This window comes from Streptomyces sp. NPDC057280 (assembly GCF_042668605.1).
Lineage (GTDB): Bacteria > Actinomycetota > Actinomycetes > Streptomycetales > Streptomycetaceae > Streptomyces.
The window spans coordinates 754,498-811,191 of sequence record NZ_JBHUYR010000004.1; the positions used below are offsets into that span (position 1 = coordinate 754,498).

The 56,694-nt window shown below is 71.8% G+C and carries 50 protein-coding genes (2 of these 50 cut by a window edge); 24 read left to right on the top strand and 26 right to left on the bottom strand.

Going from position 1 to position 56,694, the window contains the following annotated elements:
- Positions 1–18, top strand: the 3' end of a protein-coding gene (locus tag ACFUO4_RS27280; protein WP_383489570.1) for an STAS domain-containing protein. It extends 423 nt beyond the left edge of the window; the window shows 18 of its 441 coding nt (coding positions 424–441); the start codon falls outside the window, past its left edge; it ends in the stop codon at positions 16–18.
- Here the strand turns inward: ACFUO4_RS27280 and ACFUO4_RS27285 are convergent.
- Positions 1–991 carry the 5' portion of a LacI family DNA-binding transcriptional regulator gene (locus ACFUO4_RS27285; protein ID WP_383489573.1) on the bottom strand. 23 nt of this gene lie to the left of the window's left edge, so the window shows 991 of its 1,014 coding nt (coding positions 1–991); its start codon is at positions 989–991; its stop codon lies beyond the left edge, outside the window. The two genes, ACFUO4_RS27280 and ACFUO4_RS27285, sit on opposite strands and share 41 nt — an antisense overlap.
- Positions 992–1,079: 88 nt before the next feature.
- Positions 1,080–2,576 (bottom strand): alpha-N-arabinofuranosidase, encoded by a 1,497-nt coding sequence (locus tag ACFUO4_RS27290; RefSeq protein ID WP_383489576.1) that lies wholly within the window; start codon positions 2,574–2,576, stop codon positions 1,080–1,082.
- Between the two features lie 184 nt (positions 2,577–2,760).
- On the opposite strand from ACFUO4_RS27290, the gene ACFUO4_RS27295 reads away from it, so the two are divergent.
- Positions 2,761–3,555, top strand: a complete 795-nt coding sequence (locus ACFUO4_RS27295) for a VOC family protein (protein ID WP_383489578.1) — start codon at positions 2,761–2,763, stop codon at positions 3,553–3,555.
- Between the two features lie 57 nt (positions 3,556–3,612).
- Positions 3,613–4,311 carry a ribonuclease H gene (locus ACFUO4_RS27300; protein WP_079311851.1) on the top strand — a complete coding sequence of 233 codons (699 nt, stop codon included), beginning with the start codon at positions 3,613–3,615 and terminating at the stop codon, positions 4,309–4,311.
- Here the strand turns inward: ACFUO4_RS27300 and ACFUO4_RS27305 are convergent, their stop codons facing one another.
- On the bottom strand, positions 4,312–5,136 hold the full coding sequence (locus ACFUO4_RS27305) for a tyrosinase family protein (protein WP_383489580.1): 825 nt from the start codon (positions 5,134–5,136) through the stop codon (positions 4,312–4,314).
- Between the two features lie 31 nt (positions 5,137–5,167).
- A complete protein-coding gene (locus ACFUO4_RS27310) occupies positions 5,168–5,518 on the bottom strand; it encodes a tyrosinase cofactor (RefSeq protein ID WP_079311852.1) in 351 nt (116 codons plus the stop codon).
- Between the two features lie 314 nt (positions 5,519–5,832).
- Between ACFUO4_RS27310 and ACFUO4_RS27315 the strand changes: the two genes are divergently transcribed.
- The 3 genes from ACFUO4_RS27315 (at position 5,833) to ACFUO4_RS27325 (ending at position 9,189) form a co-directional block, all read left to right on the top strand.
- On the top strand, positions 5,833–7,047 hold the full coding sequence (locus tag ACFUO4_RS27315; protein WP_383489583.1) for an FAD-dependent monooxygenase: 1,215 nt from the start codon (positions 5,833–5,835) through the stop codon (positions 7,045–7,047).
- Between the two features lie 91 nt (positions 7,048–7,138).
- Entirely contained in the window at positions 7,139–8,593 is a 1,455-nt protein-coding gene (locus tag ACFUO4_RS27320; RefSeq protein WP_383489586.1) for an MFS transporter, read from the top strand.
- Complete coding sequence (locus ACFUO4_RS27325) at positions 8,590–9,189, top strand: TetR family transcriptional regulator (protein WP_383489589.1); 600 nt, start codon at positions 8,590–8,592, stop codon at positions 9,187–9,189. The genes ACFUO4_RS27320 and ACFUO4_RS27325 overlap by 4 nt, the downstream gene beginning before the upstream one ends.
- On the opposite strand, the gene ACFUO4_RS27330 is transcribed toward ACFUO4_RS27325, so the two are convergent.
- Entirely contained in the window at positions 9,186–10,865 is a 1,680-nt protein-coding gene (locus ACFUO4_RS27330) for a cholesterol oxidase substrate-binding domain-containing protein (RefSeq protein ID WP_383489592.1), read from the bottom strand. The two genes, ACFUO4_RS27325 and ACFUO4_RS27330, sit on opposite strands and share 4 nt — an antisense overlap.
- A 137-nt stretch (positions 10,866–11,002) precedes the next feature.
- On the opposite strand from ACFUO4_RS27330, the gene ACFUO4_RS27335 reads away from it, so the two are divergent.
- Both ACFUO4_RS27335 and ACFUO4_RS27340 read left to right on the top strand, forming a co-directional pair.
- Positions 11,003–11,986 carry an aldo/keto reductase gene (locus tag ACFUO4_RS27335; protein ID WP_383489595.1) on the top strand — a complete coding sequence of 328 codons (984 nt, stop codon included), beginning with the start codon at positions 11,003–11,005 and terminating at the stop codon, positions 11,984–11,986.
- Between the two features lie 60 nt (positions 11,987–12,046).
- The gene (locus tag ACFUO4_RS27340) at positions 12,047–12,535 is read left to right on the top strand and encodes a DUF6328 family protein (protein ID WP_079311856.1); all 489 of its coding nucleotides are present in this window, start codon (positions 12,047–12,049) and stop codon (positions 12,533–12,535) included.
- On the opposite strand, the gene ACFUO4_RS27345 is transcribed toward ACFUO4_RS27340, so the two are convergent.
- The 4 genes from ACFUO4_RS27345 to ACFUO4_RS27360 form a co-directional block, all read right to left on the bottom strand.
- A complete protein-coding gene (locus ACFUO4_RS27345) occupies positions 12,456–13,148 on the bottom strand; it encodes a DUF2238 domain-containing protein (protein ID WP_383489598.1) in 693 nt (230 codons plus the stop codon). The genes ACFUO4_RS27340 and ACFUO4_RS27345 overlap by 80 nt on opposite strands.
- A 64-nt stretch (positions 13,149–13,212) precedes the next feature.
- Positions 13,213–13,647: an SsgA family sporulation/cell division regulator gene (locus ACFUO4_RS27350; protein WP_383489601.1), complete on the bottom strand. Its 435-nt coding sequence runs from the start codon at positions 13,645–13,647 to the stop codon at positions 13,213–13,215.
- 62 nt (positions 13,648–13,709) lie between these two features.
- Entirely contained in the window at positions 13,710–14,753 is a 1,044-nt protein-coding gene (locus tag ACFUO4_RS27355; protein ID WP_383489604.1) for a hypothetical protein, read from the bottom strand.
- A 96-nt stretch (positions 14,754–14,849) separates the two neighbouring features.
- Positions 14,850–15,824: an LLM class F420-dependent oxidoreductase gene (locus ACFUO4_RS27360; protein WP_383489607.1), complete on the bottom strand. Its 975-nt coding sequence runs from the start codon at positions 15,822–15,824 to the stop codon at positions 14,850–14,852.
- Between the two features lie 84 nt (positions 15,825–15,908).
- Between ACFUO4_RS27360 and ACFUO4_RS27365 the strand changes: the two genes are divergently transcribed.
- Entirely contained in the window at positions 15,909–17,312 is a 1,404-nt protein-coding gene (locus tag ACFUO4_RS27365) for a serine hydrolase domain-containing protein (RefSeq protein ID WP_383489610.1), read from the top strand.
- On the opposite strand, the gene ACFUO4_RS27370 is transcribed toward ACFUO4_RS27365, so the two are convergent.
- The 5 genes from ACFUO4_RS27370 to ACFUO4_RS27390 all read right to left on the bottom strand — a co-directional run bounded on the left by ACFUO4_RS27370 (position 17,304) and on the right by ACFUO4_RS27390 (position 23,949).
- A complete protein-coding gene (locus tag ACFUO4_RS27370) occupies positions 17,304–18,920 on the bottom strand; it encodes a serine/threonine protein kinase (RefSeq protein WP_383489612.1) in 1,617 nt (538 codons plus the stop codon). The two genes, ACFUO4_RS27365 and ACFUO4_RS27370, sit on opposite strands and share 9 nt — an antisense overlap.
- Before the next feature lie 141 nt (positions 18,921–19,061).
- Positions 19,062–20,021: a threonine/serine dehydratase gene (locus tag ACFUO4_RS27375; protein ID WP_383489614.1), complete on the bottom strand. Its 960-nt coding sequence runs from the start codon at positions 20,019–20,021 to the stop codon at positions 19,062–19,064.
- A gap of 162 nt (positions 20,022–20,183) precedes the next feature.
- Entirely contained in the window at positions 20,184–20,861 is a 678-nt protein-coding gene (locus ACFUO4_RS27380; protein ID WP_383489617.1) for an AIM24 family protein, read from the bottom strand.
- Between the two features lie 80 nt (positions 20,862–20,941).
- Entirely contained in the window at positions 20,942–22,249 is a 1,308-nt protein-coding gene (locus tag ACFUO4_RS27385; RefSeq protein WP_383489620.1) for a CAP domain-containing protein, read from the bottom strand.
- Positions 22,250–22,731: 482 nt separating this feature from the next.
- Positions 22,732–23,949: a serine hydrolase domain-containing protein gene (locus ACFUO4_RS27390; RefSeq protein WP_383489623.1), complete on the bottom strand. Its 1,218-nt coding sequence runs from the start codon at positions 23,947–23,949 to the stop codon at positions 22,732–22,734.
- Positions 23,950–24,299: 350 nt separating this feature from the next.
- On the opposite strand from ACFUO4_RS27390, the gene ACFUO4_RS27395 reads away from it, so the two are divergent.
- From ACFUO4_RS27395 to ACFUO4_RS27415, 5 genes are all read left to right on the top strand, one after another.
- A complete protein-coding gene (locus ACFUO4_RS27395; protein ID WP_383489626.1) occupies positions 24,300–26,030 on the top strand; it encodes a M4 family metallopeptidase in 1,731 nt (576 codons plus the stop codon).
- Positions 26,031–26,171: 141 nt separating this feature from the next.
- A complete protein-coding gene (locus ACFUO4_RS27400; protein ID WP_383489628.1) occupies positions 26,172–27,353 on the top strand; it encodes an ROK family protein in 1,182 nt (393 codons plus the stop codon).
- Positions 27,354–27,403: 50 nt separating this feature from the next.
- Positions 27,404–29,197, top strand: a complete 1,794-nt coding sequence (locus ACFUO4_RS27405; RefSeq protein WP_383489631.1) for an alpha-galactosidase D — start codon at positions 27,404–27,406, stop codon at positions 29,195–29,197.
- A gap of 18 nt (positions 29,198–29,215) precedes the next feature.
- Positions 29,216–31,564 (top strand): glycoside hydrolase N-terminal domain-containing protein, encoded by a 2,349-nt coding sequence (locus ACFUO4_RS27410; RefSeq protein WP_383489634.1) that lies wholly within the window; start codon positions 29,216–29,218, stop codon positions 31,562–31,564.
- Between the two features lie 32 nt (positions 31,565–31,596).
- Positions 31,597–32,751 (top strand): SGNH/GDSL hydrolase family protein, encoded by a 1,155-nt coding sequence (locus ACFUO4_RS27415; protein WP_383489822.1) that lies wholly within the window; start codon positions 31,597–31,599, stop codon positions 32,749–32,751.
- 7 nt (positions 32,752–32,758) lie between these two features.
- Here the strand turns inward: ACFUO4_RS27415 and ACFUO4_RS27420 are convergent, their stop codons facing one another.
- The 5 genes from ACFUO4_RS27420 to ACFUO4_RS27440 all read right to left on the bottom strand — a co-directional run bounded on the left by ACFUO4_RS27420 (position 32,759) and on the right by ACFUO4_RS27440 (position 39,648).
- Positions 32,759–35,686 (bottom strand): AAA family ATPase, encoded by a 2,928-nt coding sequence (locus tag ACFUO4_RS27420; protein WP_383489637.1) that lies wholly within the window; start codon positions 35,684–35,686, stop codon positions 32,759–32,761.
- A 55-nt stretch (positions 35,687–35,741) separates the two neighbouring features.
- Positions 35,742–36,095, bottom strand: a complete 354-nt coding sequence (locus ACFUO4_RS27425; protein ID WP_383489640.1) for a UBP-type zinc finger domain-containing protein — start codon at positions 36,093–36,095, stop codon at positions 35,742–35,744.
- Positions 36,092–37,549, bottom strand: a complete 1,458-nt coding sequence (locus tag ACFUO4_RS27430) for an ATP-binding protein (protein WP_383489643.1) — start codon at positions 37,547–37,549, stop codon at positions 36,092–36,094. Before ACFUO4_RS27430 ends, ACFUO4_RS27425 begins: the two co-directional genes overlap by 4 nt.
- Positions 37,546–39,222 carry an FAD-dependent oxidoreductase gene (locus ACFUO4_RS27435; RefSeq protein ID WP_383489646.1) on the bottom strand — a complete coding sequence of 559 codons (1,677 nt, stop codon included), beginning with the start codon at positions 39,220–39,222 and terminating at the stop codon, positions 37,546–37,548. Before ACFUO4_RS27435 ends, ACFUO4_RS27430 begins: the two co-directional genes overlap by 4 nt.
- Positions 39,223–39,288: 66 nt before the next feature.
- Positions 39,289–39,648 (bottom strand): VOC family protein, encoded by a 360-nt coding sequence (locus tag ACFUO4_RS27440; RefSeq protein ID WP_383489649.1) that lies wholly within the window; start codon positions 39,646–39,648, stop codon positions 39,289–39,291.
- Positions 39,649–39,711: 63 nt separating this feature from the next.
- Between ACFUO4_RS27440 and ACFUO4_RS27445 the strand changes: the two genes are divergently transcribed.
- Positions 39,712–40,590, top strand: coding sequence for a universal stress protein (locus ACFUO4_RS27445; protein ID WP_383489652.1), 879 nt, complete (start codon positions 39,712–39,714; stop codon positions 40,588–40,590).
- A gap of 1 nt (position 40,591) precedes the next feature.
- Here the strand turns inward: ACFUO4_RS27445 and ACFUO4_RS27450 are convergent, their stop codons facing one another.
- The 3 genes from ACFUO4_RS27450 to ACFUO4_RS27460 all read right to left on the bottom strand — a co-directional run bounded on the left by ACFUO4_RS27450 (position 40,592) and on the right by ACFUO4_RS27460 (position 43,399).
- Positions 40,592–41,833 (bottom strand): DUF4032 domain-containing protein, encoded by a 1,242-nt coding sequence (locus ACFUO4_RS27450; protein ID WP_383489655.1) that lies wholly within the window; start codon positions 41,831–41,833, stop codon positions 40,592–40,594.
- A 40-nt stretch (positions 41,834–41,873) separates the two neighbouring features.
- Positions 41,874–42,620 carry an MBL fold metallo-hydrolase gene (locus ACFUO4_RS27455; RefSeq protein WP_383489658.1) on the bottom strand — a complete coding sequence of 249 codons (747 nt, stop codon included), beginning with the start codon at positions 42,618–42,620 and terminating at the stop codon, positions 41,874–41,876.
- Between the two features lie 149 nt (positions 42,621–42,769).
- Complete coding sequence (locus ACFUO4_RS27460) at positions 42,770–43,399, bottom strand: alpha-ketoglutarate-dependent dioxygenase AlkB (protein ID WP_383489661.1); 630 nt, start codon at positions 43,397–43,399, stop codon at positions 42,770–42,772.
- Between the two features lie 133 nt (positions 43,400–43,532).
- Here ACFUO4_RS27460 and ACFUO4_RS27465 point away from each other — a divergent pair, with 133 nt between their 5' ends.
- Together ACFUO4_RS27465 and ACFUO4_RS27470 are read left to right on the top strand one after the other, a co-directional pair.
- Positions 43,533–44,177 (top strand): TetR/AcrR family transcriptional regulator, encoded by a 645-nt coding sequence (locus ACFUO4_RS27465; RefSeq protein WP_383489664.1) that lies wholly within the window; start codon positions 43,533–43,535, stop codon positions 44,175–44,177.
- 16 nt (positions 44,178–44,193) lie between these two features.
- Positions 44,194–45,867 (top strand): FAD-binding dehydrogenase, encoded by a 1,674-nt coding sequence (locus ACFUO4_RS27470; protein WP_383489667.1) that lies wholly within the window; start codon positions 44,194–44,196, stop codon positions 45,865–45,867.
- Positions 45,868–45,951: 84 nt separating this feature from the next.
- Here the strand turns inward: ACFUO4_RS27470 and ACFUO4_RS27475 are convergent, their stop codons facing one another.
- Complete coding sequence (locus ACFUO4_RS27475) at positions 45,952–46,299, bottom strand: DUF488 domain-containing protein (RefSeq protein WP_383489670.1); 348 nt, start codon at positions 46,297–46,299, stop codon at positions 45,952–45,954.
- A 141-nt stretch (positions 46,300–46,440) separates the two neighbouring features.
- On the opposite strand from ACFUO4_RS27475, the gene ACFUO4_RS27480 reads away from it, so the two are divergent.
- The 4 genes from ACFUO4_RS27480 to ACFUO4_RS27495 all read left to right on the top strand — a co-directional run bounded on the left by ACFUO4_RS27480 (position 46,441) and on the right by ACFUO4_RS27495 (position 51,153).
- Positions 46,441–47,826: a M1 family metallopeptidase gene (locus ACFUO4_RS27480; protein ID WP_383489673.1), complete on the top strand. Its 1,386-nt coding sequence runs from the start codon at positions 46,441–46,443 to the stop codon at positions 47,824–47,826.
- A gap of 66 nt (positions 47,827–47,892) precedes the next feature.
- Positions 47,893–48,624 (top strand): L,D-transpeptidase family protein, encoded by a 732-nt coding sequence (locus ACFUO4_RS27485; RefSeq protein WP_383489676.1) that lies wholly within the window; start codon positions 47,893–47,895, stop codon positions 48,622–48,624.
- A gap of 19 nt (positions 48,625–48,643) precedes the next feature.
- A complete protein-coding gene (locus ACFUO4_RS27490) occupies positions 48,644–49,324 on the top strand; it encodes a response regulator (protein ID WP_383489679.1) in 681 nt (226 codons plus the stop codon).
- On the top strand, positions 49,321–51,153 hold the full coding sequence (locus ACFUO4_RS27495; RefSeq protein ID WP_383489682.1) for a sensor histidine kinase: 1,833 nt from the start codon (positions 49,321–49,323) through the stop codon (positions 51,151–51,153). The genes ACFUO4_RS27490 and ACFUO4_RS27495 overlap by 4 nt, the downstream gene beginning before the upstream one ends.
- Here ACFUO4_RS27495 and ACFUO4_RS27500 read toward each other — a convergent pair.
- Positions 51,109–51,363 carry a WhiB family transcriptional regulator gene (locus tag ACFUO4_RS27500; RefSeq protein ID WP_126270003.1) on the bottom strand — a complete coding sequence of 85 codons (255 nt, stop codon included), beginning with the start codon at positions 51,361–51,363 and terminating at the stop codon, positions 51,109–51,111. The two genes, ACFUO4_RS27495 and ACFUO4_RS27500, sit on opposite strands and share 45 nt — an antisense overlap.
- 108 nt (positions 51,364–51,471) lie before the next feature.
- Complete coding sequence (locus ACFUO4_RS27505) at positions 51,472–52,677, bottom strand: saccharopine dehydrogenase family protein (RefSeq protein WP_383489685.1); 1,206 nt, start codon at positions 52,675–52,677, stop codon at positions 51,472–51,474.
- A gap of 111 nt (positions 52,678–52,788) precedes the next feature.
- Between ACFUO4_RS27505 and ACFUO4_RS27510 the strand changes: the two genes are divergently transcribed.
- Complete coding sequence (locus tag ACFUO4_RS27510) at positions 52,789–53,514, top strand: TetR/AcrR family transcriptional regulator (RefSeq protein WP_383489688.1); 726 nt, start codon at positions 52,789–52,791, stop codon at positions 53,512–53,514.
- Here the strand turns inward: ACFUO4_RS27510 and ACFUO4_RS27515 are convergent.
- A complete protein-coding gene (locus ACFUO4_RS27515) occupies positions 53,503–54,402 on the bottom strand; it encodes a LysR family transcriptional regulator ArgP (RefSeq protein WP_383489691.1) in 900 nt (299 codons plus the stop codon). The genes ACFUO4_RS27510 and ACFUO4_RS27515 overlap by 12 nt on opposite strands.
- A gap of 77 nt (positions 54,403–54,479) precedes the next feature.
- Between ACFUO4_RS27515 and ACFUO4_RS27520 the strand changes: the two genes are divergently transcribed.
- Positions 54,480–55,097, top strand: a complete 618-nt coding sequence (locus ACFUO4_RS27520; protein WP_383489694.1) for a LysE/ArgO family amino acid transporter — start codon at positions 54,480–54,482, stop codon at positions 55,095–55,097.
- Between the two features lie 111 nt (positions 55,098–55,208).
- Complete coding sequence (locus ACFUO4_RS27525) at positions 55,209–56,507, top strand: MFS transporter (RefSeq protein WP_383489697.1); 1,299 nt, start codon at positions 55,209–55,211, stop codon at positions 56,505–56,507.
- Positions 56,508–56,694 lie beyond the last annotated feature (187 nt).

Here is a 56,694-nt window from a genome sequence, read left to right on the forward strand (position 1 = left end):
CCCGCACCACCACGGTGAAACGGCTGACGAACTCCTCCGGCTCCGGCCGGGCGCCGGTCCGCTCGATCCGGTGGACCAGGAGACGGACGGCACGCTCGGCCATCGTGTCGTGGTCGGGGTCGACGGTGGACAGGGAGGGCACCAGGAACCCGCTCTCGGGTACGTCGTCGAAGCCCATCACCTTGACCTGCTCCGGCACCCGGACCCCGGCGTCGGCCAGACCGCGCAGCACCCCCATGGCCACGGTGTCGGTCACGCAGAAGACCCCGTCGAAGTCGAGCCCGCTCGCCACCATGTCCCGGGCGCAGCGTGCCCCCTCGGCCCTGGAGAAGGCCGCCCGGCATCGGTGCAGCTCCGGGTCCAGGGGCAGGCCGGCCTCCTCCAGGGCCTGCCGGTAGCCGGTGTGGCGCAGGCTCGACACGTCGACCTCCTCGCCGACCGTGCCGCTGACGAACGCGATGCGCCGGCAGCCCCGTTCCACGAGGTGCCGGGTGGCCGCCCGGGAGGCCTCGACGTTGGGCATGGCGACGTGGTCCACCGGGCCGCCGAAGATCCGCTCGCCCAGGATGACCACCGGATGGTCCATGGTCAGCCACTCGGTGTCCTGCGGTCCCATGCCCACCGTGCTGAGGATGAGCCCGTCGTAGAGGCGGTTGCGGGACAGGGCCAGTGCCTCGAGTTCGCTGTCCCGCAGGGCGTAGGTCTGCTCGATGGCGACCCGCAGGCCGAGCGGCGCGGCCGCCGCGATGATGGCCGCGGCCAGCCGGCCGTAGTAGGGGCTGTCCACCTCCGGGACGGCCAGGCCGATGGTGCCGGTACGGCCCTTGCGGAGGTTGCGGGCGGAGACGTTGACGCGGTAGTCGAGGCGGGCCATGGCCTTGAGGACCTTCTCCCGGGTCGCCTCGCTCACCTTGGGGTGACCGTTGATGACGTTGGACACCGTCATCGCCGAGACACCGGCCGCCCGGGCCACGTCCTGCATGGTCGCCATGGCCACCGCCTGTTCTGTGCTGCCGACGTCCGCCGGACCATTACATCCCGGCCCCGCCCTCTCGCGAGCGGCAGGGCCGGGGCACGGGTCAGGCCAGCGGGGCCCGGACGGTGACGAAGGAGTGGGGCGGCAGGGTCAGTTCGAGCCCCCGGCCGGTGGTCTTGACGTCGTCGAAGGCACACGGGGCGACCGTCTGCGTTGCGCCGGGGGCGTTGTGGTCCTGGAGCCGGTCGGCGGTGAGGATGCGGGCGGTCGTCGCCCCCAGGCTGCCGCCGCGCAGATCGAGCGTCACCCGGGCCGGCTCGGCCGCGTCGAGGTTGGACAGCGAGATGAGCACCGTGCCGTCCTTGACGCTGGCGGACGCGGACAGGCGCTCGGTTTCCGGGTCCTCGCCCCGCAGGTGGACGGTGAGCGAACGGGCGTCCTGGTGGCCCTTGTTCATCTCGAAGACGTGGTAGGTCGGGGTCAGCACCAGGCTGTCGCCGTCGGTGAGGACCATCGCCTGGAGGACGTTGACGGTCTGCGCGATGTTGGCCATGCGCAGCCGTGCCGCGTGCTTGTGGAAGATGTCGAAGTGGACGCTCGCGACCAGCGCGTCCCGCAGGGTGTTCTGCTGGAACAGGAACCCGGGGTTGGTGCCCGGTTCCACGTCCCACCAGGTGCCCCACTCGTCCAGCACCAGACCCACGGTGCGGCCGGGATCGTAGACGTCCATGACGGTGGAGTGGCCGGTGAGGATCCGGTCGATCTTCCGGGCCGCCGCCATCGTGCGGTAGTAGTCGTCGGTGTCGAAGTCGGTGGCGCTGCCCTTCGCCTCCCAGGGACCGGCGAGCGTGTAGTAGTGCACGGACAGGGCCTGGAAGAAGTTCTTCGGGGTGGCCTCGCAGCCGAAGCAGCTGATCTGCTGCATCAGCGTCTCGGTCCACTTGTAATCGGCGTCCGCGGCTCCCGAGGCGATCCGGTACAGCTTGTTGTCGCCGTGGTCACGGCAGTACGTGGCGTACTGGCGGGCCAGATCGGCGTAGTACTCGGCGCGCATGTTGCCGCCGCAGCCCCAGGTCTCGTTGCCGATGCCCCAGAACCTCACCCGCCACGGCTCCTCACGCCCGTTGTCCTTGCGCAGCCGCACCATGGGGCTGTCGCCGTCCCGGGTCAGGTACTCCACCCACTCGCTCATCTCCTGCACGGTGCCCGAGCCGACGTTGCCGCTGATGTAGGGCTCGGCGCCCAGCAGTTCGCACAGGGCCATGAACTCGTGGGTGCCGAAATGGTTGTTCTCCTCGACGTTGCCCCAGTGCGTGTTGACCATCCGGGGCCGCTGCTCGCGCGGGCCGATGCCGTCCTTCCAGTGGTACTCGTCGGCGAAACAGCCGCCGGGCCAGCGCAGGTTGGGGATGTCCAGGGCGCGCAGGGCCTCGACGACGTCGAGCCGGATACCGCCCTCGTTGGGGATCGGGGAGTCCTCGCCGACCCAGAAACCGCCGTAGATGCAGCGGCCGAGATGCTCGGCGAAGTGGCCGTAGAGATGCCGGCTGATCGTCGGACCCGCGAGGTCGAGGTTGATGACGGCAGTGGTGTCTGACACGAGATGCACTCCAGGACTCGGCCGTGTTTATCGTTAAACTCGCCTACCTGTGCGAGCTGAGTCAAGAGGGCGGGGGCTCGGCGCCACCGGCTGAAACGGGCCGAACCGTTCAGCGCGCGCCCCGGCGGTCGCGTGGCTAGCGTGAGAAACCGGACCACCCACCGAACCGGAGAGGGCCGCAGTCATGGCCGTACAACCTGAGGGAACCCCCTGTTGGGCCGACGCGATGTTCAGTGACGTGGAGGGAGCGAAAGCCTTCTACGGTGACGTCCTCGGCTGGACCTTCGGCGAGGCGTCGTCGGAGTACGGCAACTACACACAGGCCTACGCGGACGGCAAGGCCGTCGCCGCCGTCGTGCCGCCCATGCCGGGGCAGGAGGGCCAGTCGCAGTGGTGCCTGTACTTCGCGAGCCCGGACGCGGCCACGACCGCGGCCAGGATCCGTGACCACGGCGGCGAGGTCCTGATGGAGCCCATGGCGGTCGGCGACTTCGGCACGATGTGCCTGGGCCGCGACCCGGGCGGCGCCGTCTTCGGCGTCTGGCAGGCCGGTGTCCACGAGGGCTTCGAGGCCGTCGGCACCCCCGGCGCGTACGCCTGGGCGGAGATCTTCACGCGCGACCCCGAGAAGGTGGACGCGTTCTTCCCGGCCGTCTTCCCGTACGCCGTCAAGCAGATCGAGGACGACGCGATGGACTTCCGCATGTTCGACGTCGGCGAGAACACGGTCCTCGGCCGGATGAGGATGACGGACGAGTTCCCGCCGGAGGTCCCCTCGTACGTCAACGTCTACTTCGCCGTCGCGGACTGCGACGACGCCGTCGCCAAGGCCACCAAGCTCGGCGGCACCCTCCGCTTCGGTCCGATGGACAGCCCCTTCGGCCGGTTCGCCGCCCTCAGCGACCCGCAGGGCGCGAGCTTCTCGGTGATCGACATGTCGACGACCCAGGGCGAGATGCCGAAGATCAGCGAGGTGTGAGGACCGCGAGCCCTCAGGGCCGAAACCCGGTGACCGGGTGCCCCGGCCGACCGTGGCATGATCGGTCGCATGCGTGAACGTGTGGTGGCCGCGTGCGACGGTGCATCGAAGGGAAACCCCGGACCGGCCGGCTGGGCCTGGGTCGTCGCCGACGAGGGGGAGACTCCGGCCCGCTGGGAGGCGGGGCCGCTCGGCAGGGCCACGAACAACGTCGCGGAACTGACCGCGCTGGAACGCCTGTTGACCGCGGTCGCCCCGGACGTACCGCTGGAGATCCGGATGGACTCCCAGTACGCGATGAAGGCCGTCACCACCTGGCTGCCCGGCTGGAAGCGCAACGGCTGGAAGACGGCCGCGGGCAAGCCGGTCGCCAACCAGGAGCTGGTCGTCCGCATCGACGAACTCCTCGACGGCCGCACGGTCGACTTCCGCTACGTCCCCGCCCACCAGGTCGACGGCGACCGCCTCAACGACTTCGCGGACCGCGCCGCCAGCCAGGCCGCCACCGTCCAGGAGCCCGCGGGCAGCGACCAGGGGTCGCCCGAGCCGCCGCCCTCCCCGGACACCCCGAAGACCTCCCGCCCCGCCAAGGCCAGGTCGCCCCGGCGAAGCGGTGGTCAGGGCTCCTCGTCCCGCACCATCAAGGCGAAGTTCCCCGGCCGCTGCATGTGCGGCCGCTCCTACGCGGCGGGCGCGGACATCGCCAAGAACGACCAGGGCTGGGGTCACCCGGAGTGCCGTACGGCAGGGGCCTGATCAGTCGGTGTCGAAGGTGTAGTACGCCCGGTGGTCCAGCAGATCCGCCGGGCGCACGTCGTTCCACGGCTTCATCGTCTCGCCCAGGTCGACCACGTCCGGCGTCCCGGCGGCCGGCAGGTACCCCGAGTCCGGGTGCCGGCGCTGCCACTCGGCCCACAGCTTGTCGACGTAGGCGTGGTGCAGCCAGAACACCGGGTCGTTGGGGGAGACCCCGGTCGCCATCTGGCCGCCGACCCAGACATGGACCCGGTTGTGCAGATTGACCCCGCGCCAGCCCTCCAGGTGGTTGCGGAAGCCGTCCGACGCGCTGTTCCAGGGCGCCATGTCGTACGTCGCCATCGCCAGCACCGAGTCGACCTCCGCCCTCGTCGGCAGCTCGCGCACGGAGGTGCCGAGCGAGCGGCGCAGGAACGTACGGCCGTCCACCCGCACGGATATGGGCCAGTTGCCCGCCGCCGCGGCGAACGGGCCGTCCATCACCTGGCCGTCCCGGCTCCGCCCGGTGCCGCCGAGGAAGTCCGGCGCCCACAGCGAGGCGCGCGGGGAGCGGTCGGTCGACCAGTCCCAGTACGGCAGCGCGACGGACGCGTCCACCGACTGCAGCGCCCGCTCGAACTCCAGGAGGTATCTGCGGTGCCAGGGCAGGAACGACGGTGAACGATGGCCCGTACGCTCGCTGTTGTCGGTGTCGGACATGATGAACGCGTTGTGCGTGGTGACGAAGGCGTCGTAGCGGCCGCTGCGCTTCAGCTCCAGGACGGCGGCGACGAACCGCCGCTTCTCGTCGGCGGTCAGGTTCGCCTGGTTCTTGCGGACGGTCATGTGCGGTGCTCCAAAACGGTTACGGAGAAGGTCAGTTGGCCGGGAACGGGAGAAGCCGCGCGCCCTGCAGCTCGTCGACCGCGGCGCGTGCGGCGGCCCTCGGGGTCGGCACCGGGTCGTAGTGGCTGACGACGCTGATCCAGCTGCCGTCGGCGTTGCGCATCACGTGCAGTTCCACCCCGTCGATGAACACGGCGTATCCGGCGCCGTGGTGGTGACCGGCGCCCGACGCGGGCCGGCCCTGTATCCGGCGGCCCTTGTAGACCTCGTCGAAGGTGTCGGGGGAGTGGTGGTCATGGGCGGAGGCCGGCTGGGTGACGGCGACCGTGGCGGCGACGGCGGCCGCGGCCGCGAGGGCGTGACGCCGGGTCAGTTCGGGCACGGGATCGGTCCTTTCGGGTGGGTACGTCGGATGACCCCGTATCCCTATCGGTGCCGAAGGGGCAGCTGTGACCGGTTGGCTGAGATCCGGACAATTCCTCATATCCAGTACAAGCTTGAACGAAGATGATCTTGCCGCGGAACGTGAGGGCGGAGGCCCTGGAAGGGGAAATTCCGCCGCGCGGAGCCGCCTGGCAGGTGATCTTTTCCGGAGCGACGCCTCGCCGGTGACCTGCCTCACCCGCGGAAGCTGACGCAAAGCCCTGCTACCCTGCGTCGTCAAATGACCGCTCTGAGTGACTCCCAGGGGTGCGCGTGAAGGTCGCCTGTGTCGGCGGCGGGCCCGCCGGCCTGTATCTGTCGATCCTGCTCAAACTGCAGGACCCGTCCCACGACATCACCGTCTACGAACGCAACCCCGAGGGTTCGACGTACGGCTGGGGCGTCACCTACTGGCGCGGACTGCTCGACAAGCTGCACGCGCACGACCCCGAGTCGGCCCGTGCCGTCGAGGAGCACTCCGTCCGCTGGAACCACGGCGTCGCCCACGTCCGGGACCTCGCGACCCGCCAGGACGGCGACGAGGGCCACGGCATCGGCCGCCACCGCCTCCTGGAACTCCTCGCCGCCCGCGCCCGCTCGCTCGACGTCCGCCTGGAGTTCGAGCACGGCATCACCCCGGAGAACCTGCCCGACGCCGACCTCGTCGTCGCCGGCGACGGCGTCCACAGCGCGCTGCGCACCGCCCACGCCGCGCACTTCGGCACCGAGGTCAAGGCGGGCCGCAACCACTACATCTGGCTCGGCACCACCAAGGTCTTCGACGCCTTCACCTTCGCCTTCGTCGAGACCGACCACGGCTGGATCTGGTGCTACGGCTACGGCTTCGGCCCCGACCGCAGCACCTGCGTCATCGAATGCGCCCCCGAGACCTGGACCGGCCTCGGCCTCGACCGGGCCGACGAGGGCGAGGGCCTGGCCCTGCTGGAGAAGCTCTTCGCCGGCATCCTGGACGGGCGCGCCCTCATCGGCCGCTCCTCGGCCGACGGCAGCGCCCAGTGGCTGAACTTCCGCACCCTGACCAACCGCACCTGGTCGCACGGCAACCTCGTCCTGATGGGCGACGCCGCCCACACCACGCACTACTCCATCGGCGCCGGGACGACCCTCGCCCTGGAGGACGCCATGGCCCTGGCGGAGGCGCTGCGCGAACACGCCGCGCTCCCTGAGGCGCTCACCCGCTACGAACAGCGGCGCAAGGCGGAACTCCTCTCCGTCCAGAGCGCCGCCCGCTACAGCGCCCAGTGGTACGAGAACCTCCCGCGCTACATCGGCCTGCCCCCGCAGCAGATGTTCGCCCTGCTCGGCCAGCGCCACTCCCCGCTGCTGCCTTACGTCCCGCCCCAGCTGTACTACCGCATCGACCGGGCCGCAGGACAGCTGGAAGTGCTGCGCCGCTTCAAGCGCTGGTTGGGGCCGAAGATCGCGCGGAACGTGCACGCACGGGCACTGAGCTCCCGCAAGGACTGAGTGATCGTCGGGACAATCGCTAGGTGAATGGCTATTCACCGAGTATGGTGAATAGCCATTCACCTCTTTTTCCTGTCCTTGTGGAGTGCCGATGGACGGACCCGCTCCGATATCCCGCCCGCTGCGGGACCGACTGACGGTCCCGGTGCTGGCCTACGGCGGCATCCTCATGGCCGTCATGCAGACCGTGGTCGTCCCGCTGCTGCCGGACCTGCCGCGGCTGACCGGCGCCTCGCCCGGCACCGTCTCCTGGATGGTCACCGCGACCCTGCTGTCCGGCGCCGTCCTCACCCCGGTCCTCGGCCGGGCCGGGGACATGTACGGCAAACGCCGGGTCCTCATGGCGGCGCTCGCACTGATGACCGTCGGCTCCGTGCTGTGCGCCCTGTCCTCCGACATCCGGGTGCTCATCGCCGCCCGCGCCCTGTCCGGCGCCGCCTCCGCCGTCGTGCCGCTGTCCATCAGCATCCTGCGCGACGAACTCCCGCCGGCCCGGCGGGGGCACGCCGTCGCGCTGATGAGCTCGACCGTCGGCATCGGCGCGGCGCTGGGGCTGCCGCTCGCGGCGGTGATCGTGCAATACGCGAACTGGCACGCCATGTTCTGGGTGACCGCCGTTCTCGGCGCCGTGGGCGTCGGAGCGGTGTGGTGGGCGGTGCGGGAGTCGCCGGTGCGCGAGCCGGGCCGGTTCGACGTGCCGGGCACGCTGGGGCTGGCGACCGGCCTGGTGTGTCTGCTGCTCGGGGTCTCGCAGGGCGGACAGTGGGGGTGGGCAAGTGCCCGGATCGTCGGGCTCTTCGCGGCCGCGGTCACCGTCCTCGCCCTGTGGTGGTGGCAGCAGCTGCGGGCCGAACGGCCGCTGGTCGACCTGCGGTTGGTGTCCCGGCCGCGCGTCGGGCTGTCGCACGTGGCCGCGCTGCTGACCGGGTTCGCGTTCTACGCCAACTCGCTCGTCACGGCCCAGCTGGTGCAGGCGCCCGAGGCCACCGGATACGGTCTCGGTCTGTCGATCGTGCAGACCGGTCTGGTGCTGCTGCCGAGCGGCTTCATCATGCTGCTGCTCTCGCCCCTCTCCGCCCGGATCTCGGCGGCCCGCGGCCCCCGCGTCACCCTGGCCCTGGGCGCCGCGGTCATCGCGGCGGGGTACGCGGTGCGCATCGCAGACAGCCGCGACCTGTGGATGATCATGGTGGGCGCGGCGATCGTCGGCACCGGCACCACACTCGCGTACTCGGCGCTGCCGACGCTGATCCTGCACGCCGTACCGGCCGGCCAGACCGCCTCCGCCAACGGCGTCAACGTCCTCATGCGCACGATCGGCCAGGCCGTGTCGAGCGCCGCCGTCGCCGCGGTGCTGGTCCGGCACACCAGCCCGGTCGCCGGTCTGCCGGTGCCCACCCTGGACGGCTATCTGCTGGCCTTCGGTATCGCGGGCGCGATCGCTCTGGCGGGCAGCGCCGTCGCGCTCTGCATCCCCGGCGACCCCGGGACGGGCGGCACACGTCGGGCCCGGGAGCCCCGCGAGGAGGTGATGGAGGGAGCATGAGAGCCGTGAGCACTCCACCCACCGCCTCCGACCCCGCACCCGCACGCCGGGACGCCGAGGCCACCAAGGCGGCGATCCTCAGATCGGCCCGCTACCTCCTGGCCCGGCACGCCCACACCGACATCACCCTCAAGGACGTCGCCGAACGCGCCGGGGTCAGCCCGCCGTTGATCCTCAAGTACTTCGGCAACAAGGACACCCTCTTCGCCCGCGTCATGTCCTTCGAGACCGACGCGGCGGCGCTGCTCGACGCCCCGCTGCCCGAACTGGGCCGGCACATGGTGCGACACGTCCTGGAGAGCCAGAGCGAACGCGGCGCCGACCCCCTGCTGCGGATCGCGTTCGCGCCCCTGCACGGCGAGCAGGGCGACATCCTGCGCACCAACTTCCGCACCCAGGTGACCGAACACCTCGCCGCCCGCCTCACCGGCCCCGACACCGGCCTGCGCGCCGAACTCGCCGTCGGCACCCTGCTGGGCCTCGGCGTCATGTACGGCATAGCCCGCGGCCGGCATCTGAGGGCGAGCGCCGTCGAGGACATCGTCGACCGCTACGCCCCGCTGGTGCAGGTTCAGTTGACGCCACCCGCGGACTAGCCGAACAGCCGGTCCAGGAAGGCGTTCCCGAACACGCGATGCGGATCGAGCCGGTCAAGGATCCCGGCCGCCTGCCCCCAGGTCCCGTCCCCGAGCGACGCCGGCACCGCCGTGCCCAGCACCTCCTCGTCGTCCCACACCGCGTCCTCGGTGTAGGCCCACCCTTTGGACCACTCCACCCGGGTGAGGGAGTCCGTGCCGTCGTGCCTGTCCAGCAGGAACCGCTCGATCTCCCGCAGGAACCGCTCCGCGTACGGCGTCCCCGGCAGCGTCAGGATGTCCAGCCAGACCGCCGTGTCCCACTCCGGATGCCCGGCGTCGGGCCGCAGCGCGGACAGCAACGGGGCCCGGGCGCCCACGAGTTCGGCGTCCGCCGGATCGTCGAGGCCCGTCACCCGGATCTCCACCGAGCCGTTGACCGGGAACCGGCCGAGCGCGGAGTACACGGCAAGGCGCTCCCGGTAGAACGCGGTGAACTCGGCGACGACCCGCTGCACTTGGTCCCGCCGGGTCAGCACCGCGTAACCGTTGGCGTTGATCCGCAGCGTGGTCGGTTTCAGATAGAGCAGCGTGTTCTTGGACGGCCCCCACAGGTCGGCCGACAGCGTCGCCACCAGCCCGAGCGCGGCCGTGTCGTACTGCGCGTTCCCCAGCACGGGCGCCAGATACCAGGCCGCGTCCGACACCATCCGCCCGGCGATGTCCGCCACCAGGGTCGGGACGTTGTCGGAGAACGGGTAGTTGTACGGCGACGTCACGCGCCGGGAAGCGAGCGGCTTCGTCGGCTCGACGCTCCACACCTTCAGCCACGGGAACTCCGTGAACGCGAACCAGATGGCCTCCACCCGCCCCGCCTCGTCGAGGTAGCTCGCGAGGGTGCGTCCGCCCCCGCCGGGCGCGGCGAAGAGCTCGGCGGCCGGGATGTCCGTACGGCTCACACAGCGCAGGTTGCTGTTCGCGCCGACACGCAGCACCACTTCGGTGACGAGGGCCCGCCCGAGGTGGGTCAGCAGCGCGCCGGCGTCGGTCTCGTCGCGCGCGAAGGTCCGCAGCGCATAGGCGCCGCTGCTCTCGTCCCACACCACCGCTGTCACCGACAGCACCCGGTTGCTGAGCGAGCCGTACGTCTGCCCCGGCTGCCGCTCCTCGCCCCGCGCCGGTACGGCGGTGCCGTGCGCGTCGATCGCCAGGGCGCCGCCGAGTGTGAGGTCGCCGGGCGCGGGGGCGGCGGTGACCCCGAGGCCGTGCCCTTCGAGGAAGGTGAGCAGGGCCTCCAGGGTGACGCCGGCGCCGGCCCGCACGGCGTGCGACGACTCCAGGGCCAGGCCGGTCAGATGGGTGGCGGTGTCCACGAGGAGGACGGGGGCGTCCGCCGGCGTGTCCTCCGTGAGGGTCAGCGGGGACCAGCCGTGCGAGGAACCCCGGCCGCGGACTCTCCAGCCGTGGTGCCAGGCCCAGTTGACGACGGCGACGGCCTGCTCGCCGTCGGCCGGGGCGCAGGCCCACAGGCCGGCCGCGGTGATCTCGCCGACCCAGTTCCGGTACGCCGTGCGGTAGAGGCCGACGCCGGCGGGGAAGTCCGGCAGTTCCGCCGCGGCGGCCGCCGGATCGGCCGGCAGCAGGGTCAGGGCGGCTGCGCTGAGGAGAAAGCTCCTGCGGGTCCATGAGTCCGTCACGGGCTCAAGCTAGGCACTCGCTTGACAGAGAGCGCTTGCCCGTAGAAGTCATTCACTCATGCGAGTGAATCATTCACAGGCCCTGCCCTGGAGGGGCCCGTTCCGCGCACAGCCGTGACGGATGACAGACTGACGCCATGGACGAGCGCACTTTCGGCAGGTTGGGTCAGCAGGCATCCGTCGTCGGTCTCGGTACGTGGCAGCTGGGTGCCGACTGGGGAGACGTCGACGACAAGGAAGCCCTTTCGGTACTGGAGGCGGCGGCGGAGTCGGGAGTCACCTTCTTCGACACCGCCGACGTCTACGGCGACGGCCGCAGCGAGCAGACCATCGCGACGTTCCTGCGCAGCCGCCCCGATCTGCACGTGTTCGTGGCGACGAAGATGGGCCGCCGCGTCGAGCAGATCCCGGAGAACTACGTCCTCGACAACTTCCGCGCCTGGAACGACCGTTCCCGCCGCAACCTCGGCGTCGACCGCCTGGACCTGGTACAGCTGCACTGCCCGCCCACCCCCGTCTACTCGAGCGACGAGGTCTTCGACGCGCTCGACACCCTCGTCGCGGAGGAGCGCATCGCCGCGTACGGCGTCAGCGTGGAGACCTGCGAGGAGGCCCTCACCGCGATCGCCCGGCCGGGCGTGGCGAGCGTGCAGATCATCTTCAACGCCTTCCGCATGAAGCCGCTGCAGAAGGTTCTCCCCGCCGCCCAGCAGGCGGGCGTCGGCATCATCGCCCGGGTGCCGCTGGCCTCCGGTCTGCTGTCGGGCAAGTACACCAAGGACACCGTCTTCCCCGAGAACGACCACCGCACCTACAACCGGCACGGCGAGTCCTTCGACGTCGGCGAGACCTTCTCCGGAGTCGACTACACCACCGGCGTGGAGGCCGCCGCCGAGTTCTCCGCCCTCGCCCCCGAGGGCTGCACCCCGGCCCAGCTCGCACTGCGCTGGATCATCCAGCAGCCCGGTGTCACCACCGTCATCCCCGGCGCCCGCAACCCGGAGCAGGCCCGCGCCAACGCGGCCGCCGCCGCGCTGCCGGAGCTGTCCGCCGAGACACTCGCCGCGATCCAGGACATCTACGACCGGCGGATCAAGGACCAGGTCGAGAGCCGCTGGTAGCCCGTCGGCGGGGAGTGGCCCGGCTGTTTGAACGATCAGACACCGGGTTACCCGTCCCGCATGGCGCAGGCAACGGAGAGGCGTACGGGCCGTGACGAGACCGAGGACGAGCGAGCCGACCGCATGTGGGGCGAGCTCATGCAGGAGATCCGCGTCGCCCAGATGGGCGTGCAGATCCTGTTCGGCTTCCTGCTGACCGTGGTGTTCACCCCGAAGTACGCCACCCTCGGCGACACCGAGGAGACCATCTACATCGTCACGGTCGTGCTCGGTGCCACCGCCACCGGCGCCCTCATCGGGCCGGTCTCGCTGCACCGCCTGGTCTCCGGGCGGCGCATCAAACCACGGGCGGTGGAGTGGGCCTCGCGGCTGACCTTCATCGGCCTGGTGCTGCTTCTCGTCACCACCGCCTCCTCGTTGCTGCTGATCCTCCGTGTCGCCACTCACGACGCGTTCGTGCCGTATCTGGTCACCGCGGTAGTGGCGTGGTACCTCGTGTGCTGGTTCGTCGTCCCGCTGTGGGTGCGGCGCCGCTATACGACGAGGTGACCTCCAGAGCCGCCAGCTGCCGGTCGTGCAGGCGGCTGAGCACCAGGACCGACACCGTGGCTCCGACGAGCGCGCAGAACATGTCCCACTGGGTGTCCCACACGTCCCCCTGCGTCGCGAGGAAGGCGTCCGCCGCCTGACCGCCGACCACCGCGGCCAGCCACTCCAGCATCTCGAACACGGCGCTGAAGGCGAGGCACGCGCACACCGTCAGCGGAGCCAGCCAACGGCTCCCGCGCAGCGGCGAGGTACGGCTGAGCAACTCCCGTACCAGTACGGCCGGTACGAAGCCCTGCATGAGGTGGCCGAAGCGGTCGTACGGATTGCGTTCCAGGCCCAGTTCGTCGCGCAGCCAGTTCCCGAGCGGCACCTGCGCGTAGGTGTAGTGGCCGCCCACCATCAGCACCACCGCGTGCACGGTCAGCAGGCAGCACAGCAGGCCGGTGAGCGGGAAGCGGCGCCAGGCCAGCACGATCAGCGGCAGCCCCACCAGCACCCACACGGTCTCCAGGAACCAGGTGGTGCGGTCCTTCGGGGCCCAGGCGGAGAGGACCATGCCCACGACCACGGCCCCCGCGAGGAGGACGGGCAGCGGGCGGCGGACTGCGGTCATGTTCAGGCTCCTTTTCGTCGAAGCCCCATCGTGCTGGCCCCGCGCCCGCCCGGCATGAGTACGGCTACTCAGCCCGGTCCTGTGCAAAGAGCTCGGCCAGGAACTCGTCGACCCCGGTCCGCTCGCTGCCCGGCGGGACCAGTTCCCGGGTTCTGCGCAGGAAGGTGGTCACCGCCGGGGCCCAGGCGAAGACCACGGCGTGATGCCGGCCGCCGTCGGGATGCGGGTCGCCGAGGAACTCCATGCGCAGCTCGTGCCCCATGCCCGTGGACACGGGGCGCATGCGCACGTCTCCCAGTCCGACGGGCTTGAGCAGTCCCTCGGCGAGCATGTCGCGGTCCAGCCGCCAGCGGGCCAGGACCCGGCCGTCATGGCTGAACACCGCCGTGACGGCGAACGGGTCGGAGGCCTCGTACGACAGGTGGGCGAGCACCGGGAAGCGGTGCGTGACGCCGGCCTGGAGCTGCACGACCAGGGACTTGTGCACGAGGGGGTTCACCTGAGGGCCTCCGGGGAGAACGGGCTTGGCCCCCTCTAGTACCCCCGTCGCGCACAAGATGCTCACTCCGGAGAGTGATTCCCGCGAGCTCCGCGCAACGCGGTGATGCAGGCGCCGATGGCCTGCTGCAGTTCCTCCAGCTGCTGGACCATGTCGTCCTCGTAGAAGTCCTGCGCGTCGTCGAAGGTCAGCTCCTCGAAGACCTTCGTCGCCCTCTGCAGGCTGCTGTAGAACTTCGTCCGCCGTTCCTGTACGCGCAGTTCGGGATCGGCCTCCACGGCCTCGACGACGAGGGTCTTCATGGTGTCGTAGGCCTCGGTGGCCCACTCGCCGGTGTCCTCGTCGTCCTCCAGCTCGTCGAGGAGCGAGAGGTGGCGCTCGGCCTCCTGGCGGAGGTCGGCCGGCGCGTCGACGGTCTGGCCGGCCGGGGTCTTGATCTGGCCGGACTCGGCGATCTGGCGGACGTAGCCGATCCGGTCGGCGGCGCGGCTCTCGGTGGCGACGGCCTTCTTCAGATCGTCGGTGCGCACGACGTCACGGGCCAGTTCGGACTGGAGCTCCGGGTCCTCGCGCACCCGGTCAAGGAGCGCCTGGCGGGCGGCGCGGGCGGTGGAGGGGTCGGCGAGGATCGCGGCCCGCAGGGCGGTCGGGTTCTCGGCGACCTCCAGCGCCTTCGTCGGCCGGATGCCCTCCGCCTCGGCGGCCTCGGCGATGGCGGCGCCGCGCTCGGAGGTGGCGCTGTTGCGGGAGACGTAGTAGCCGAGCCACACGTCGGCGTCCGGCAGCTCCACCTCCTGGCCCGGCATGAGCGCCTCGAAGTGCGGGACGAGACCGTCGTCGGCGGCCCGGTCCCACGCCTTGTAGTAGCGCATGACACGGTCGGCCGAGCAGCCGGCGAGTTCGGCGAACTCCTTCGCCGACACCTTCGGCGTCTCGTCCGCGCCCTGCCCGCCGGGCCGGACGCTGCGCGCCACCATCAGGCCGAAGGCCCATCCGCCGGTCCGCGCATAGACGCCGAACTCCCGGGCGTCCCGCGCCACGAGGTCGGACAGCGGCGCGGGGGACGTCTCGGCCGACGCCTCGGACGGATCGATCGCTAGGGTCACAGGTGTCTCTCCTGAGGAGGGGCTGACAGGACTGCACATGTGCAGACCGGCAGCCTATATGGACCCATTGGCGATGCTTTGGCAGGCCCTGTATGTCTAGCCGGCGAAGGCGTCACGGAGTGCCGGGAGCAGCGTCTTCTCCGCCCAGTCCAGGTACGCCGGCTGCGACTCGCCGCCGATCTGCACCAGGGCGATCTCCGTGAAACCGGCCTCCGCGTAAGGGCGTACGGCCTCGACGAAGTCGTCCGGGTCGTCGCCGCACGGGATCGACGCGGTGACGTCGTCCGGCGTCACGAACTGGGTGGCCGACTCGAACGCGTCGGGGTGCGGCAGCTCGGAGTTGACCTTCCAGCCGTTGCCGAACCAGCGGAACTGCGCGTGCGCCCGGTGCACGGCCGTCTCCCGGTCGGGGTCGTAGCAGACCGGCAACTGGCCCACGCGCGGCTTGCCCGTGCCGCCGTGCCGGTCGAAGGAGTCCAGCAGGCCCGCCTTCGGCTCCGTCGCGATCACCAGGTCGGCGAGCCGGCCCGCGAGTGCACAGGACTGCTCGCCGGAGACGGCCACGCCGATCGGCACCGGCTCGTCCGGCAGGTCCCACAGCCGGGCCGACTCCACGTCGAAGTGCGTGCCCCGCCGGTTCACATGACCGCCCGCGAAGAGCGCCCGGATGATCTCGACCGCCTCCTCGAGCATCTCGTGCCGCACGTCCACGGACGGCCAACCGCCGCCCACCACATGCTCGTTGAGATTCTCTCCCGAGCCGAGCCCCAGCCGGAACCGGCCCTGCGACAGCAACTGCAGCGTCGCCGCCTTCTGGGCCACGACCGCCGGGTGGTAGCGGAACGTCGGACACGTCACATAGGTCATCAGCGGAATGCGCGAGGTGGCCTGCGCGGCGGCGCCGAGCACACTCCACGCGTACGGCGAGTGACCCTGTGAGCGCAGCCACGGAAAGTAGTGGTCCGAGGTCACCGAGAAGTCGAACCCCACTTCTTCGGCGCGCACCACATGGTCGACCAGCTCGCGGGGCCCGGCCTGCTCGGTCATCATCGTGTATCCGATTTGCACCATAAGCCGCGAGTCCCCTGGCTGGGCCGGTGAAAACGGCCGACCGGCATCTGGATCATGGCGGGACCGCCGGGGGAGGATGCCCGCATGAGTGTTCGCCCGCTGCCCACGAGCACCCCGTCCGCCGAAGGCGTCGACGCGTCCGGCGTCCACGCCTTCCTCGACGCCCTGGAAGCCGCCCCCGACATCGAGCCGCACAGCCTGATGCTGCTGCGCCACGGCAGGCTCGTGGCCTCCGGCTGGTGGGCGCCGTACACCGCCGACCGCCCCCATCTGCTGTACTCGCTCAGCAAGAGCTTCACGGCGACGGCCGCCGCCTTCGCCGTGGCCGAGGGGCTGCTCCGGCTCGACGACACGGTGATCTCCTACTTCCCGGAGTTCGACGCCGACATCACCGACCCGCGCAGCCGCGCGATGCTCGTCCGGCATGTCGCGACGATGGCCAGCGGGCACGCGGCCGAGACCCATGAGCGGGCGCTGGCGGCGGACCCCGAGGAGCCGGTGCGCGGCTTCCTTCTGCTGCCGCCGGACGGCGACCCGGGCACGGTCTTCGCCTACAACCAGCCCACCACCTACACCCTCGCCGCGATCGTCCAGCGGGTCACCGGCCAGACCCTCACCGACTATCTGCGCCCGCGTCTGTTCGACCCGATCGGCATCGGTGAGGTGGCCTGGCGGACCGACCGGACCGGGCGCCAGCTCGGCTTCAGCGGACTGCACGCCACCACCGACGCGATCGCCCGCCTCGGGCAGCTCTACCTCCAGGACGGCGTGTGGGAGGGGGAGCGGCTGCTGCCCGCGGGGTGGGTCGAGGAGGCGACCCGGTCCCACATCGCGAGCGGGGACGAGACCTGGTCGGCGGACTGGCGGCAGGGGTACGGCTACCAGTTCTGGCTGTCCCGGCACGGCTATCGCGGCGACGGGGCGTACGGGCAGTACTGCCTCGTGCTGCCCGAGCAGGACGCCGTGATCGCGTTCACCGGGGCCACCGACCAGATGCAGGCCGTCCTCGACCTGGTCTGGCGGCATCTGCTCCCGGCGTTCGGGCGGGAAGCGCGGGACGCGGACGCCTCGCTGGCCGAGCGCCTGGCCGGGCTCGCGCTGCCGCCGGCCGCGGGCAAACCGGTCCCGCTGGAGGACGCCGTCACGTTCACGCCGTACGGCGGTGGCTGCGCGGGTCTTCCGAAGCTGACGGCCGTGGAGGTCGCCGCGGACGGCCGGCGGGTGACGTTCGTCGAGGACGGGCAGCGGCTGGAGCTGGGGTGCGGTGAGCCCGGCTGGACCGTCACCGAGGGCCCGGTACCGGCCGCGGTGAGCGGAGGCCGGACCGGCGAGGACACCCTCGTGCTCGACGTGGCGCTGCTGGAGACACCGCACCACGTCGACGTGACCTGCTCGCTCACGGACCGGACGTTCACCGCGACATGGCGCACGCAGCCGCTGCACAGCTCCCGCATCGGGGCGATGCGCGCACCCCGCGACTCAGTCTGACGGCACCCTGAAGGTCCGCAGGATCGTCTCCAGGGCCCTCTGGTTGGCGGCGTCGTCCCAGTCGGCCGCCGGGGTCGTCCAGCGCAGCGAGAACCCGCGGCCGCCGCCGATGAGGAAGCCCCGGCCCAGGGTCCGCACGCGGGTGCCGTCGACGGTGGCGAGCCACTCCATGTCGGCGGCCTCGCGGCCCTGGTACGTGGTCGCGCGGATCTCCCCGACGCGCTGGTAGTCGCCGTACTGCTTGAGCGACGGCTCGACGTCGTCCCGCCAGACGGCGACCGGGTCGTCGCCCACCCGAGTGCTGTAGGTGACGGCGAGGGTGCGGGGGTCGTCCTCGGCGCCGAGGACGACCCGGTAGGCCAGGTCGTCCTGCGTTCTCGTGCTCAGCACCTTCCAGCCCCGGGGGAGCGCGACGGAGAAGCCCTGAGGTGCGGTGTAGTGCTGGAACTCCGGGGTCGGGGACGGGGCCGCGCTGGTCGCTTCGGGGGTGGGGGTGGGCGTGGGGGTCGGAGGCGGCGTCGGGGTGGGGGTCGGGGTGGGGGTCGGCTTCACCGACGGCTGGGCCGGCTGTCCGCCGGGGGCCGAGGCCGTGGGTCTGACCGGTGGGGCGTCCGCCGCGGAGTTGTCGGAACCCGTGGGGAGCAGGCCGGTCGCGGCGAGAACCGCGGCCGTGACGGTGACGACGGCCAGCGCCGTGCCCGCGGCCATCATGCGCCGGTTCCGGCCCGGTCCGGCGGCGTAGAGGCGGCCCAGCCGGGAGGCGGGGGCCTCGGCCGACACGGCGTCCGGGTCGTCGCTCACGACGCGGGCGAGGGCCTCGCGGACGAGCTGACGGCTGAGCCGTTCCCGGGAGTTCTTCCGGAGCAGCCCCTGCACGGTCGGGGTGAGCGGTCCGGCCCGCACCGGGCCGCGCAGCGGCAGCCGGTCCACTCCCTTCAGCGTCGTCGACGGGCTGTCGCGGTCCAGGAAGGGGGGCCGGCCCTCGACCATGGTGTAGAGCATCGCGCCGAGCGCCCACAGGTCCGCGGCCGGACCGATCCGCTCGTCACGGGCCTGCTCCGGGGAGGCGTACGACGGTGCGCTGACCCGGGGGGCGAGGGTCGCCCCGGCCAGCCCGAAGCCCGTGACGACGAGGGGGCCGTCGTCCCGCACGAACACCTGGCCCGGACTGAGCTCGCCGTGGGTGATGCCCTCGCCGTGCCCGGCCTCCAGCACGTCGAGCAGTTCCAGGCCGATGCGGGCCGCGCGCGCGTGGTCGAACGTGCCCTGGCGTTCCAGGAGTTCGCCCAGCGGGGTGCCGTCGATCCACTCGGTGACGGTCCACAGGGTGCCGTACTCCTCGACGGCGTCGACGACCGCGGCGACCCGGCCCGGGCAGAGCCGGCCCATGGTCTGGGACATCCGCACGACCCGGGCGACGGCCCGCCGCGCGCCCTCCCCGTCGGGGTCGGGCGGCAGCCCGATCTGGGTGAGGAGACAGGGGCGGCCGGCCTCGACGTCCTCGCCGCGCCAGCAGACGCGGTTGGTCTCGCGGTGGAGGACGTCCAGGAGCCGGTACCGTCCGGCGACCAGCTCTTGTGTGGAGACGTGCGCCTCGCCCATGCTCATCCCTCGCTGAACCCCTGGCTCTCACCTTTCCCACAGGTACGAAGGGCGCGACCGGGTGCGTTCAGCCGAAGGGCAACTGCTTTCCTGACATGCAGTCAACGAGCCGGATTTGACGATTGGTCAAGGATGGGTGACGAATGGTCAGAGAAGGCCGAATCGTTCCGCCCATGCCATGACGTCCCCGGGCGTCGCGTTGCCGCCGCACACGACCAGTCCCAGCCGGGCCCCGTCCCCGACCCGCTCCAGCACGCGCCGCGCCGCGGGCAGCAGACAGCCCGCGGCGGGCTCGGCCCACACCTTGGCGTGGTCGGCGAGCTGGAGTGAGCCCCGCACGGCTTCCCGGTCGGTCACCACGAGCACCTCGTCGACCAGCGCCGACACATGGTCGTACGTCAGCTGCGAGACGGCGGGGGCGCTGAGCGTGGACACGATCGACGACAGCGCGACCGGCACCGGCCCGCCCGCCGCCAGCGCCTCGGACATGGCCGTGGCGCCCTCGGTCTCCACACCCCAGATCCGCACGCCCGGACGCCGGGCGCGCAGCGCCGCCGCCACGCCTGCGATCAGCCCGCCGCCCCCGATGCTGACGAGGACGTCCGTGAGCTCGCCGGCGTCGTCCGCGAACTCCAGGCCCACGGTGCCCTGCCCGGCGACCACCAGCGGGTCGTCGAACGGATGGACCAGCGTGAGCCCCTCGTCGCGCAGCCGGGTCACCAGCGAGAACGCGCCGTCCATGTCCTCGGTCAGCCGCACCGCGGCACCGGCCGCCTCGGCGATCTCCACGGCACGGGCGGGCGCCGAGCGCGGCATGACCACCGTGGCCTTCACATGGAGGTCCGCGGCCGTCATCGCGAGCGCGATGCCGTGGTTGCCGCCGCTGACCGCGACCACCCCGGCGGCCCGTTCGGCCGCGCTCAGCGAGAGCAGCTTCGCCGTCGCGCCGCGCGCCTTGAACGAGCCGGTGCGCTGGAGGAGTTCGAGCTTGGCGGTGACCGGAGCGCCGAGCAGAGCGGACAGGCCGGGGCTCGGCACGGTGGGGGTGCGGACGACGTGTCCGGCGATCCGCTCGGCCGCGGCTTCGATCTCGGAGATCCCGATCAAGGCAGTCACCCTTCCCGGCACGGACGTCCCGCACCGCTCCGACCCTGACGCGGCACGCGGCGCCGGTCAACCGGGTTCCGGGACGGCCGTCTCACAAGTCCCGCCGGACCAGGAAGTCCAGCGGGCGCGCATGACGATGTCGCCGATACGCGTTCCGGGGCGTCAGTGCTGTTGCGGCTTGTGCGGGGAGGTCTCGCTCGGGCGTACGACGACGTAGCCCTGGCCCTGGAGCATCAGCTGGACCGCTTCCCCCGACCCTCCTCGCAGCATCGAGCCGATGGACTGCGAGCGGTGCAGGGAGGTCTGGAGGCCGGCCGTCCAGCCGACGACCGCGTCGGTGTCGACGTACACCGGGTACTGCGCCGAGACCGGTATGACCAGCGGATTGCCCTCGCAGACCAGGCCGAGGCGGCCCTGCCCGGTGAAGACGCTGTTGAACAGGCCGCCCCCGCTGATGCCGGCGCCCTTCACCGTCGCGATCCGGTACGACAACGAGGCGTCGAAACACAGGACGTTGCGCCCGTTGACCGTGAACTCGTCGCCGGGGTCGACGTCGACGACGAAGCAGTTCTGCGCCTCCTGCGCGAACCAGGCCTCGCCCTGACCGCGCACGGCCATCAGCGGCAGGCCCTCGCCGGTGACCGCACGCTTCAGCATGCCGCCCACGCCCTGGCCCTTGCGCTCGAACTGGAGACTGCCGCGATACGCGATCATCGAGCCCTGGCGGGCGAGCATCTCACCGTTCACCGCGTACCTGATGCACTTGGCGTTCTCGACCGTCATACCCGGCGCCGTGGCCGGCTGGACCATGTGCTCACTGGAAAACAGATCACCCTTCATGAGGGCATGGTGTCCCGGAGGGTTTCGTTCCGTCACGGGGCCGGCCGGCGGCGTGTCGGACCGGAGCGGGGCCACCGGGGTCAGGCGCCGAAGAGCTGGGTCCAGTACGTGCCCGCCGAACCGCCGCCCGCGAAGCCGATCCCGATGTGGGTGAAGTCCGGCTTGAGGATGTTGGCGCGATGACCGGGGCTGTTCATCCAGCCCTCGACGACCTCGGCGGGGGAGCGCTGCCCGCAGGCTATGTTCTCGCCGATCGAGCGCCGGCTCGCGCCCGCGGCGGCGGCCCGGTCCCACGGCCGGCTGCCGTCCGGTGAGGTGTGGGAGTAGAAGGCGCGGACGATCATGTCCGTGCTGTGGGCCTGGGCGGCGGCGGTGAGACGGGGGTCGACGGTCAGGGGCGGCAGACCGTGGCGGGTGCGCTCACGGTTGGTGCGGTCGACCACCTCGGAGGTGGTCCGGGTCAGGTCGGCGGGAGTGAGGGGGCGGGCCCACAGGGCTGTCCAGTAGAGGTCGCCGGAGCGGTGGTCGGGGACGTACGCCAGACCCGCGTGTGTGAACGCCGGGTCGTGCAGGGTCTGCCGGGGCTGGACGGTGCGCAGGCAGTAGTCGACGAACTCGGCGGGGCTGCGCGGGCCGGAGACGAGGTGCTCGCCGACGGTGACGTACGTGTATCCGGTGGCGGTCAGGCGCTGGTAGACGGAGACGCCGTCCCGGGTCTCGACGCCGAGACGACCCGACGCGGCCATGGCGGAGGCGTGGGCGTGGGCGGCTGAGGTGAGGCGGGCGTCCAGGGCGACGGGCGGGGAACCGGCGGCGGCGCGGGCGGAGTTGACCAGCCCGAGGAAGCCGTCGGGGTCGGGGGAGGAGGGGGCAGGGGCGGTCTGCGGCGCGAGGGGAGGCGGGGGCGTGTCGTCGGCCACCTCCACGCCGAAGTCCCGTGCCAGACCGGCCAGTCCGTCGGCGTACCCCTGGCCGAGGGCGCGCAGCTTCCAGCCAGGGCCGCGCCGGTAGACCTCCGCGAGGAGCAGGACGGTCTCCTGCCGTGGCCGGGGCGGGGCGAAGCGGGCCAGCAGGCGGCCGCCGGGACCGGTGACGCCGAGGACGGGGGCGGGCAGCCGGCCCAGGGGAGTGCCGGGGTCGGCCGGGCTGACGACGACCGTGACCTTGGCGGCGCCGGCACGCAGCCGGGCCGGGTCGAGGGTCAGGGTGTCGCCGGTGAGCCGGGCGCCGGGGGCGGCGGGCTGGTTGTAGAAGACGAAGTCGGCGTCGCCCCGGACCTTGCCGTCCTCGTCGGTGATCAGCGCGGACACGTCGAACGGGCCGGGAACCCGGACGGTGATGATGCCGCCCGGGAGGGGCAGATTGCCCCCGGGAACCAACTCGGTCATCGGGCCGTCCTGCTGGGTCGAAGTGCGGAGCCCCGGGCGGGCGCATCCGGACAACGTCCGTCCGCCCGCCCGGGGTTCCCGCCGACTGGGCGCTCACCTGTCGTCCGGCCCGTGCGGGGCTCCGTCGACTGGGCTTGCGCTTTTGTCGGGCCCGCGCGGGGTTTCCGCCGCCCGGGCCCTCCCCTGCCGTCCGGCCTGCGCGGGGTCCCGCGACCGCGGTTGCGCTTGTTGTCGGGCCCGTGCGGGGTTCTCGCCGACTGGGCGCGGCTTGTTGTCGGGCCCGCGCGGGGTTCCCGTCGACTGGGCCCTCCCCTGCCGTCCGGCCTGCGCGGGGTCCCGCGACCGCGCTTGTGCTAGTTTTCGGGCCCGCGCGGGGTTTCCGCCGACCAGGCCCTCGCCCGTCGTCCGGACACTGCGCGGTTCCCGCCGATCGGGTTCTCGCCCGTCGTCCAGCCCTCCCGCGGTTCCCGTCTCCCGTCGGCTCAGTCCCTGGGGACCCCCGGCGCGATGTCCTCGTGCTGCTCGACCCCGGCCGCCGAGCCGCGCAGTGTCTTCGCCCGCTTGCCGCAGAACGCCGACTCCAGGGTGCCGAACATCGTGTTGAGGACCGTTCCGTTGTTGGAGGTGTTGACGGCCGCGCTGAGGCTGCGCTTGCCGTCCTTCGAGGTGAACGCGTACGTGTAGTAGCCCTGGACGGCGCCCGTGTGGCCGTACACCGATACCCCGCAGGACAGTGTCCGGCGGCGCAGCCCGAGGCCGTAGGAGGTGTTGCTGTTCACCTTCCACCAGCGCTGCATCTGGTCCAGGCTCGCGGCGGACGTCAGCTTTCCGCGGAGCAGCGCGGACAGGAACGTGTTGAGGTCCCCGGCGGTGGAGATGATCGAGCCCGCGCTCTGCGCCCAGGACGTGGTCTGCCGGGTGGCGTCGACCAACGCCGCGCCGGGCGTGTCCGGGGTGAGGTAGCCACGGGCGTGACGGCCGGGGAGCTTCGTGTCCGGGTGGACGTAGAAGGTGTCGCGGAGTTTCAGGGGTTCGAAGATGCGGTCCTGGTACGCCGTCCGCACGGACTTGCCGGTCAGCTTCTCGATGAGCATCCCGGCGACGACGAAGTTGGTGTTGGAGTACGAGTAGGCGGCGCCGGGCCGGTTGGTGCGGGCGTGCCGCAGTGAGCGCTTGACCAGGTCGCGGTAGGTGAAGACCTTGGTGCGGACGGCCTCGAAGCCCGGGACCGTGCTGGCGAACATGTCGTTGGTGTAGTCGTACAGGCCGCTGCGGTGGCTCAGGACGTGCCGCACGGTGATGCCGTCGTCGGGCAGCAGACCGGGCAGGTAGTGGTTGACCGACGTGTCGAGCCGGAGCTTCTTCTCGTCGACCAGCTGGAGCAGCACCACGGCGGAGAAGGTCTTGGTGACGGAGCCGATGCGGAACCGGTCGAGCGTGCTGATGGTGCGTCCGGTCCCGCGGTCGGCGACTCCGGTGACCGCCCGGTAGACCGTGCCGCTGTCGTCGATCCGGGCCAGTGCGCCGGGCGCGCCCTGTCGCCGGGCCGTGCGCAGCACCGCCCGGACACCCTCGAGGTCCGGCTTCGCCAGGGCCACGGCCCCGGTGGAGCCCGCGGCCGTGCTGTCCGCCGTGGCGTGGGCCGGTACCGCCAGCAGGGAGAGCAGTACCGTCCCCGACACCGTTGCGCTACGCAGCATTTGTGATGACATCCGACTGTTTCTCCCGTTTCTGGCGGCGAGCCCTCGATGCGAGATCGGTCACACGGACGCCGGGCAACCTTCTCGCATTCCGTCACATCTCCACAGCCGACGCACAGTTGGTCACCCGCTGATCACTGGGCGGTGCGGATTTGCAAAGTATTGCCATGAAAAGCCAGAAAACCGATGATTTAGGCTTTACGTGGACATGACTCATCCGTAAGGGTTGCGACCCGGGGCCCGACCAGCCCCCATGGCGCCCAACCGCGCCATGTCCCAGGGCGGTTGGTGATCCCGGCCGCCTTCGCACGAAGGAACCCTCAATAGTGCGTAGACCCCATATACGCAGCTTGGCCGTCGCCGTCGCGGTGGCGACGGCCGCCACGGGGCTCGCGGGCACGGCCTTCGCCGGCCCGTCCACGGGGAAGCCCGACCAGGCCACGGCCGTGACCGCCGCGACCGTCGTGGAGGCGGCCCGTGCCGCCGCGTTCGCCCACGCCTCCGCCACCGGAGTCGCCCAGGGCGACGAACTCCAGGCCCAGGACGTGCTGATCGACCCGGAGGGCGCCCGGCACGTCCGGTTCATCCGGTCGCATCAGGGGATGCCGGTCCTCGGCGGCGACCTCGTCGTCCACCTCACCGAGCGTCTGACCTACGCCGGCGTCACCCGGGCGGCCGACCACAAGGTCGACCCCGAGACCACGCGCGCCCGGCTGACCGCCGACCAGGCCGAGGAGAAGGCCGCCGCCGTCGCGAAGGGCGACGCCGGACCGGCCGAACTCGTCGTCGACGCCCGCGACGGCGCTGCGGCCCTCGCCTACCAGGTGCGCGTCACCGACAGCGCCACCGTGGAGGCCGGCTCCCGCACGGTCGTCGTCGACGCCCTCACCGGCAAGGTGCGCAGCAACACGCCGGACAGCGACGAGTTCCTCTCGCCCAAGCTCATCGAGACCCTGCGCGAGCGCGGCGAGACCCTCGACCCCGCCACCGGCACCGCCCCGCAGGCCTCCGCGCTCGCGGCCACGGCCTCCGGCACCGGTAACTCCCTCTTCGCCGGCAAGGTCCCGCTCACCACCACCAAGACGGGCACCCGCAGCTACCTCCTGAAGGACCCCACCCGCTGGGGCACCGAGACCCGCGACGCCAAGGGCCAGGAGCTGGAGAACTTCGCCCGCGGCAAGAAGTTCACCTCCACCACCAACAAGTGGGGCAACGGCGCCGTCTCCAACCGGGCCAGCGCCGCCGTCGACGCCCAGTACGGCATCACCAAGACCCTGGACTTCTACAAGAAGACCTTCGGCCGCAAGGGGATCGCCAACAACTCCAAGGGCGCCAAGGCGATGGTCCACTTCGGCAACAAGGTGGCCAACGCGTTCTGGGACTCGTACTGCGGCTGCATGCTGTACAGCGACGGCGACGGGGACTTCTTCAAGAAGCCGCTCGTCGTCCTCGACGTCACCGGCCACGAGCTCACCCACGGTGTCGTGGACGCCACCGCCCGACTGGAGCCCACCCGGGTCGACCAGGACGGCAACCAGTACGGCGAAGCCGGCTCGCTCAACGAGTCGCTCGCCGACATCTTCGGCTCCAACGTCGAGTTCAGCGCCAACAACCCGAAGAACCCGCCGAACTACCTGCTCGGCGAGAAGCTCGGCCTGGACCAGAAGTTCCTGCGCCGCCTCGACAAGCCGTCCCTCGACGTCCTCGAAGGCGCCATCGACTACTGGTCGCCGGCGGTCTACGACGCCGAGGTGCACGCCGGCTCCGGTGTCTCCTCGCACGCGTACTACCTGCTTGCCGAGGGCAGCGGCCGCAAGACGATCGGCAGCGTCACCTACGACTCGCCGACCTTCGACGGCCTCCCCGTGAAGGGCATCGGCCGCTCCAAGGCCACGGCCATCTACTACCGCGCCCTGACCCGCTACATGGTCTCCACGACCGACTTCCACGACGCCCGCGTGGCGACGCTGAAGGCGGCCAAGGACCTCTACGGCGCGGGCAGCACGGAGTACAAGGCGGTGGACCGCTCCTGGGCCGCCGTCAACGTGACCCCGGCCAACGCGCCCGCGGCACGGCACTGACCCACCCCGGCCGCCGGGCACCTCTCGCCTGGCGGCCGGGCCACGCCGCTCACACCGCCGCACTGGCCGCGCGGAGCCGGCTCACCGTCAATTCTGTTTCTTTTATTGACGATGGAAAAGAACCCTCATAGGTTTTCGGCCATGCGCCCGACCGGTCCGCCCCCTCGTGCCGAGACGTTCCCCGCCAACACCCCTGCCGCCGCACAGGTGTTCACCACCGTCCTCACCCAAGGTCCCCTCGCCCGGCTGGAGGTGGCCCGCCGCGTCGGTCTCTCCCCGGCCGCCGTCACCAAGGCGGTACGGCCCCTCATCGAGGCCGGTTACCTGGTGGAGGACGCGGACGAGGAGTCCCGTCCATCACTCGGGCGGCCCGCCAACCTGGTCCGGGTGAACGGCGATCGGGCCCTGTTCGTCGGCGTCAAGGTGACCGGCGACGAGGTCATCGGCGTCCTCACCGACCTGTGCTGCCGCATCCGCACGGCCCGGCACGTGCCGCTGCCCGACCGCACCCCGAAGCAGGTCCTGGCGTCGATCGCCGACCTGGTGCACGACCTCCTCGCGGCAGCGGACGGCCTGCGGGCCCCCGTCCTGGGCCTCGGCGTCGCCGTCTCCGGAGACGTGGACCGCGCCGAAGGCACCGTCCGCTACTCGCCGTTCATCGACTGGCGTGACGTACCCCTCGCCGAACTCGCCACGACGACCACGGGGTTGCCGGTCACCGTCGACAACGACGTACGCGCCCTGACCGTCGCCGAGCAGTGGTTCGGCGCCGGTGCCGGACTGTCCGACTTCGCCGTGGTGACCGTCGGTGCCGGCATCGGCTGCGGTCTCGTCGTCCACGGCCGGGTGGTCGCCGGGGCGCACGGCGTGGCCGGTGAGATCGGCCATGTCACCATCGACCCGAACGGCCCGCCCTGCCATTGCGGCAACCGCGGCTGTGTGGAGGCGATCGCGGGGGAGGCGGCCGTCGTCCGGCAGATCCGGGAGACCACCGGCGTCCCACTCGTCGACGCCGCCCAGGCCCTGGCCATGGCCCACGAAGGCGTCCCCGGGGCAAGGGAGGTGTACGCGCGCGCCGGAGAGGCGATCGGGCGCGGCATCGCCACCGTCGCCAACCTCCTCGGCCCCGAGCGCGTGATCATCTCCGGCGAGGGGCTGGCCGCCTACGACCTGTTCGCCGAGCACATCCGCGACGCCTTCACCGCGGCCGCCTTCGGTTCCGCCGCCCAGTGCGACGTCCGGACCCGCCCGCTGCCCTTCGAGGAGTGGGCCCGCGGGGCCGCGGCCACCGCGATCCAGTCCTTCGTCCGAGCCGACACCTGATCCGAGCCGACAGACAAACCGAACCCGCACCCACCCTGGAGGTACGACCCATGCGGTCATCCTCGTACTCCGCCATGCCCGCACGCGCCCTCAGAGCCCTGGCGGTGCTGGCCCTGACCGCCGGTGCCGTCGTCGCCGCGCCGACGGCCCACGCCGAGACCACCGCTCCCGCACTCGCCGCCAAGCCCTACATGGGCTGGTCGAGTTGGAGCATGCAGTCCTCCAAGTACCCCGGTCTCAACCCGGACGGCGACTACAGCTACCTCACCGAGGCCAACGTCCTGAAGCAGGCCCGGGCCCTGGCCGCCAAGCTGAAGAAGTACGGCTACGAGTACGTCAACATCGACGCCGGCTGGTGGATGGACAAGGCCTGGAAGTCCGGCTTCGACGACTACGGTCGGCAGAAGCCGGACCCGACCCGCTTCCCGCGCGGCATGAAGGCCGTCGCCGACGACCTCCACGCCAAGGGCCTCAAGGCCGGCATCTACCTCCCGGCCGGACTGGAGAAGGGCGCCTACGGCGGCGGGAAGACACCGATCTGGAACGCGGACGGCTGCACCACCGCCGACATCGTCTACGACGACCTGCGCACCACCAACGGCTGGGACAGCTCCTACAAACTCGACTTCGCCAAGCCCTGCGCCGCCAAGTACATCGACTCGCAGGCCCGGTTGATCGCCGACTGGGGCTACGACTTCCTCAAGCTCGACGGCGTCGGCCCGGGTTCCGGCAAGAGCGGCGACCAGTACGACAACGTTGCCGATGTGGCCGCCTGGAACAAGGCGATCGCCGCCACCGGCCGCCCGATCCACCTCGAGCTGTCCTGGTCCCTGGACATCGGCCATGCCGCCGACTGGAAGAAGTACTCGCAGGGCTGGCGCGTCGACACCGACGTCGAGTGCTACTGCAACACCCTCGTCAGCTGGGAGAACTCCGTCGACGACCGCTGGGACGACACCCCGGCCTGGACCCGGCACGCCGGCCCCGGCGGCTGGAACGACCTCGACTCACTCGACGTCGGCAACGGCGAGATGGACGGCCTGACCAAGGCCGAACGGCAGAGCTACGCCACCCTGTGGGCCATCGCCAAGTCCCCGCTCTACACCGGCGACGACCTCACCCGCCTCGACTCCTACGGCCTGTCTCTGCTGACCAACCGCGAGGTCATCGCCGTCGACCAGGGCGCCGACCCGCCCGCGCACCCGGTCACCCCGTCCGACCCGCAGCAGGTGTGGGCCGCGAAGAACACCGACGGCACCTACACCGTCGCCCTGTTCAACCTCGCCGACAAGCCGGCCTCGGTGACCGCCGACTGGTCCACCCTCGGCTTCACCGGCAAGGCGGCCGTCCGCGACCTGTGGAACCACGAGAACCTCGGCACCTACAGGAACAGGATCACCGAGGCGCTGCCCGCCCACGGCTCCCGCCTGTTCACCGTCACCCCGCACGGAACGACGCTGCGGTGGACCGGCATCGAGGCCGAGTCCCCGTCGAACACCCTCTCCGGCAACGCCTCCGTCGCCGACTGCTCCGCCTGCTCCGGCGGAAAGAAGGTCGGCAACCTCTACCTCGGCGGCAAGCTGACCGTCAACGGTGTCGTGGCCCCCAAGGCCGGCACCTACCAGATCAAGGTTGCCTACGTCAGCGGCGACGCCCGCTCGGTGAACGTCTCCGCCAACGGCGGCGCGGGAACCGCCCACAAGTTCCCCGCCACCGGCGACTGGGGCACGGTGTCGAGCGTCCACGTGCCCGTGACGCTGAAGGCCGGCACCAACACGGTCACCTTCGACAGCGGTACCGGCTACGCGCCGGACATCGACCGGATCGACGTCCCCCAGCCCTGATCCCCACCAGGAGCCGTCATGACCCCCGCACCGTCCAGACGCAACCTGTTGACCCTCGCCGCGGCGACCGGCGCCCTCGCCGGCCTGCCGACGTACACCGCCACCGCCGCCCCGGACCGGCCCGACTCCCTTCCGTACAGCGGCAGTTCAGACACCACCCTCTGGTGGCAGGCCCCCGCCGACGAGCACTCGATGATCGAACAGGGCCTGCCCGTCGGCAACGGCCGCCTCGGCGCCCTGGCGAGCAACGACCCCGGGCGTGAACTCCTCCTCGTCACCGACGCCACGATGTGGACCGGCGGCCTCAACGACACCCTCGACGCCGACGGCCAGTTCCCCTACGGGCGCACGGACTTCGGTTCCTTCACCCTGCTCGCCCGGCTCACCGTGGACCTCCCCGACCACGACCTGTCCACCGTCAACGGCTACCGCCGCGCCCTCGACCTCGCCCGCGGTGTGCTCACCACGTCGTATGTCCGCTCCGGCGTCACCTACCGCCGGGAGATCTTCGCCAGCCACCCCGACGACGTCATCGTCCTGCACTTCACCCAGAGCGGCGGTGGCCGGTACACCGGCTCCGTGACCTTGGAGGGAACGCACGGTGAGGGCGAGACGGGCGTCTCCTTCGGGGCGGCCTTCCCCAACGGGCTTCGCTACGGGGCGGCGGTCAAGGCGTACGGCAGCGGCGGCCGGGTCGCCGTGCACGGGACCCGCATCGACTTCTCCGGCTGCCGGGAGCTGACCGTGCTGGTCAGCGGTGGTACGAACTACGCTCCCGACGCGCGGACCGGCTACCGCGATCCCGCTCTCGACCCCCAGAAGCTGGCCCGCGCCAAGGTCCGCGACGCCGCCGCGCACTCGGCCGACGTCCTGCTGCGCACCCATGCCGCCGACCACCACGCGCTCTTCGGCCGGCTCGATCTCTCCCTCGGCACGTCGACGGCCGAGCAGCGTGCGCTGGACACCTGGGAGCGGCTCACGGCCCGCGCCCGGGACGGGGTTCCCGATCCCGAACTGGAGGCGCAGTACCTCCAGTTCGGCCGCTATCTGATGATCGCCGGATCACGGGACAGCCTGCCGCTGGGCCTCCAGGGCCTGTGGCTGGACGGCAACGACCCGGACTGGATGGGCGACTACCACACCGACATCAACATCCAGATGAACTACTGGATGGCCGACCGGGCAGGCCTCTCCCGGTCCTTCGACGCCCTCACCGACTACTGCCTGGCCCAGCTGCCGTCCTGGACCGACCTGACCCGCCGCCTCTTCAACGACCCGCGCAACCGCTACCGCAACTCCACCGGCAGGAACGCCGGCTGGACCGTCGCCATCTCCACCAACCCGTACGGCGGGGGCGGCTGGTGGTGGCACCCGGCGGGGAATGCCTGGCTGTGCAACTCCCTGTGGGAGCACTACGAGTTCACCGGCTCGCGCACCCATCTGGAGAGGATCTACCCCCTCCTGAAGGGCGCCTGCGAGTTCTGGGAGGCCCGGCTTCTCACCATCACCCTGCCGGGCAGCACGCGGGAGGTGCTCATCGCCGACAGCGACTGGTCGCCCGAACACGGGCCGCTCGATGCCAAGGGCATCACCTACGCCCAGGAACTCGTGTGGGCGCTCTTCGGCAACTACTGTGTCGCCGCCGCAGAGTTGCAACGGGACAGCGGCTTCGCCGCCACCGTCGCGGGGCTCCGCAAGCGGCTCCATCTGCCGCAGGTCAGCCCGAAGACGGGGTGGCTGGAGGAGTGGATGTCCCCGGACAACCTCGGGGAGACCACCCACCGCCATCTGTCCCCGCTCGTCGGTCTCTTCCCCGGCGACCGCATCCGCCCCGGGTCCTCCCCGTCCGACCTGGTGGCGGGCGCCACCGCCCTGCTCACCGCCCGCGGCATGGAGAGCTTCGGCTGGGCGAACGCCTGGCGCTCGCTGTGCTGGGCCCGCCTCAAGAACGCGGAGAACGCCTACCGGTTGGTGGTCAACAACCTCCGCCCGTCCAGCGACGGCAGCAACGGCACCGCGTTCAACCTCTTCGACATCTACGAGGTGGCCAAAGGCCGCGGCATCTTCCAGATCGACGCCAACTTCGGCACCCCGGCCGCGATGATCGAGATGCTCCTCTACTCCCGGCCGGGCCACATCGAACTCCTCCCGGCTCTCCCCGACGCCTGGGCCGCTTCCGGGTCCGTCACCGGGGTGGGGGCGCGGGGCGGTTTCGTCGTGGACCTACGGTGGACGGATGGGATACCGATCGAGGCACGCATCCGCAGCGTCGGCGGCCGCACCACGGCCGTGGAGTTCGGGGGGACGAGTCGCACGGTGACGGTGCGACCGGGCGCCTCCGTCACGTTGAAGGACTTCGCCCGGTGACCCGGCCGCGCCGCCTGGTGGCGGCCGTCCTGATGGCGGCGGCCCTCCAGGTCCCGTCGGCGTCGGCCGCGGAGTTCCCGCCCGACGGCGTCGTCACCTGGGGCGCGAGTGCCGACCGCATGGGCGAGGCGGTCGCCGACCGCGGCTACCGCATGGTCGTGCACACCAGCGTCGCCGGCCGGGAACTGCGCATCCGGCTCTCCAACGCCTTCGGCGACCGGCCGGTGACCTTCGACAGCGTCTACGCCGGGCTGCGGAAGGAGGGCGCCGAGCTGGTCCGCGGCAGCAACCGGCGGCTCACCTTCGCCGGAGCCGACTCCGTCACCGTCCCGGCCGGGAGCACCGTTTACAGCGATCCGCTGCCCGGGAAGCTGCCCGCCGCGACGGATCTGGTGGTCAGCGTCCACAGCCCGGACGCGGCGGGCCCGGTCACCGGCCACTGGATGGCGATGCAGACCTCCTACCTCACCGAGGGCGACCACACCGCCGAGGAGAGCGGCGACGGGTGGGCCACATCGATCGGCTCCTGGTTCTACCTCGACGCGGTCTCCGTGCGAGCGTCCCCCGGCATCGGCGCGGTCGTCGCGCTAGGGGACTCGATCACGGACGGCTGGCAGTCCACGACCGACCTGAACCGCCGCTGGCCCGACTACCTGGCCCGACGCCTCCAGAGGTCGTCGAGCACGGTCAAGGGTGTGGCCGACGAGGGCATCTCGGGGAACAGGGTGCTGACGGACGGCCCGGGCCAGAGTGCCTTGAACCGGCTGGACCGCGACGTGCTCTCCCTGCCGGGCGTCCGCACGGTCTTCCTCTTCGAGGGAGTCAACGACATCAAGTCCCACACCGGTGTCACCGCCCAGGACCTGATCGACGGCTACCGGCAGATCGCCGACCGGGTGCACGCGGCCGGCAAGTGCCTCGTCGTCTCCACCGTCGGCCCCTTCAAGGGCTGGTCGGAATGGGACCCCGCCGCCGAGGCCGTACGACAGGAGGTGAACGAGTTCATCAGGGGCAGCGGGGAGTTCGACGCCGTCACCGACTTCGACCGCGTCCTGCGCAGCCCTTACGACCACGAGCGGATGCTGCCCTTCTTCGACGGCGGGGACCACATCCACCCCAACGACAAGGGCATGCAGGCGATGGCGGACGCCGTCGACCCCGGCAGCCTGGACTGCGCCGGGAACTGACGGCCCGTCACTGAGGGGTGATCAGGCCCTCGCGATAGGCGACGGCCACCGCCTCGGTACGGCTCGCGGCGCCCAGCTTGGCCAGGATGTTGGAGACATGGACGCTGGCCGTCTTGCCGCTGATGAACAGCTCCTCGCCGATCTGCCGGTTGCTGCGGCCGAGGGCGAGGAGCCGCAGCACGTCCTGCTCGCGGGCGGTGAGCGGCGAGGAGCTGTCCGCCGGGGCGGTCGACAGCCTGCCCCGGCGGATCAGCGCGTCCGTCTGCTCCAGCAGGAGCGTCGCCCCCAGCCGCAGTGCCGCCTCGCGCGCCGCACCGGCCTGAGCGGCCGCCTCCTCGCGCCGGTCGGCCGCCAACAGAGCCTCCGCATAGCGAAATTGACAGCGAGCGTGTTCGTAGGTGTCGCCGAAGTCGAACGCGGCGACCGCCCGCGCCCAGGCCGCCACGTCCGGACCGGACACCGCCCGTGCCCACTCCGCCTCGGCGCGGGCCAGCCACGCCTGCCCTTCCGGACCCTGCGGATTCCCGTCGTCGCCGCGCGCGGCCGTGTGCCGGGCCAGCTCCACCAGCTCGTCCGCCGGCGCCGCCCACCGTTTCGCGCCCGCCTCGTCACCGCTCAGCCGCAGCCCGGCGGTGGTGTCGGCGACCGCGGACAGCGCGAGAGCGGCGAGCCGGACCGCGACGTCGGGACGGGTGCCCGCGTCGTCGGTGAGGGCCTTCACGGACGAACGCACCTGCTCCACCGCTGCCTCGGCGTCCCCGCGCAGCGACGCCGCCTCGGTCAGCGCGATGGCCGCGACGAGGGTGGCCATCCAGTCGAAGGGGCCCCGCAGCAGGGCGCGGGCCCGGTCGACGGCCGTGAAGTCGCCGCGCGCGAGGGCGACATAGAGCGCGGGCCCGGCCGCGTACCCGTCGATCGCGGGCAGCATCCCGGCCCCGTGCGCCGCGCGCAGCGCCTCGTCCCAGCGGCCCAGCGTGTAGAGCACCAGGAGCTGGAGATGGCGCATCGCCTGCGGATACAGCGAGGACAGCAGCCCCGCGCGGCGGGCCCGGTCGATGCCCTCGGACAGGTGGGGGAGTGCCTCTTCGAGGTCACCGGACTCGTAGCTGCCGATGGCCAGGTTGAACAGGGCCCGCAGCTCCACGGACGCGTTGCCCGAGGCGTGCGCCAACTCCCGGGCCCGGGCGAGGCGTTCGCGCCCCTCGGGGGTGCGCCGGCCGGCGCCCTCCAGACCGGCGAGGGAGATGAGCAGGTCGGCCCGGGCATCCGACGCCCCCAGCTGCTCGGCGACCCGCAGGGCCTCGCGGGCGACCCGCACCGCGGTTTCGTTCTCCCCGACATGGCGCGCCGCCATCACATGGGTGGCCGCGGCCCACACCCAGGTCCGGGACGGCGGCTCGGCCGGGATGAGGGCGAGCGCCTCACTGCTGTAGGCGAACGCCGCGGTCAGGTTGTCGACGCTGATCAGGTTCCCGGCGAGGGTGTAGCGGATCCGGGCGGCCAGCTCGGAGTCGGCGTCCTGGTCGATGCCCGCGAGCGCGGCCCGGGTCAGGGAGACCGCGCGATGCGACTCGCCGGCGTGTGCGGCCGCGGCGGAGGCGCGCAGGGTGAGCGTGACCCGGTCCTCGGAGGGGCGGGCGGACGCCTCCACCGCCGACCACAGGTCGAGGGCCGTCTCCAGATGCCGTAGCTCCTCGGCCGGCGCCCCGACCCGCTGGGCGTGATCGGCCGCCTCCAGCGAGGCGGCCAGGGCCTCGGCGAGGTCGTGGCTCTCGCGGTAGTGGTGGGCCCGCTCCGCTGCCGTCTCGGCGCGATGGCCGCGTCCGGTCAGCAGCCGGGCGAACGCGCCGTGCAGCCGGGCCCGTTCGCCGGGCAGCAGATCGGCGTAGACGGCCTCCCGGGCGAGGGCGTGCCGGAAGGAGTACGTGTCGCCGTCGCCCGGCACGAGCAGTTGTCGCCCGATGGCCTCGCGCAGCGCCGACTCCAGCTCGTCCTCGGGGAGCCCGACGGCCTCGCTCAGCAGGTCGTGCTCGACCCGTCGTCCGGCGACGGCGGCCGTGCGCAGCACCAGTTGAGCGGTGTCCGACAGCTGCTCGAAGCGGATGAGCAGGACGTCGGCCAGCCCGCTCGGCACTCCGCCCACCTCGGTGTCGGTGGCGGCGACGAGTTCCTCGGCGTAGAAGGCGTTGCCCTCGGCCCGCTCCACGATGCGCCGGACCGTGGCGTCCGGCAGCGGCCGGTCCCACAGGGCCTGGACGAGCTGTGCCACCTCGGTGTCGGCCAGCGGCCGCAGCTCCAGCCGCTCCACGGCGGGCAGCCGCACCAGCTCGGCCAGCAACGGCCGCAGCGGGTGACGGCGGTGCAGGTCGTCGGCGCGGTACGACGCGAACACCGCGAGGCGATGCGTGGGTGCTCCGCCGGCCGGCCGCTGCAGAATGCCCCGGCTGAGCAGGAACCGCAGCAGATCGCGCGAGGACTGGTCGGCCCAGTGCAGGTCCTCCAGGACGAGCAGCACGGGTGCCACGTCCGAGAGATCGGCCAGAAGTCCGGCGATCCCTTCGAAGAGCCGCAGCCGCCCGCCCATGTCCCGCACGTCGTCGGTGCCGCCGCCCAGCAGCCGGTCGACCACCGGATGGCCGGCGAGCACGCCCGCGAACCGTTCGTCGGCGGCCAGCACCCCCAGGATCTCGGTGAACGGCAGATAGGGCAGACCGACGTCCCCGAGGTCGACGCAGTGCCCGGTGAGCACGGTCATCCCGTCCCGGGCGGCGCCATGGGTGACCTCGTCCAGCAACCGGGTCTTGCCGACCCCGGCGTCCCCTCCGATGAGCACACCCCGAGCGGCCCCGCCGCGGGCGCGTTCGAGCACGGAGGCGAGGCGGGACAGCTCGTCGTCACGCCCGATGAGTGGAGAAGAGAACGAGGTCAGAGGCACGGATACATCCTGTCACTGTGCCGACCCGTTCGGGTGCGGGGGGAGTTCCCTGCTCTCAACCGCGCAGCGTCCTCGCCCAGTCCGCGGGGACCCGGCCCTCGGGCCCCGGCGCGGGCTGGTCCGCCGGATGGCTGTCGGGCGGTGTCAGCGCGGGACCGGACTCGAACATCTCCTTGGTCTCGAAGTTCCAGTACCACTCCTCGCCGGGCTCGTAGCTCTGCACCAACGGATGCCCGGTCTCCGCGAAATGGGCCGTCGCGTGCTTGGCGGGGGAGGAGTCGCAGCACCCCACGTGTCCGCACTGCGCGCACCGCCGCAGATGGAACCACCAGCCGCCCGCGGCCTCGCACTCCACACAGCCGTTTCCGCTCGGCGGCACGCTGGTGTCCAGTCCCTGGATGTCGGTCACGCCAACTCCTCGATGGTGTCGTTCTCCTCGGCGGTGAGCGGCAGCAGCACCTGGAAGCGGGTGTCGCCCGGCTCCGACTCGACCTGCAGCGTGCCGTGGTGCTTGTTGACGACGATCCGCCACGAGATGTCCAGGCCGAGGCCGGTGCCCTCGCCGACCGGCTTGGTGGTGAAGAACGGGTCGAAGATCCGGCCGCGGATCTCCTTCGGCACGCCGGGCCCGGTGTCCCGGAACTCCACCAGCAGCCGCTCGTTCTCGAGAGCGGTCCGTACGGTCAACGTCCCTTCGCCGCCCGCCCCGTTGATGGCGGAGACCGCGTTGTCGATGAGGTTCGTCCACACCTGGTTGAGCTCCGCCGGGTAGGCGGGGATCTTCGGGAGCGTACGGTCGTAGTCCTTGACGACCTTGATCTGCTGCCCGATCTTGCCGGAGAGCATCAGCAGGGTGCTGTCGAGGAGTTCGTGGACGTCGGCGTTCTGGAAGGGTGCCCGGTCGAGCTGCGAGTACTGCTTGGCGGCGTCGACGAGATGCGAGATGCGGTTGGTGGAGTCGTTGATCTCGTCCATCAACAGCTCGGTCTCGACCGTGTAGTTGAGCCAGCCGATCGCGTTCGGCAGCAGCTCCTCGTCCACCGCCGCCGCGACCTGGTCCAGCCAGTCCACGTCGAGCCCGGCCTGGACGAAGGTGGGGGCGAGCCGCCAGCCGTTCTGGATGTCGTGGTCGTCCAGCCAGTCGGTGACCGCGTCCTCCCGGTCGGAGGCCTCCAGCGGGCTCAACGTCGGTGCCTTGGCGACGCGTTCGGCGGTGCGGTCCTGGATGTCGATGAGGTTGGCCATCACCTCGGGGGCGTAGTTCCCCTGGGCGATGATGGCGAGCTTGTGCCGCATCTTGCCCACCCGCTCGCGCAGGGTCGCCGTCGCCCGCACGGCCGCCGCGGCCGGGTTGTTGAGCTCGTGCGTGAGTCCCGCGGACAACGAGCCGAGCGCCAGCAGCCGTTCGCGCTGGCCGATGGCCCGCTGGGTGCTCTTCGAACCGAAGAACAGCCCCTCCAGCAGATGGACCGCCATCGGGAACCACTCCTGCATGAAGTCCGAGAACTTCTCGCCCGGCAGCACGAAGAACCGGGTGGGCTCGGTGACCCGCATGGAGTTGTTGTAGACCTGCGGCACCCGGTCGCCCAGATACGCCTGCATCGAGCCCGCGTACACGCCCCGTTGGGAGGTGCGGCTGACCTCGACGTCGTCCCCGGCCACCCGGCGGGAGAGCACGACCGTGCCCTCGATCATCACGTAGAAGCAGGTGGCGGGTTCACCCTCGGTGTAGACGGGCCCGGGTTCGAACTGCTCGACCCGCCCCGCGCTGCACAACTGCCCCAACTGCTCGGGGGACAGCTTCTCGAACAGGAACAGCGACCCGATCTCCGCGGGGCTGCACGGCATCAACTGCCCGCTCATGACTGCTCCAGATACCGGTGGACGAGCATCACGGCCATGGCTCCCTCTCCGACGGCGGACGCGACCCGCTTGGCGGACTCGGCGCGCGCGTCGCCCGCCACGAACACCCCGGGGATGTTGGTCTCCAGGTGGTACGGCGGCCGGTCCAGCTCCCAGCCCGCCGGCGGCCGACCGTCGGCGGTCAGGTCGGGGCCGGCCAGGATGAACCCGTGGTCGTCGCGCAGTACCGTGCCGTGCAGCCAGTCGGTGAGCGGGGCCGCGCCGATGAACACGAACATCCACTGCGCGTCGACGAGTTCGGTGTGCCCGGTGTCGACGTCGCGCAGGGTGAGCTGCTCCAGATGGTCGGAGCCGTGGGCCGCCTCGACGACGGTCCGCGCGCGGACCGAGATGTTGGGCGCCTCGTTGATCTGCTGGATCAGGTAGTGGGACATGGACGCGGCCAGGTCGGGTCCGCGCACCAGCAGGGTCACCGACTTGGCGCCCTTGGACAGGTACATCGCCGCCTGTCCGGCCGAGTTGGCGCCGCCGACGATGTAGATGTCCTGCCCCTGGCAGGAGGCTGCCTCGGTGAGCGCCGAACCGTAGTACACCCCGCACCCGGTCAGGTCGGTGCAGCCCGGCGCCTCCAGCTGCCGGTACGACACACCGGTCGCCAGGATCACGCTGTGCGCGGCGATCGCCGAGCCGTCGGAGAACCGTACGACCCGCGCGGCCCCGTTGATCTCCAGCGCCGTCACATCGCGCGCGGTGAGGATCTCGGCGCCGAACTTAGCGGCCTGGCGGCGGGCCCGGTCGGTGAGCTGGGCGCCGGACACGCCGTCCGGGAAGCCGAGGTAGTTCTCGATCCGCGAGCTCTGCCCGGCCTGCCCACCGGTCGCCGACCGCTCCACGAGAACGGTCCGCAAACCCTCCGACGCCCCGTACACCGCCGAGCCGAGCCCCGCCGGACCGCCGCCGATGACGACCAGGTCGTAGAACTCGGCCGTGGGCGTGGTCGCGAGGCCCACCTGCGCGGCCAGCTCCGGCGCCTCGGGCGCGACCAGCGGGGTGCCGTCCGGCGTGATCACCAGTGGCAGCTGCTGCCCGTCCTGCCCGGCCGCCGCGAGGAGCCGCTGCCCCTCGGGCTCGTCCGCCGAGTACCAGCGGTAGGGCACCTGGTTGCGGGCCAGGAACTCGCGGACGTCGGACGAGCGCGCCGACCAGCGGTGTCCGACCACCTTGGTGGCGGGCACGGGTCGGTAGTCGCTGCACTTCCAGGCGTCCAGCAGGTCGTCGAGGACCGGGTAGAGCTTCTCCTCCGGCGGGTCCCACGGCTTGAGCAGATAGTGGTCGAGATCGACGACGTTGATCGCGTCGATCGCCGCGCTGGTGTCCGCGTACGCCGTCAGCAGCACCCGGCGCGCGCCCGGGTACACGTCGAGGGCCTGTTCCAGGAACTCGATGCCGTTCATCTGCGGCATCCGGTAGTCGGCGAGGATCACCGCGACCAGGTCGCCGCGCAGCTTCAGCTCGCGCAGCGCCTCCAGCGCGGACTCACCGGACTCGGCGCGCACGATGCGGTACGACTCGCCGTAGCGCCGCCGCAGGTCTCGGGCGACGGCACGGGAGACCCCCGGGTCGTCGTCCACGGTCAGGATGACGGTCCGCGCTGTTTCGGCGGCCTGTGCCATGCGTCTCCCACCCCGGGTTGTCGGCTGTGGCTGTCGCCCATCGTATGTTCGAACGTCCTGCTTCGCTCAGGTATGCGGGGTCCCGCCGCTCAGCACGCAGAACTCGTTGCCCTCGGGGTCGAGGAGCGTGACCCAGGAGAAGCCCTCGTACGCGGGGCCGGCGTGCCGGGCGCCGAGGGCGAGGAGGCGGGCCACCTCGGCCGCCTGGTCGTCGGGGCGGAAGTCGAGATGGAGCCGGTTCTTGATCGTCTTGCCTTCCGGGACCGGGGCGAAGAGCAGCCCCGGGAGCCGGTCCTTCTCGGGGCGGATCTCGAACTCCTCCGGGTCGTCGTTGACGACGACCCAGCCCAGCGCCTCGGTCCACCAGCGGCCGAGGGCCACCGGATCGGCCGCGTCCACGTTCAGTTGTTCCCACACCAGGCTCATGGCGGCAGCGTAGTGAAGACTGGAGGCGGCCGCCTGATCATTTCCACCGAGGGAGACAGCCGTATGACGCGCCCGATCACCGTGGGTTTCGACGGAACCGAGGAGAGCCTCGCCGCGCTGGACTGGGCGGCGCGGGAGGCGGTCCGCCGGGGCCTTGAGCTGCGGGTGGTGCAGGTGTGGCGGTTCCAGGTGGACGTGGCGCTCGATGTGCTGTCCGACCCGGAGACGCAGGCCGGCTGGGTGCGTGACGCGCTGGCCGAGGCCGCCGAGGTCGTCGCGGTGCGCCACCACGGGCTCGTCGTGACCACCGACGTCCTGGAGGGCGGCACCGTCGAGGCGCTGGTGGAGGCCGCGGCGGGCGCCGAGATGCTGGTGCTGGGCTCACGCGGGCACGGCCCGGTCGTCGGGTTCCTGCTCGGCTCAGTCGGCCAGCAGGTGATCGCGGAGGCGGTACGGCCCGTCGTGCTCGTCCGCGCCGGGGACGACCCCACCGCCGAGGCCGCCGGGCGGGAGATCGTCGTCGGCCAGCAGGGCGAGGACCCCGAGGACAGCGCCGCCGCCCTCGGGTTCGCCTTCGAGACGGCCGCCGCGCGCGGGGCGACGGTCCGTGCGGTACGTGCCTGGACGCTGCCCCCGGTGTTCGCCTACAGCCCCGGCTCGCTGAAGCTCCTCGACGAGGCGGGCGGTCTGGAGCCGCGCGAGAAGCAGGCGCTTCAGACGGCCCTGGAGCCCTGGCGGGAGCGCTTCCCGGACGTCCCCGTCGTCGAGCACATCGAGATGGGCAGCGCCGGTCAGGTGCTGCTGTCGGTGGCGGCGCGGGCCCAGCTGATGGTCGTCGGCCGCCGGGCCCGTCGTACCGCCGTGGGGGCGCGCATCGGATCGGTGGCGCACGGCGTGCTGCACCACGCGGGCTGCCCGGTCGCCGTCGTCCCGCCGGCCTGAGTCACTCGGCCACGGGATCGGTCGGGATCAGCGTCTCGCGAGCCTTGGGGAGGATGTTCTCGATGTAGTCCGCGACCACCGTGTCCAGGCCGATGTCGTGCTGCGCCCGCTCGGACAGGTACCAGCGGTGCTCCAGCAGCTCGTGGTAGATCTCGGCCGGGTCCATCGAACCGCGCAGCTCCACCGGCACGGCGCGCACGGTCGGCCGGAACACGTCCCGCACCCAGCGGTGCGCGAGGACCTCGGGGCGGGCGCCGAGGGGGTCGCCCGGGGCGTAGTCGTCCTGGGTGGCCATCCAGCTCTCCAGGTCGTTCAGCAGCCGCCGGGCCTGGTTCTCCTCGGTGTCCAGGCCCGTCAGCCGCAGCAGCTGGCGCTGGTGGTGGCCGGCGTCGACGACCTTGGGCACGAAGGTGACGGTGTCGCCGTTGGTCGCGTGCTCGATCTGCATCTCGGCCACGTCGAAACCGAGGTCGTTGAGGCGGCGGATGCGGCGCTCGATGTAGTGGTACTTGCCCGCCGGGTACACCGAGGTACGGGTCAGTTCCTCCCACAGGCTGCGGTAGCGCTCGCAGATCTCCATGCCGAACGCGATCGCGTCGACGGAGGGGTGCAGCGCCCCCGAGGCCTCCAGGTCCAGGAGCTCGCCGCTGATGTTCACGCGGGCCAGGTCGAGGTCGTACTCGCGCTGTCCGTTGCTGAGTTGGGGGTGCAGCTCACCGGTCTCGGCGTCGACGAGATAGGCGGCGTAGGCGCCCGCGTCGCGGCGGAAGAGCGTGTTGGACAGGGAGCAGTCGCCCCACGCGAACCCGGCCAGGTGCAGGCGGACGAGGAGGACGGCCAGGGCGTCCATGAGGCGGTGCATGGTCGCGGGCCGCATCGTCGTCTCGAACATCGAGCGGTACGGCATCGAGCCGCCCAGATGCCGGGTGACCAGGACGGACTCCAGCGGGTTGCCGTCGGCGTCGGTGCGGCCGGTGACCACGGCGAGGGGGTCCACGGAGGGGATGGCGAGCCGGTCGAGGTCGCGGAGCATGTCGTACTCGTTCAGGGCCGGCCGCTCGGCGAGCTCCTTGACGGCGATGACCTCGTCGCCGGCCCGGGCGTAGCGCACCACGTGCCGGGATATGCCGCGCGGCAGCGGGACGAGGACCTCTTCCGGCCACTCCTCCAGGGGCACGTCCCACGGCAGCTCCAGCAGGAGCACGGGGTGCTCCGGGTTCGTCGCGCTGATCTGCAGTGCCATGGGCCGTTCGTCCTCGTCTCGCGGAGATCGTCACCTCACCTTAGAGCGCGCGGTCCTTGGCCTGAAGTGCCGCTTCACGGAGTGGACCGCGGTAGGCCGGACCGTGCCCCGGCAGCATGAGTTCGCCGTCCAGTTCCGCGAGGACGTCCAGCGAGGCCACGGCACGGGCGCGCTCGTGGTGGAACATGTCCAACAGCAGCTGCGGGCCCTCGATCCGCGAGGTCGCGTGGCCGCTGACCAGGGCGTCCCCGGAGATCAGGACCCCGGCCTCCGGGAGGTGGAAGGCGACGTGGCCGTCGGTGTGGCCCGGCGTGTGCACCGGGACCGGGCGGCCGGGCACGTCCAGCGGACCGGGCTTGGGGAACGCCTCCGGCGCGGTCACCGGGACGTGCGTCTTGCCGCCGGAGCGGATCGCGTGCAGCGCCCACGGCACGACACCCGGCCGCCAGCCGTTCCTCAGTACGTCGCCGACGGTGACCTGGTGCAGGAACTCCCGCCGGGCGTGCGGCACTTCGGCCTCGTGCAGGAGGACCGGCGTGCCGTACGCGGCGCGCAGATGCTCCGCGGAGCCGAGGTGGTCGTTGTGGGCGTGTGTGATCAGCACCGCCGTGACGGCCTCCGGTGAACCGCCCACCTGGGTGAGGGAGTCGAGGACCAGCTCGCGGTCCCCGGGGTAGCCGGTGTCGACGAGGGTGAGCGCGTCGCCCTCCGCCAGGATCACCCAGTTGGTGTTGGAGCCGTGCACGAGGTAGGTGCCGTCGGCGACTTGCTGCACTTCAGCCCGCATGATCGTCCCGCGTGTGAGGAGGTGTCCTGCCCGACGGGGGCATCCCATCAGATGGGTCGGCGGGAGTGCGAGGCGGGGGAAGGGCTGCCTCCGGCACCGTCCGCCGGAGGCAGCCCCCTGCGTGCGTCCGAAGCGGCCGCCTCTCCGCCTCAGTGCACGCCGTGCGGGCGGAACTGCACGCTGATGCGCGGTCCCGCGGCTCGTGTGGTCTTCGGTACGCAGTGCTCCCAGGTCCGCTGGCAGGTGCCGCCCATCACGATCAGGTCGCCGTGGCCCAGCGGGCGCCGAACGGTGCCCCCGCCGCCGCGCATCGGGCGCAGCAGCAGGTCGCGGGGTGCGCCGACGGAGAGGATGGCGACCATCGTGTTCTCGCGGGCGCCCCGGCCGATCCGGTCGCCGTGCCAGGCGACGCTGTCCCGGCCGTCGCGGTAGTAGCACAGCCCGGCCGTGGTGAACGGCTCGCCCAGCTCGTCGGCGTAGTGCGCGCTGAGCGCGTCGCGCGCCTCGGTCAGCACCGGGTGGGGGAGGACGTCGTCGCGGCCGTAGTGGGCGAGCAGCCGGGGGACGTCGACGACGTTGTCGTACATCTTGCGTCGCTCGGCGCGCCAGGGGACCTCGGCGGCGAGCTGTTCGAACAGGGTGTCGGAGCCCGTCAGCCAGCCGGGCAGCACGTCGATCCAGGCGCCGGAACCGAGCTCGGTGCGGGTGAGTCCGTCGCGGGGGCCGAGGCTCAGGCGGTCGGTCTGGTCGAAGAGGGAGGCCTGGAGGTGCATGGACATACCACCAGGGTACGCCTGATTCGAAAATCTGTTCCCATCAAAATCTGCTGGATTCCAGGCCCTTTCGATACATCGATGTATCGGATACATTCGCGTATCAAACGAGGGAACGGGAAGGACTGGAAGGACGGTCATGGAGACGGCGCGGCGCGTGACGAAGCGGCGGGTGCGCACCCGCGCCAATCTGCTCGACGCGGCCTTCGCGGTCTTCGCGGCCAAAGGCTTCGGGCGCGTCTCCATCGAGGAGGTCTGCGAGGCCGCCGGGTACAGCCGGGGCGCCTTCTACTCGAACTTCGACAGCCTCGACGAACTGTTCTTCGCCCTCTACCGGGACCGTGCCGACCTGATCGCCGACCAGGTGGCCGGGGCGCTCGCCCTGGACGGGCCCGACCTCGACGTCCCCGCCGCCGTCGACCGCGTCACCGAGGTGCTGCTCCTCGACCGGGACTGGCTGCTGGTCAAGACGGACTTCCTGGTGCACGCCGCCCGCGAGCCCGCCGTCGCCGAGACCCTCCTCGAACACCGGGCGCGGCTGCGCGAGGCGGTCCGCGAACGGCTCGCCCGCGCGCGGGGCCACACCGCACTGCCCGCCGTCCTCACCGACCTCGACGGCGCCGCCCACGCCGTCGTCGCCGCGTACGACGGCGTCACCACCCAGCTGCTGCTCGACCGGGACGTCGCACACGCCCGCGCCTGGCTCAAGCAACTGCTCACCGCGCTGCTGACCGACGGCAGCACCACTGACACCACCGGCAGTACCACTGACACCACCGCATGAGGAAGGGACGGTCGCCATGGATGCCGACGTCATCGTCGTCGGAGCCGGCCTCGCCGGTCTGGTCGCCGCGCACGAACTGACCAGCCGGGGCCGCCGGGTCGCCCTGGTCGACCAGGAGAACGCCGCCAACCTCGGCGGACAGGCCTTCTGGTCCTTCGGCGGGCTGTTCCTCGTCGACTCCCCGGAGCAGCGACGGCTCGGCATCAAGGACTCCTTCGACCTGGCCTGGAGCGACTGGCAGGGCAGCGCCGGCTTCGACCGCGTCGACGACGAGGACTCCTGGGCGGTGCGCTGGGCGCGCGCCTACGTCGAGTTCGCCGCCGGCGAGAAGAGGTCCTGGCTGGAGGGGCACGGCATCAAGTTCCTGCCCACGGTCGGCTGGGCCGAGCGCGGTGACCTGCGCGCCCACGGGCACGGCAACTCCGTGCCGCGCTTCCACATCGCCTGGGGCACCGGCACCGGCGTCGTCGAACCCTTCGTGAACCACGCCAAGCAGGCCGCCCGCGACGGGCTGCTGACCTTCTACCACCGCCACCAGGTCGACGCGCTCGTCCTCGAGGACGGCCAGGCCCGCGGCGTACGCGGCACCGTCCTCGCCGAGGACGACTCCGCGCGCGGCGTGAAGTCCAACCGCGACCGCATCGGCGACTTCGAACTCACCGCCCAGGCCGTCGTCGTCACCACTGGCGGCATCGGCGCCAACCACGACATCGTGCGCCGCTACTGGCCCGAGCGCCTCGGCACCCCGCCCGCCGAGATGGTCACCGGCGTCCCCGCCTACGTCGACGGCCGCATGCTCGACATCAGCGCCGAGGCGGGCGTACGGCTCGTCAACCGCGACCGCATGTGGCACTACACCGAGGGCCTGCAGAACTGGGACCCGATCTGGCCCGGCCACGGCATCCGCATCCTGCCCGGCCCGTCCTCCCTGTGGTTCGACGCGCTCGGCCGCCGCCTTCCCGACCCGTGCCTGCCCGGCTACGACACCCTCGGCACCCTCAAGCACCTGCGCACCACCGAGGACATCGCCGGGTACGACCACTCCTGGTTCATCCTCACCCAGAAGATCATCGAGAAGGAGTTCGCGCTGTCGGGCTCCGAGCAGAACCCCGACATCACCGCCAAGGACCGCGTCGGCTTCCTCAAGACGCGCGTCCTCGGCAAGGGCGCTCCCGGTCCGGTCGACGCGTTCCTGCGCAAGGGTGCGGACTTCGTGACCGCGCCGGATCTGGAGCAGCTGGTCGAGAAGATGAACGCCCTCACCGACAAGCCGCTCCTCGACGCCACCGAGATCCGCCGGCAGATCGAGGCCCGCGACCTCCAGATCGCCAACCCGTACAGCAAGGACGCCCAGGTCCAGGGCATCCGCAACGCCCGCCGCTACATCGGGGACAAGCTCGGCCGCGTCGCCACCCCGCACCGCATCCTCGACCCCGAGGCCGGCCCGCTCATCGGCGTCAGGCTGCACGTCCTGACCCGCAAGACCCTCGGCGGCATCCAGACCGACCTCGACTCCCGGGCGCTGGGCGCCGACGGCAACCCGATCGAGGGCCTGTACGCGGCCGGCGAGGTGGCCGGCTTCGGCGGCGGCGGCGTCCACGGCTACAACGCCCTGGAGGGCACGTTCCTGGGCGGCTGCCTGTTCTCGGGCCGGGCGGCGGGGCGGGCGGCGGCGAAGCAGACGGGGTGAGGCGTTGGCTGAGAGGCGGCTGCGGGTGATCGGCGGGCGCCATCGCCGCAGCCGCGCGATCCGCATGCCCGTCCCCCCGCGGCCTCAGCCCAACAGCCGTGCCAGCACCGCCGCATGGCTCTCCTCCGGAGTCTTCGCGGACGTCAGCAGCGTCACCGGCCCCTTGGCCGCCCACGCGCGCACCTGGTCCAGCAGTTCGGCCGCCTGCGGCTCCGCCAGCTCGGCCTCGTAGCGTCGCGCGAACTCCTCGTACGAGCCCTCGCCCGCGTGGTACCAGCGGCGCAGCTCCGTCGACGGGGTGAGGGCCTTGGGCCACTCGTCCACCCGGGCCGCGTCCTTCGACAGGCCGCGCGGCCATAGGCGGTCGACCAGGACACGGACGCCGTCCTCGGGTTCGGGCGATTCGTAGACGCGGCGGACGCGAACGCTCACGGCGAGGCCTTTCTCCGGAGGGCGGGGGCGTTCGGAGAGTAACTCCGGGCGAGGGGCGACTTGACCTGTTGCTGGGCGAGTTCCACGGAGATCACCTTTAGTGTGAAGCCGCACCCACCCCCCTCGACCGTTGGAGCGCATGTGCCCAGAGTCGTCCGACGTACCGTCGTGCTCGGAACCGTCCCCGTCGCCCTCGCCGCACTCCTCGGTGCCGCGGCGCCCCCGTCGGCGGGCACGGCCGGTGTCGGCGACCCGTACTTCCCGCTGGCCGGCAACGGCGGATACCACGTCCACCACTACGACCTGACCCTCCGATACGACCCGTCGAGCAAGCACCTCGACGGCAAGGCCGTCCTCACCGCCCGCGCCACCCAGAGCCTGAACCGCTTGAACCTCGACCTGAACGGCCTCAAGATCACCGGGCTGAAGGTCGGCCACGACAAAGCGGACTTCAGCCGCCGCGGGCAGGAACTCACCGTCACCCCGCGCAAGGCCCTGCACCGCGGCCAGTGGTTCCGCGTCACCGTCACGTACAAGGGCACCCCGGCCCCCGTCACCGACCCGGACGGCTCCCTCGACGGCTGGATCCCCACTGACGACGGCGCCTTCGTCGCGGGCGAGCCGCAGGGTGCGATGACCTGGTTCCCGGCGAACAACCACCCCAAGGACAAGGCGTCGTACGACTTCACGATCACCGTTCCCGACGGCCGTACCGCCGTCGCCAACGGTGTCCTGCTCGGCAGGCGGAGCGAGCACGGGCGCACCACGTTCCGCTGGCGCCAGAGCGAACCCATGGCCGCCTATCTGGCCACGGCGACGATCGGGAAGTTCAAGGTCACGCAGTCCACCACCCGCGACGGCATCCGGATCTACAACGCCGTCGACCCGCGCGAGGCCGCCACGGCGGACCCCGTCGTCAAGAAGCTGCCGTCCGTGCTCGCCTGGGAGAGCAAGCTCTTCGGCCCGTACCCCTTCAAGGCGGCCGGCTCGATCGTCGACCGCGCCCCGAACGTCGGCTACGCGCTGGAGACGCAGACCCGACCCGTGTACGACCGGGCGCCGGACCTGAGCACCCTCGTCCACGAGAGCGCCCACCAGTGGTTCGGCGACTCGGTCAGCCTCACCTCCTGGAAGGACATCTGGCTCAACGAGGGCTTCGCGACCTACGCCGAGTGGCTGTACGGCGAGCAGCACGGCGGCGAGAGCGCGCAGGAGACCTTCGACGCGCTGTACGCCCGTCCCGCGACCGACGACCTGTGGGAGTTCCCGCCGGGCGACCCGGGCAGCGGCGCGAACATCTTCGGCACGCCCGTGTACGCGCGCGGCGCCATGGCCCTGCACAAGCTGCGTACGGCCGTCGGGGACCGGACGTTCTTCCGGATTCTGCGGGCCTGGACCGCCGAGCACCGCGACGGGCACGGGACGACCGCGCAGTTCGTGGCGCTCGCGGAGCGTGAGTCGGGGAAGGACCTGGACGGTCTGTTCCGGACCTGGGTGTACGGACAGGGCAAGCCGAGCGCACCCTAGGGAGGGGGAGCCGACCCGGCCCCCCGACCTGACGAGTTCCAAACAAGTGTCGGCGAAGGTCGACCCATGATCACTCGCAGACCCCACGTCGTCCTGCTGACCGCCTCCCTCGTGCTCACGGGGTGCGGGGGAGGGACCGCGGCGACCCCCGAGCGGGCGCCGGTCACCACGACGATCCGGCCCGCGCCGCCGGTCTCCCTGGACGTGGCCCCGCAGCAACTGCCCGGCCTGGGGCCGAAGACCTGGGCGAAGGTGCCGGACGACGCCCGGCAGGCCGTCGTCGTCACCGGCCGCGGCAGGAACTCCCCGCGGTCCGCCGTCGTCCTGTACGAGCGCACCGACGCGGGCTGGGAGGCCGGACAGACCTGGCCCGCGCACAACGCGCTGCGCGGCTGGACCGACGACCACCACGCCGGCGACCTGCGCTCGCCCATCGGCGTCTTCGGCCTCACCGACGCCGGCGGACTGCTCCGCGACCCCGGCACCCGGCTGCCGTACGACCAGGGCGGCGGCTTCACCGCGACCGGCACCGGCTTCGAGGGCGAACCCCTGGCGGGCTCCTTCGACTACGTCGTCGCGATCAACTACAACCGCGAGCCCGGCACCTCCCCGCTCGACTGGACGCGCCCGCTCGGCGCGGGCCGCGGCGGCGGCATATGGCTTCACGTCGACCACGGCGGCCCCACCCACGGCTGCGTGAGCATCGCAGAGAGGCATATGAAGGAGCTCCTGCGGGCGCTGGATCCGGCCCGCCACCCGGTCGTCGTCATGGGCGACACCGACTCCCTCGCCCGCTGAGCGGCCTAGGCTTCCCCAGGTGTGCGCACATGTGCTGGTCGCCGAGGACGACGAGATGCAGGCCGAACTCATACGCCGCTCCCTGCTGGCGGAGGGCCACACCGTCACCGTCGTCCACGACGGCGGGGCCGCCCTCGACGCGGTGCGGCGGCTGCGGCCCGATCTGGTCGTGCTCGATCTGATGCTGCCGGTGTTCGACGGGCTCGGCGTGTGCCGGGCGCTGCGGCGGGAGGGCGACGTCCCGGTGCTGATGCTCACCGCCCGGGCCGGCGAGGACGACGTGCTGCTCGGCCTGGACGTCGGCGCCGACGACTATATGACCAAGCCCTACAGCCCGCGCGAGCTGATGGCGCGGATCCGGACCGTGCTGCGGCGCAGCGGACGAGGCGCGGCGCCCGTTCGGGCCGCCGGGGTGGAGGTCGACCCCGTACGGCACGAAGTGCGGTGCGACGGCGAGCCGGTGGAGTGCACACCCGCCGAGTTCGCCCTCCTGCTCGCCATGACCGCCGAGCCCGAACGGGTCTTCACCCGGCGGCAGTTGCTGGAGTGCACCCGCGGCATCGACCGGGCGTCCACCGAACGGGCCGTCGACGTCCACATCATGAACCTGCGCCGCAAGATCGAGGCCGACCCGCGCAGGCCGGTGCGGCTGCTGACCGTGTTCGGCGTCGGCTACAAGCTCAGCGGCGGCCGTGGATGAGCCGCCGCATCCCCCTGCGCAAACGCCTGTCGGTCCGGCTGCTCGTCGCGTCGGTGCTGATCGCCGTGTGCTCGGTGGCGGCGACCGCGTGGCTGGCGGTGGAGACGACCACCCGGGCCCTGCGCGAGGAACAGGGGCAGGTGCTCGCCGAGGACATGGACGTCCTCGCCCGGCTGAGCGGGTACGCGGCAACCCACCCGACGTGGAAGGGAGTCGACGGGCTCGTCCGGTCCCTGTCCCGGAAGACCGGCCGCCGGATCGCCCTGACCACCACCGACCGCACCCCCGTCGCCGACTCCGCGCCGGCCGGCACCTCCCTGCCGCCCCGTGCCGCCGCCACCGTCGACCCCCTGCGCACCGACACCTACACCGAGCGCGGCGCGCAGCGCAGCGGCGTCGACCCGCGGGTGGTGGGGCCGTACCGGCTGACCGCCGAGGAGCGCGCCAAGCTGGGGAAACTGGCGCTGGCGCGGCAGAAGTGCTTCGCCCGGTTCGGCATCGAGACCGCCATCGCCAGGACACCCAGTGGACGCCCGGTCCTCAGCAACGACGACCAGGTGCCCGACGAGTGCGCCGACGGACGGCTCAACACCCCGGCCCCCACCGAGGAGAAGGCCCTCGCGGACCTGACGGAGCGGGCCCGCGGCTGCCTGGGGCGACGGGACGTGAAGCTGGCCGACGCACTGTTCGTCGGCTTCGACTTCACCGACCGGAGCCTGGGCGGGCGCTACCAGCTGGGAAAGTTCGACGTACCGCCCGGCTCGCAGAACGGCCGCACCCTGCAGAAATGCGTCGACAGCGCCCGCCGCGCCCAGCTCGACCCCTATGTCGCGCCGGCCGCCGAGCTGTTCCTGGGCGGCGGGGACCGCACCGCCGTGCGGTTCGACATGTCACCGGCCAACAAGGCCAAGGTCGTCGGTGCCGCCGGGCTCGTGCTCGCCGTCACCGTCGCGGTGACCGCCGTGGTCGCCACCCGGCTCGTCCGGCCGCTGCGGGCACTGACCGCCGCCGCCCAGCAACCGCCCGAACGGCATGTGCGCGTGCCCGTGACCACGCGGGACGAGACCGGCATCCTCGCCGCGGCCTTCAACGACCTCACCGAACGCCGGGAACGCCTTGAAGCCCAGCGCAAGGCGATGGTCAGCGACATCGCCCACGAACTGCGCAGCCCGCTCACCAACATCCGCGGCTGGCTGGAGGTGACCCGGGACGGCGTCGTGGCCCCGGCCCCGGAACTGCTGGCCTCCCTGCACGAGGAGGCGCTCGTCCTCCAGCGGGTCATCGACGACCTCCAGGACCTCGCCGCGGCCGACGCCGGCACGCTGCGGCTGCACCGCGAGCCCGTCGCCGCCGGTGAGCTGCTCGGTCAGGTCGCCGCCGCCCACCGCGTCGCGGCCGACACGGCGGGCGTCACCCTGCGCACCAGGACGGAAGGTGAGCCGTGGCTGGACGCCGACCCGGTGCGGATGCGGCAGGCGCTCGGCAACCTCGTCTCCAACGCGCTGCGGCACACGCCCGCCGACGGCACGGTCACCCTGTCCGCGCGCGCCGACGGCGACGACGTGGTCCTCGACGTCGCCGACACCGGCAGCGGTATCGCGCCCGAGGACCTGCCGCACGTCTTCGACCGCTTCTGGCGCGCCGAGAAGTCCCGCAGCCGCCGCACCGGGGGCAGCGGCCTCGGTCTGCCGATCGTCCGCCACCTGATGGCTGCGCACGGCGGCACGGTGGAGGCGACGAGCGAGCCCGGCACCGGAAGCGTCTTCACCTTGCGTGTCCCCGGCCTACCCGGAGGAGCGTCCGGCCCGGGCCCGGCGCCGTTGCAGTGAACGCCGTTCGGTCTCGCTCGTGCCGCCCCAGACGCCGATCGCCTGCCCGGTCTCCATGGCCCATTCCAGGCACTGCTCCCGCACCGGGCAACGGTGGCAGACCGCCTTCGCCTGCTCCGTCTGCACCAGTGCCGGACCGGTGTTGCCGATCGGGAAGAAGAGGTCGGGGTCCTCGTGGCGGCACGCGGCATGGGTTCGCCAATTGTCCATCGATGTCACCTGCGCTCCAAGTCGTCCGTGCCCTCGCGGATGGCTTACTCGCTTTCGGGTCACCTGTCGATGCGCATGTGAAACAACAGAGTTCGCAGAGACACGGTCCTACTGCTCGCGCAGCCCCCACGGCGAGCCGTACGCGGTGAGCAGATCCAGGAAGGGACCGGCGGGGAAGGCCTCCGGGCCGAGCACGCCCGCGCCCTTCCACGCACCGCCGGCGAGGAGTTCGAGGGCGACGACCGGGTTGACCGCCGTCTGCCACACCACCGCCTGGCTGCCGTACTCCGCCATGGACCACTGGTTGTCGACCACGTGATACAGGTACACCTCGCGCGGCGCCCCGTCCTTGACGCCCTTCACCCAGGTGCCCGCGCAGGTCTTGCCGTGCATCCGCTCGCCCAGCGTCGCCGGGTCGGGCAGACAGGCCGCCACGACGTCCCGGGGCGAGACCCGCGCGTCGCCGACGGCGACCGGTTCGGTGCGGTCCAGGCCCAGCTTGTGGAGGGTCTTGAGGACCTCTATGAACTCGTCTCCCAGGCCGTACTTGAAGGTCACCCGCCGCGCCCCGATCCAGCGGGGCATCAGCAGCACCTCCTCGTGCTCGACGTTCACGCACTCCACGGGGCCGATGCCCTCGGGGAAGTCGAACACCTCCGGCTCGCTGAACGGCGCGGTGGTGAACCAGCCGCGGTCGGCCTCGTAGACGACCGGCGGATTCAGGCACTCCTCGATCGTGGTCCAGATGCTGAAGGACGGGGCGAAGTCATAGCCGTCGACGGTGAGGTTCGCGCCGTCGCGGACGCCGATCTCCTCGATCTCGTCGAAGAGTTCGTCCGCCGCGTACCGCGCGAAGACATCCGACAGACCCGGCTCGACGCCCATGCCGACGAGGGCCAGCAGGCCCGCCTTCTCCCACTCCACGGCGTCCTCGAACTGCGCGTCGCCCAGCTTGACCCCGCACTCCTCGTAGGGCCGCTCGGGGTGCGGACGCGACAGGGACATCGCCATGTCGACATACGTGGCGGAGGCGGTACGGGCCGCGCGGAACAGCGGCATCACGAAGCGCGGGTCGGTGGCGTTGAGGAGGACGTCACAGGCGTGCCGCTCCAGCAGCGCGGCCACGGCCGTCTCGTCGTTCGCGTCGACGCGCTCGGCGTGGAAGCGGGCGTCGCCGCCGAGCGCCGCCACGGCCGCCTCGGCCCGCGCCGGGTCGTAGTCGGCGACCACCATCGCCTCGAAGAACGACCTCCGGGCGGCGATCCGGGTGACGGCGGTGCCCACCCCTCCGGCGCCCACGAGCAGTACACGCATGACAACACTCCTACGGCTGAAGGTCTACGACGTGAGGGGCCCCGCCGTCGATACAACGCCGCCCCTTCCCTTAAGGTCAATGGCGTTGGCATAAGCGAGGGAGGCCTGGTCGTGCCGAAGCCGGTGGTGCCCGAGGACAAGCGGCGCCGACGCCGCCCCACGAAGAGCGGCACCGTCCTGACCGAGGAACTGATCGTCGAGACCGCGCTGCGCATGCTGCGCGAACACGGCAGCGCGGGCCTGACCGCCCGCCGCCTCGGCCTCGCCCTGGACGCCGACCCGAGCACCCTGTACCGCTACTTCCGAGGCATGGACGACCTGACCCTCGCCATCGGCGACGCGCTCATCGGACAGGCCCTGCACGGCTGGCGGCCCACGGGGGAGTGGCGGGCCGACCTGCGGGCCGTCGGCCTGCGCCTGCACGCCGCGTACCTCGCCCATCCGCAGGCCGCCCTGCTGACCACGAGCCGGGTCACCGGCCGTCCCCATGAACTGGCGGCCGACGAGGCGGTCCTCGACGTGCTCCGCACGGCCGGGTTCCCGCTCCCCGACACCGTGCGCATCTACCACGCCTTCATCGACCAGACCCTCGCCTTCGCCGCTCTCGACGCCGCCTCCCTCGCCCTGCCGAGCGCCGCGCTCCACGCCGACGAGGACATGTGGAGCTCGACCTACGCCCACCTGCCCCGCACCACCCACCCGCGCATCGCCGAGGCCGCGCCCCTGCTGGCGAAACGCATGGTCGACAGCGCCTATCCGACCGCCCTGGAGATGCTCCTGGACAGCGCGCAGGCCCAGCTGGCGGCGTCGGCGGGCGGAGACCGCTCAGCTCCGTAGCGCTTGCGCGGCGGCCCTCGTCACGGCCTCGGCGACCGCGGCCAGGGCGGGAGAGTCCAGCTTCCACTGCTGCCAGTACAGGGAGATGTCGACGGGCCGCTCCGGCGCGAGCTGGACCAGGCGCCGGGCCCGCAGCAGGGCCTCCGCCTGCACCTCCGGGACCATGCCCCAGCCGAGCCCCAGCGTGACCGCCTCCACGAACCCCTCCGATGTCGGGATGGCGTGCCGAGCCGGGCCGGCTGCGCCGCTGCCGTGCCTCAACTCCCGTACGAAACGGTCCTGATAGGTGTCCCGCCGGTCGAAGGTCACCACGGGCGCCTTCGCCAGCGCCTCACCCAAAGGCCCGCCGAGATGGCGTTCCACGAAGGCGGGGCTCGCCGCGGCGACGTACCGCATCCGGCCCAGCGGACGCACCGAGCAGCCCGCGACGGCGTCCGCCGACGACGTCACCGCGGCCATCACCAGGCCCTCCCGCAGCAGGGTCGCCGTGTGCTCCTCGTCCTCGCGGTGCAGCTCGAAGCGGAGCGGCGGCTCGTCCGGCACCCCGGTCAGCGCGGGCAGGAACCACGTCGCCAGCGAGTCGGCGTTGACCGCGATCGACACCCGCGTCGGCTCGCCGTCGGCACTCGCGCCGAGCTCGGACCACGCGTCCCGCTCGATCCGCGCCAGCTGCCGCGCGAACCGCACGACCACCTCGCCCGACTCGGTCGGCCGCACCGGCTTGGACCGCACCACCAGCACCCGGCCCGTGCGCTGCTCCAGCGCCTTGACCCGCTGACTGACCGCCGACGGCGTCAGATGCAGCACCGCGGCCGCCGCGTCGAAGGTGCCCTCGTCGACCACCGCGAGCAGGGTCCGCACCTGGTCGAGGGGAAGCTCCGCCATCATGACCACATCACGAGTACTAATGATACGTAAGAATCTTTAGCTGTACTCCATTCATGGCTCTGACTAGCGTCGATGCCATGACCGCCTCCCTCTCCGCCGCGGCCGCAGGCTTCGGCACCGGACTCTCGCTCATCGTCGCCATCGGCGCCCAGAACGCCTTCGTCCTGCGCCAGGGCATCCGCCGGGACGCGGTGCTCGCCGTCGTCGGCATCTGCGCCGTGTCCGACGCGGCCCTGATCGCCCTCGGCGTCGGCGGGGTCGGCGCGGTGGTGGTGGCATGGCCCGGCGCGCTGACCGCGGTCGGCTGGATCGGCGGCGCGTTCCTGCTCGGCTACGGCGCCCTCGCCGCCCGGCGGGTGCTCCGCCCCGCCGGGGGCGCCCTGCGCACGGACGGCGACGCGGCCGGGTCCCGCAGGCGGGCGGTGCTCACCTGTCTCGCGCTGACCTGGCTCAACCCGCACGTCTACCTCGACACCGTCTTCCTCCTCGGCTCCGTCGCCGCCGACCGGGGCGACCTGCGCTGGACCTTCGGACTCGGGGCGGCGCTCGCGAGCCTGGTCTGGTTCGCGGCGCTCGGCTTCGGCGGACGCCTGCTCGGCCGCCTCCTGGCCCGCCCGTCCGCCTGGCGCGTCCTGGACGGCCTGGTCGCCACGACGATGATCGCCCTCGGCGCCCTGCTCATCGCCGGCGCCTGAGGCTTGCCCAACGGCCGTTCCACAAGGTGAGATTGCGCGTCCCGCATGCTCGGACGGAAGTGCCATAGTGAACCCTGGCCCCGAAAGATGTAACGAGCAACCAGGAAGTCCGTGGACACGAGCGAGAGCAGCACAGCACCGCAGACACCGGCCCCGGCCGAGGGCCCGCCGGCCCGGCGTGGCTGGCGCCGGTGGGCGATGGACACCCGCCCGCTGCGCCGCCCGGCCTACCGCCGGCTGTGGAGCTCGACCGTCGTCACGGCCGTGGGCAGTCAGCTCACCGCGGTCGCGGTGCCCAAGCAGGTCTACGACATCACCGGTTCCTCGGCCTGGGTCGGCTACGCGAGTCTCGCCGGGCTGCTGCCGCTGATGGTGTTCGCGCTGTGGGGCGGCGCCGTCGCCGACAGCGTGGACCGCCGCAAGCTGCTCCTGTTCACCAACAGCGGCATCGCGCTCACGTCCCTGCTGTTCTGGTTCCAGGCCTTCGCCGGACTGGAGTCCGTCGCCACGCTCATGCTGCTGCTCGCACTCCAGCAGGCGTTCTGGGGCCTGAACGCGCCCGCCCGCACCGCCTCCATCGCCCGGCTGGTGCCCGCCGAGGAGCTGACCGCCGCCAACGCCCTCGGCTCGACCGTCGCCCAGACCGGCCAGGTCGTCGGGCCGCTGCTCGCGGGTGCCCTGATCCCGGTCATCGGGCTGCCGGAGCTGTATCTGATCGACGCCCTGGCGCTGTGCGTGACGGTGTGGGCGGTCTACCGCCTGCCCTCCCTGCCGCCCCTCGCGGCACCGGCCAAGCGCCGGGCGGGCCTGCGCGAGATCGCCGAAGGGTTCCGCTACATCGCCCTGCACAAGGTGCTGCTGCTGTCGTTCCTCGCCGACGTCGTCGCCATGGTCCTCGGCATGCCCCGCGCCCTGTTCCCGCAACTCGCCGGCGAGACCTACGCGCCGTACGGCGAGGGGTTGGCCCTCGGCCTCCTCTTCGCGGCGATCCCCATCGGCGCGGTGCTCGGTGGCCTGTTCTCCGGCACCTTCTCCCGGGCCCGCCGGCACGGCTGGATGGTCATCGGCGCGGTCGTGGCCTGGGGCGTGGCCATCACCGGGTTCGGGCTGAGCGACAGCCTGTGGTTCGCGGTCGCCTTCCTCGCCCTGGCCGGGGTCGCGGACATGGTCTCCATGGTGTTCCGGGGCGCGATCCTGCTGTCCGCGGCCACCGACGAGATGCGCGGCCGGATGCAGGGCGTCTTCACGGTCGTCGTCGCGGGCGGCCCGCGCCTCGCCGACGTCCTGCACGGCACCGCGGGCGCAGCCTTCGGCCCGCGCGCGGCGGTGGTGGGCGGCGGCCTCCTCGTCGTCACCGTGATGCTGGTCCTGGCCGCCGCAGTCCCGGCACTCCGCCGCTACCACATCTGACCGACGGCCCGCGACCGTCAGGCCCGGGTGGGGGCCCGCTACGGCGTCGGATCTGCGGCGCGGCTCCGTCTGGTCCCGGTACTGCGCTGCTACCGCATCTGACCCACGGGCCGCTCCTCTCAGTTCGGGTGCTGCGTGATACCGCGCGTCTGATCTGCGCGGCGCGCGGCCCCGTCAAGGTCGGGGT

Bases quoted from the DNA above. Each gene is read 5' to 3' on its own strand.
- ACFUO4_RS27440 (WP_383489649.1), bottom strand. From the start codon at position 39,648: ATGAGCCTGGTGTGGGAACAACTGAACGTGGACGCGGCCGATCCGGTG.
- ACFUO4_RS27300 (WP_079311851.1), top strand. From the start codon at position 3,613: ATGATCGGTCGCATGCGTGAACGTGTGGTGGCCGCGTGCGACGGTGCA.
- ACFUO4_RS27430 (WP_383489643.1), bottom strand. From the start codon at position 37,549: ATGAGCGGGCAGTTGATGCCGTGCAGCCCCGCGGAGATCGGGTCGCTG.
- ACFUO4_RS27385 (WP_383489620.1), bottom strand. From the start codon at position 22,249: ATGACCGAGTTGGTTCCCGGGGGCAATCTGCCCCTCCCGGGCGGCATC.
- ACFUO4_RS27400 (WP_383489628.1), top strand. From the start codon at position 26,172: ATGCGCCCGACCGGTCCGCCCCCTCGTGCCGAGACGTTCCCCGCCAAC.
- ACFUO4_RS27340 (WP_079311856.1), top strand. From the start codon at position 12,047: ATGGCGCAGGCAACGGAGAGGCGTACGGGCCGTGACGAGACCGAGGAC.
- ACFUO4_RS27365 (WP_383489610.1), top strand. From the start codon at position 15,909: ATGAGTGTTCGCCCGCTGCCCACGAGCACCCCGTCCGCCGAAGGCGTC.
- ACFUO4_RS27325 (WP_383489589.1), top strand. From the start codon at position 8,590: ATGAGAGCCGTGAGCACTCCACCCACCGCCTCCGACCCCGCACCCGCA.
- ACFUO4_RS27345 (WP_383489598.1), bottom strand. From the start codon at position 13,148: ATGACCGCAGTCCGCCGCCCGCTGCCCGTCCTCCTCGCGGGGGCCGTG.
- ACFUO4_RS27495 (WP_383489682.1), top strand. From the start codon at position 49,321: ATGAGCCGCCGCATCCCCCTGCGCAAACGCCTGTCGGTCCGGCTGCTC.
- ACFUO4_RS27295 (WP_383489578.1), top strand. From the start codon at position 2,761: ATGGCCGTACAACCTGAGGGAACCCCCTGTTGGGCCGACGCGATGTTC.
- ACFUO4_RS27450 (WP_383489655.1), bottom strand. From the start codon at position 41,833: ATGGCACTGCAGATCAGCGCGACGAACCCGGAGCACCCCGTGCTCCTG.
- ACFUO4_RS27505 (WP_383489685.1), bottom strand. From the start codon at position 52,677: ATGCGTGTACTGCTCGTGGGCGCCGGAGGGGTGGGCACCGCCGTCACC.
- ACFUO4_RS27360 (WP_383489607.1), bottom strand. From the start codon at position 15,824: ATGGTGCAAATCGGATACACGATGATGACCGAGCAGGCCGGGCCCCGC.
- ACFUO4_RS27305 (WP_383489580.1), bottom strand. From the start codon at position 5,136: ATGACCGTCCGCAAGAACCAGGCGAACCTGACCGCCGACGAGAAGCGG.
- ACFUO4_RS27485 (WP_383489676.1), top strand. From the start codon at position 47,893: ATGATCACTCGCAGACCCCACGTCGTCCTGCTGACCGCCTCCCTCGTG.
- ACFUO4_RS27460 (WP_383489661.1), bottom strand. From the start codon at position 43,399: ATGTCCATGCACCTCCAGGCCTCCCTCTTCGACCAGACCGACCGCCTG.
- ACFUO4_RS27455 (WP_383489658.1), bottom strand. From the start codon at position 42,620: ATGCGGGCTGAAGTGCAGCAAGTCGCCGACGGCACCTACCTCGTGCAC.
- ACFUO4_RS27500 (WP_126270003.1), bottom strand. From the start codon at position 51,363: ATGGACAATTGGCGAACCCATGCCGCGTGCCGCCACGAGGACCCCGAC.
- ACFUO4_RS27515 (WP_383489691.1), bottom strand. From the start codon at position 54,402: ATGATGGCGGAGCTTCCCCTCGACCAGGTGCGGACCCTGCTCGCGGTG.
- ACFUO4_RS27410 (WP_383489634.1), top strand. From the start codon at position 29,216: ATGACCCCCGCACCGTCCAGACGCAACCTGTTGACCCTCGCCGCGGCG.
- ACFUO4_RS27335 (WP_383489595.1), top strand. From the start codon at position 11,003: ATGGACGAGCGCACTTTCGGCAGGTTGGGTCAGCAGGCATCCGTCGTC.
- ACFUO4_RS27390 (WP_383489623.1), bottom strand. From the start codon at position 23,949: ATGCTGCGTAGCGCAACGGTGTCGGGGACGGTACTGCTCTCCCTGCTG.
- ACFUO4_RS27380 (WP_383489617.1), bottom strand. From the start codon at position 20,861: ATGAAGGGTGATCTGTTTTCCAGTGAGCACATGGTCCAGCCGGCCACG.
- ACFUO4_RS27435 (WP_383489646.1), bottom strand. From the start codon at position 39,222: ATGGCACAGGCCGCCGAAACAGCGCGGACCGTCATCCTGACCGTGGAC.
- ACFUO4_RS27405 (WP_383489631.1), top strand. From the start codon at position 27,404: ATGCGGTCATCCTCGTACTCCGCCATGCCCGCACGCGCCCTCAGAGCC.
- ACFUO4_RS27415 (WP_383489822.1), top strand. From the start codon at position 31,597: ATGGCGGCGGCCCTCCAGGTCCCGTCGGCGTCGGCCGCGGAGTTCCCG.
- ACFUO4_RS27465 (WP_383489664.1), top strand. From the start codon at position 43,533: ATGGAGACGGCGCGGCGCGTGACGAAGCGGCGGGTGCGCACCCGCGCC.
- ACFUO4_RS27470 (WP_383489667.1), top strand. From the start codon at position 44,194: ATGGATGCCGACGTCATCGTCGTCGGAGCCGGCCTCGCCGGTCTGGTC.
- ACFUO4_RS27370 (WP_383489612.1), bottom strand. From the start codon at position 18,920: ATGAGCATGGGCGAGGCGCACGTCTCCACACAAGAGCTGGTCGCCGGA.
- ACFUO4_RS27320 (WP_383489586.1), top strand. From the start codon at position 7,139: ATGGACGGACCCGCTCCGATATCCCGCCCGCTGCGGGACCGACTGACG.
- ACFUO4_RS27520 (WP_383489694.1), top strand. From the start codon at position 54,480: ATGACCGCCTCCCTCTCCGCCGCGGCCGCAGGCTTCGGCACCGGACTC.
- ACFUO4_RS27445 (WP_383489652.1), top strand. From the start codon at position 39,712: ATGACGCGCCCGATCACCGTGGGTTTCGACGGAACCGAGGAGAGCCTC.